The organism is Brachybacterium sp. AOP42-C2-15, assembly GCF_052377065.1.
Taxonomy (GTDB): Bacteria; Actinomycetota; Actinomycetes; order Actinomycetales; family Dermabacteraceae; genus Brachybacterium.
This window is the reverse complement of sequence record NZ_JBQSWK010000032.1, coordinates 1-43,341: the sequence shown is the minus strand read 5'-3', so window position 1 is coordinate 43,341 and position 43,341 is coordinate 1. Positions and strand designations below refer to the sequence as shown.

Genomic DNA, 43,341 nt, shown 5'->3' with positions numbered 1-43,341 from the left:
CTGAAACCTTTCTCAACCAGGCAGCACATTCCAGCGATCGCTGGTCTTACCTCAAGGAGATACCCATGACCCGTACCACCCGACGCCTCTTCCTCGGCGGCACCGCCGCCGTCGGCGCCACCGTTCTCGCCGCCTGCAGCGGAGGCGAGGGCGGGGGCGGGGACATCCCGGAGGAGATCCCCGCCGACGAATCCGCGAAGATCGCCTACAGCATCTGGGATCAGGCGCAGAAGCCGGCCATGGAGAAGATCGTGGCCGCGTTCAACGAGGAGTACCCCAATATCGAGGTCGCCATCAGCGTGACCCCCTTCGCGCAGTACTTCGAGAAGCTGCAGACCCAGGCCACCGGTGGAGACCTGCCCGACGTCTTCTGGATGAATGGACCGAACTTCCAGCTCTACGCCGCGGAGGGCAAGCTTCAGGACCTCGCTGGCGTTCCGGGTCTTGATACCTCGAAGTACCCCCAGGCGATGAACGATCTGTACACCCTCGAAGACGTCCAGTTCGCAGCTCCGAAGGACTTCGACACCATTGCCCTGTGGTGGAACGAAGAGCTGTTCGAGCGGGCCGGGGTCGCGACGCCGGAGGAGAACTGGACCTGGGACGACTATGCAGAGGCTGCTCGGGGTATCACCGACGCCCTCGGCTCCGAGGGGATCTGGGGCGGCTGCAACGGCGTCGAGAACCAGGCCTACCTCTACGCCCTGACCTTCCAGGCCGGTGGCGAGATCATCTCCGAGGACCGCACCACCTCCGGATACGACTCGCCCAGCGCCATCGAGGCCTTCACCTTCGCCCGCTCTCTGGTCGAGGACGGGGCTCACCCCTCGATCGCCTATCTCACCGACAACAAGCCCTCCGACGTCTTCAATGGGGGGAAGTCGGCGATGTACTGGTCCGGCAACTGGTCCGCCGCGGTCTTCAAGGATTCTCCGGTGAAGGAGTCGATCCGCACCGCCCCGCTCCCGCAGGGCTCCGAACTCGCCAACGTCATCCACGGGATCGGCAACGCGATGGCTGCCGACGGCAAGAACAAGGCGGCGGCTGCGGCCTTCCTGGCCTTCATCTCCGGCGAACAGGCGAACGTGATCCAGGCCGAGGAAGGCGCGGCGAACCCGGCGTACGAGGGCACGGCTGATGCCTACGTCGAGTCGGTTCCCGAGTTCAACCTCCAGATGTTCATCGACAATGCCGCCGACGCCCACCCCTACCCGATCTCGAAGAACACCAACGCCTGGCTGAGTCTCGAGAGTGACTACTACCCGCGCATCATGAGCGGGGAGCTGGACGTGGAGGCCGGGCTCAGGGAGCTTGCGGGGAAGATGAACGAGGCGCTGGCCGATGAGGAGTGAGCGCACCGGTGCCCTGAGACGGGACGACGCCTGGGCCTGGGTATTCATCGGGCCGCTGATGGCGGGTGTCGCTGTCTTCTACTTCTGGCCCCTCCTCAGCACGTTCTACAACTCCTTCACGGAGTTCGGCTCCTTCGGCGGCACTGAGTGGATCGGACTGGAGAACTACCGGAACCTGGTGACGGACGACGAGGTCCCCCGGGCGGTCCTGAACACGCTGATCTATACCGCAGTCGTGATGCTCGGGATCCCGCTCTCGGTGTATCTGGCGTCGTTGCTGAACCGGCCCGGCCTGCGCTTCGCCTGGTTCTACCGGGTCATGTTCTTCATGCCGATCGTGGCGATGCCAGCGGCGATCGCCATGGTCTGGCGCATGATCTACAACAGCGACTTCGGGATGCTGAACTACCTCCTGTCGCTGATCGGGATCGAGGGCCCGTACTGGATTGCGAGCCCCGGCTGGGCGCTGGCCGCCGTCAGCATCGTCGGCCTCTGGGCGTCGCTCGGCTTCTCGATCATCATCCTCTCCGGGGGTCTGCGCGGGATACCGCCGGAGCTGTACGAGGCCGCCTCACTGGACGGCGCAGCCCCCATGCGGCAGTTCTTCTCGCTCACGGTGCCGCTGCTCACGCCCAGCATCTTCTTCCTCACCATCATCACGGCGATCAACGGCTTCCAGCTCTTCGATCTGCTGTACGCGCTGATGGGCCCGACGAATCCGGCGATGTCGCGCACCCAGTCGCTCGTCTTCCTCTTCTATGAACAGGCGTTCGGTCAGAACGACAAGGGGTACGCCTCAGCGATCGCCATGCTCATCCTGGCCATCATCGGTCTGATCACGGTGGTCCAGTTCCAGTTCCAGAAGAAGTGGGTGAACTATGACTGACACCGCCGTCACGTCCCCGAGCACCGGGCAGGTGCAGGCCCGCGGCATGCAGAGCGGGGAGCGAGGTCGCAGGTCCCGCGGCCCGCGCAACATCGACGCCTATCTGGTGCTCACATTCGGCGGGTTGATCATGATCTTCCCGTTCGTGTGGCAGCTGATCATGTCGCTGTCCACGCAGGCGGAGGTGACGAGTGTGCCTCCCACCCTGCTCCCGGACGTCGTGCAGTGGCGCAACTACGTCGACGTCTTCGACCTGCTGCCGTTCGCGAGTCAGTTCTCGGTGTCGGCATCGGTCACCGTGATGCGGGTGGTCGTGCAGATGATCCTGTGCGCGATGGCTGGGTACGCCTTCGCCCGCATGCAGTTCCGAGGTCGCGGGATCATCTTCGCGCTGCTCCTGTCCATCCTGATGGTGCCGAGCCAGATCTACCTGATCCCGCAGTACTCGATCATTCAGAACATGGACCTGCTGAACACTGTGCTGGGCATCGCGATGCCAGGGCTGTTCAGCGCGTTCGGAACCTTCCTGCTGCGACAGCACTTCATCTCGATGCCCGGCTCGCTCGAGGAGGCGGCGAGGCTCGACGGTGCCAATCAGTGGCAGATCTTCTGGAAGGTGATGCTCCCGCTGTCAGGGCCTGCACTCGCCTCGGTCGCCATTCTCACCACGATCGCTTCGTGGAATGATCTGCTGTGGCCGCTCGTGGTGAGCACCTACGAGGAGCAGATGCCGCTCGCGGTGGGTCTGGCTACGCTGCAGGGACAGCACATGACGAACTACCCCGTGATGATGGCTGCGAGCCTGCTGGCGATGACGCCGATCCTCATCCTCTTCCTCCTCCTCCAGCGCCGTGTGGTCGAAGGACTCGCCCACTCGGGAATGAAAGGTTGACCATGATGACCTCTGCTCACGCCGACCCCTTGCGCGTCGGCGTCGTCGGCACCGGCGGGATCTCCCGCGCCCACCGGCCCGGCTGGACCCAGCTCGGCGTCGACCTGCACTGCTACAGCCTCGCTGGCGCCGAGGAGTTCGCGGCCGAGTCCGGTGCGACCGTGCACGGCACCCTCGAGGAGCTGCTGGCCGCGGTGGACGTCGTGGACGTCTGCACCCCCACCCCGGAGCATCCGGCGATCGTGCGCGCGGCGCTGGACGCCGGCATGGACGTGATCTGCGAGAAGCCGCTCGCCCTGGATCCCGCGGAGGCGCTCGACCTGGTCGAGCATGCCGAGAAGGCGGGGCGCCGGCTGTTCCCGGCGCACGTGGTGCGGTACTTCCCGCAGTACGCCGCGGCGAAGCGCGCGATCGACACGGGCGCCGTGGGGAACCTCGCCGTGCTGCGCTTCGAGCGCACCGGCTCCCTGCCCAGCCGTGAGTGGTACGCGGACGAGGAGCTGTCCGGCGGCATCGTGATGGACCAGATGATCCACGACATCGACCAGGCGCTCTGGATGGCCGGCCCCGTCGACCGGGTCTACGCCCAGCAGGCGATCGCCACCTCCGACGCCGCGGTGCGCACCGCGCACGTGGTCCTCACCCACCGCTCGGGCGTGCTCAGCCACTGCCGCGGCTTCTGGGGCCCGGCCGGCACCGCCTTCCGCTACACCTTCGATCTCGCCGGGGACGCAGGTCGGCTGCAGTACGACAGCGCCGGCGACTCCGGGATCGTCTTCGACGCCGTCGCCTCCGCCCGGCAGTCCAGCGGCGATGGCTTCCTCCCCGACGTTTCGGTCCTGGCCGACCCCTACGCGGCCGAGATCGTCGAGTTCATGACGGCGCTGACCACCGGCGCCCCCACCCGCGTGGATGCGGCCGACGGCGCCCTCGCCGTGGAGGTCTCCCGCGCCGCCCTCGAGTCCCTGCGCACCGGACGGAGCATCACATGCTGACCGCACGCCCCACCTACCCTGCTGGCCCGCTGAAGATCGCGCTGATGAGCTGCGCGCACACCCACGCCATGAGCTACGCGGCGCAGCTCGGGGCCCGGGCGGAGGTGGACCTGGTGGTCGCCGATCCCGACGGCTACGGCGATGTGCGCGGGGTGCGCGTGGTCGCCTCCTACGAGGATGCCTGGGCCGCCTGGCCCGAGGGCCCCGACGCCATCGTGGTGACCAGCGCGAACGCCCACCACAAGGACCTGGTGCTCGAGGCCGCGCGCCGCGGCGTGCACGTGCTGTGCGAGAAGCCGCTGGCCACGAACGTTTCCGACGCCGAGGCGATGGTCGCGGCATGCCGAGAGGCCGGGGTGGTGCTGATGACCGCCTTCCCCGTGCACTTCGCCCCCGCGATCCAGGCGCTGCGCACCGCGGTGGCCGACGGCACCCTCGGCGAGGTCATCGGACTCACCGGCACCAACAACGGCAAGCTGCCCTCGGCCCGCGATTGGTTCACCGATGTGGAGCTCGCCGGCGGCGGCGCGATGGTGGACCACACGGTGCACCTGGCCGAGATCCTCGACTCGGTCTTCGGCCCTCCCGCGACCGTCCACGCGGTCACCAACCGCATCCTGTACGCCGAGCGGGCGGGGGAGGGCGCCGAGACCGGCGGCCTGGTCACCCTCACCTATGACTCGGGTGTGGTCGCGACCATCGACTGCTCCTGGTCCCAGCCGGCCGACGCCCCCACCTGGGGCGGCCTGCGCCTGCAGGCCCTCGGCACCGGCGGGCAGCTCCAGATCGACGCCTTCGCCCAGCACGTGGGCGGGCCCGGCCAGTGGCTCCCCTACGGGACGAACACCGACGCCCTCCTGCTCGACGCCTTCCTGGGTGCGGTGCGTGAGGGCCGGACGGCGGATCCCACCGGTGAGGTGGGGCTGCGCACCGTCGCGGTCGTCGCCGCCGCCCAGGAGTCCGTGCGCACCGGCCAGCCGGTGGCGCTCGCCGCGACGACCTGAGATGACAGCACCCGGCACGGTGCTCGATGATCGCGAGCTGCGCTGCGTCCTGGCGGTGGCACGCTCGGGTTCGCTGCGCGGTGCCGCTCGCCAGCTGGGCCTCGCGCCGTCGGCCGTGCAGCGCACGATCGCGGCGGTCGAACGCCGCCTGGACGGGGTGCTCTTCGAGCGCGACGTCGCCGGGGCACGGATCACCGCGCTGGGCCAGGTCGTGGTGCGCCATGCCCAGGAGCGCCAGGACCTCGAGACCGGGTTCGCTGAGGAGATGGCCCGCGCCCGGACCGCCGAGGTTGGGGAGGTGACCCTGGCGGTCGGGCTCGGATTCCTCGAGGACATCGGGTCCCAGGTGCTCGGCCCCTTCCATGCCGCACATCCCGAGGTCACGCTGCGCGTCCGGACCGGGGGCACGGATTCGATGGTCGAGGCGCTCACGGCGGACGTCGCCGACATCGCGATCGCCCTGCACCCCGCGCCGTCGGCCGAGGTGGCCACCGTGCGCATCCTGCCGCAGCCGCTCGGTCTGGCCTGCGCCGCCGACCACCCGCTCGCCCGGCGGGGCGAAGGAAGCGGGCCGCTCCGCCCTGCGGAGCTCGCGGGAGAGAGGTTCGCGGTGATGCTGCCTGGCTTCGGCCTGCGCGCCCTGCACGACGAGTTCACCAGGGTCCACGGGGTCCACGGCGACGTCGTGCTGGAGACCGACTCCCAGGCGGTGCTGATCGGCGCGGTCGCTCAGGGGCAGGCGGTGTCGCTGCTTCCACCGGTGTTCCTCACCCCCGCCCCGCCTGGCAGCGACGTGGTGCTGCTCGACGTCGCCGATGAGCATGTCCGGGCCGTGCGCGCGGAGCTGATGGTGCGCCGCGGCCGCCGATTGCCGGCTGCGGCCCGCGCCCTGCTGGACACCTGCGCGCACTGGATGGACTCGCAGGCCGCACGCTGAGCGCGAGGCCGGCGCGGAACGATGGCCGGATCCAGCTGCTCCTGCCGTGCTGAGCCCGCGATCCCGCACCCGGGTGTTCTCTCGTGGGCAACGCCCTGTCCTGTCTGAAGGGGCTATGCGGGACATCATCCGGGGCCCTAGTCTCCGAAGGATCCCCGCCGGGACGTTCTCCTCACTGCCGAGGCGCAGCCCCGGCCCTTCCCCCGAGGAGGTCCCATGGAGACCGCACGTGGTCTGTTCCAGCTGTGGCCCTTGCATCTCGCCGTCCTGGTCATCGGCGTGATCAGCCAGCTGATCGGGATCCGCAGCATTCCGATCGGTATCGGCACCATCCTGCTGCTGCCGATGCTCTTCGCCTTCGCGCTCGCGCTGCTGCTGAACCCGAACATCATCGGCGCGGTCAAGAAGATCATGCCGGTGCGCCGAGCCGCTGCCGCGAGCCCGCTGATCGTCATCGCGATCATGCCGTTCATCGCGCGCTTCGGCGCCGATATCGGCCCCGGCATCGAGCTCGTGATCCGCTCCGGCCCCGCCTTGCTGCTGCAGGAGATCGGCAACCTCGGCACCATCGTGCTGGCCTTCCCGGTCGCGGTGTGGATCCTGAAGATGGGCCGTGAGTCGATCGGTGCGGTCCACTCCATCGTCCGTGAACCGAACATCGCGATCATCGCGGACCGCTACGGACTGCGCAGCCCCGAGGGCACCGGCGTGCTCGGCGTGTACGTGATGGGCACCCTGTTCGGCACCTTCATCTTCGCGATCATCGCCTCGGTGCTCTCGACCGCGAACGTGTTCAGCATCGAAGCCCTCGCGATGGCCTGCGGCGTCGGCTCCGGATCGATGATGGCCGCCTGCGCCGGAGCGCTCGCCGCTGCGAACCCCGGATCCGCAGAGTCCATCACCGCGCTGGCCGGTTCCTCCAACCTGCTCACCTACGCCACCGGCATGTACGTCTCCCTGTTCGTGGCGCTGCCGATGGTGGAGTGGATGTACCGCAGGTCGCGCCCCGACGACCCCGCCAACACCCGCCGCCCCGCCGTCACCTCGAAGGGAGAGGCAGCCTGATGACCACCTCCGACGCCGCCGGCCAGAACCCCAGCGACCACCACCCCATCGGCCAGAACCCCGCCGATGACCTCACCGACCTCGACTTCGCCGAGACCGACGAGCGCAAGGTCGCACTCGTCCCCACCCTGCGCGACCTCGCCGTGATCTCCCTGATCTCGGTGCCGATCCAGCTGATCGCCACCGAGCTGACCGTGCTCGACATCGTGATCGGCCTGGTGGTCCTCTACGGCATGTGCGTGCTGGGGCTGCTGCTGACCAAGTACGTGCCCCTGCGACTGCCCTCGGTCGCCTGGATCTCCCTGGTCGCCGTGGTGCTCACCCTGCCGATGCTGCCCTGGGCAGGCGTGATCTTCCCACTGGTCGAGGGGATCAACTTCCTCGCCCTCGCGGTGCCGCCGCTCGCCTACGCGGGCTTCGCGATCAGCAAGCTCGAGATCGATGTCCTGAAGCGCTCCGGCTGGAAGATCCTGCTGGTCGCGATCATGGTCTTCCTCGGCACCTATGTCGGCTCCGCCGCGATCGCCGAGATCACCCTGCAGATCACGGGAGGCGTGTGATGACGCCGGCCGTGAACACCGAGCGCGTCTCGAGCTTCACCCTCCCGGACCGGATCGTGGTGGGGCTGGGGCATATGGGCGCCGGCATGGCCACGAGCCTGGTGCGCGCCGGTCACCGGGTGCTGGGGGTGGACCCCGGACCGGTGCCCACCCCCGCGGGGGTCGAACGCACCACGCTGCCCGAGGCGCTCACCGAGGCACAGGCACCGGTGCTGGTGCTCTCCCTGCCGGGCACCGAACAGGTCGATCAGCTGCTGCCCGACCTCGAGCATGCCCCGTCCCCCGTGCTCGTCATCGACGCCAGCACCTGCCCGCCAGCCGATGCCCGCCGCCGCGCCGCATGGCTCGCGGGGCACGGGCACGTGCTGGTCGACGCACCCGTCTCGGGTGGCCCCTCCGGTGCGGCCGACGGAGCGCTGACCGTGTTCCTCGGCTGCTCCGAGGAGCACCTCGAGAGGGTGCTGGACGCTCTCGATCCGCTGGCCACCCACGTCAACCATGTCGGTGAAGTGGGCGCGGGAAACACCGCGAAGCTGATGAACAATCTGCTGTGCGGCGTCCACCTCTCCGCCGCCCAGGCCCTGCACGGTGCTGCCGAGGCCTCCGGTGTGGAGGTCGAACGGCTGCTGGCAGCGGTCAACACCGCCTCGGGCCGCAGCGCGGTGACCGAGATGAACCTGCCTCGCTGGGTACTCTCCGGCAGCTTCGACTCCGGCTTCCCCGTCGGCCTGATGGCCCGCGACGTGGGACTGGCCGCAGACATGGCCGAAGAGCTCGGGGTCTCCTCCCCGCTGGTCGGGGCCGCACGAGAGATGTGGGACCGGCTGCTCGAGCAGGTCGGTCCGAGAGAGGACTTCAACAAGATGGTGACCACCCGATGACCCCCGCGCCCGCCTCTGCTTCTGCCGCAGCCACCCCTGCGCCGCCCGAGCTCGACATCTGGCAGCACCTGATGGGCACCACCGAGATCGGCAGCCACGTCGCCGGGCAGGTGCTCCCCGGGACGGGGGAGGAGGTGGAACTCGTGGATCCTGCCGCGGAGACGGTGCTGGCCGGCTACCGCGACGGCGCCGAGGCCGCGGTCGATGCCGCGGTCGACGCGGCCACCTCCGCTCAGCGGATCTGGTGGGGGCTGACCGCCTCCGAGCGGGGCCGCATCCTGTGGGGGATCGGAGCGCAGGTGCGCGAGCACCTCGAGCAGATCGCCCGCCTCGAGGCCCGCAGCGCCGGCAAGCCGCTGAAGGACGCGACCGGGGAGACCACCAAGGTCGCCGAGATGTTCGAGTACTACGCGGGCTGGGCCGACAAGCAGCACGGCGAGGTGATCCCGGTTCCCACCAGCCATCTCACCTACACGGTGCGCGAGCCGTACGGGGTGGTCGCCCAGATGACCCCGTGGAATGCGCCGGTGTTCACCGCGGGCTGGCAGCTCGCCCCTGCGCTTGCCGCCGGGAACGGCGTGGTGCTCAAGCCCTCAGAGCTCAGCCCGCTGACCTCACTCCTGCTCGCGCGGCTCGTCGAGCGCGCGGGCGCGCCCGTCGGGCTGGTGAACGTGATCGCGGGGCTGGGACCGACGGCAGGCAATCGCCTGGTCACCCACCCGGGCATCGCCAAGGTGGTGTTCGTGGGCTCCCCGGCCACCGGCCGACGGATCGCGGCCGCCGCAGCCGAGCAGCTGACCCCCTGCGTGCTCGAGCTCGGCGGCAAGAGCGCGAACATCATCTTCGACGACGCGAACCTCGACCGCGCCGTCGGCGGAGCGGCAGCCGCGATCTTCTCCGGCTCCGGGCAGAGCTGCGTGGCGGGCTCGCGCCTGCTCGTCCAGCGGTCCGTGCACGACCAGGTCGTTGAACGGCTCGGCACACTCGGGGCCGCGATCCGTCAAGGGGACCCGATGGATCCAGCCACCCAGGTCGGCCCGGTGCAGAACCGAGCCCAGCTCGAGCGGATCACCGCGATGGTGCAGGACGCGCGCGCCGGAGCCGAGGTCGTCACCGGTGGCGCACGCCTGGACCGTCCGGGCTTCTTCTACCCGCCCACCCTGCTGGCCGGAGTGGCCAACACCGACGACATCGCCCAGCGCGAGGTGTTCGGTCCGGTCGTCGCCGCGATCCCCTTCGACGACGAGGAGGAGGCGATCGCACTCGCCAACGCCACCGACTTCGGCCTCGCCGGCGCCGTGTGGACCGGGGCCGTGGACCGCGGGCATCGCGTCGCCGCCGCGCTGCGGGCCGGGACCGTGTGGGTCAACAGCTACAAGACCATCAATGTCATGGCGCCCTTCGGCGGGTTCGGGCACTCCGGCTTCGGCCGCTCGAGCGGCTACGACGGCCTGCTGGAGTACTCCGAGCCGAAGGCGGTCTGGGTCGAGACCGATGCCGAGGCCCCGCTGGCGTTCGGGTACTGAGCCCGCCGTCGACTGCCGGGCCCGCCGTCGGCTGCCAAGGCCCTCTGCGGCGTCGATCCCGCGCCGGCTCACCGCGCGATGTCGCGCTCGAGGACCGGAGCGAGGCGGAAGGGGATCAGCTCGCCCATCGCGAGCGAGGTATCGGTGCGGATCACGCCCTCGCAGCCCAGGATCAGCTTGTTCACGCGGTAGAGGTCGTCGGTGTCGCGGCACACGCAGCGCACCAGGATGTCGTGCAGGCCGCTGAGCCCGTGCACCTGCACCACCTCGGGGATCTCGCGCAGCTGCGCGATGACCTGCTCGAGGCGCGGTTGATCCACCTGCGTCTCCATGAACGCGGTCAGCGGATAGCCGAGCGACGCGGCATGCAGCCGCCGGTCGTATCCCTGGAGCACCTGACCCGCCTCGAGCGCCGCGAGCCGTGACTGGACGGTGTTGCGGGAGAGCCCCAGCCGCTCCGCGAGGGAGACGATCGTCGAGCGGGGGTTCTCCGTCATGGCCAGCAGGAGCCGTCGGTCGGTGTCATCCACGATGCGCATAGTGCGCGATTCTACGCTCCCGTAGCCTCGAGTGGTGAGCATACTGCTGAACTTCTCTGGTTCTCATTGTACGTCCTGCGCTCTCGGCGTAGCGTGCTCGGTGACGATGACGTCACGCGCACCCACCCGGTGCGGACGTCCCATGCGCCCACCCGGCGCGGCGGATTCTGGAGGTCCGAATGTTGACGACCACGTCAGCTCCCGACCACGACCTGGTCGCTGGACTCGTACAGCCCCTGTACGTCCTCGCGGAGGACGGCACCCGACACCCCGACCCCATCCTCGATCCCTTCCTGCGCGATGTGGACGAGGAACTGCTGACCGGCCTCTACCTGGACATGGCCGTGATCCGCGCGCTCGACGACGAGGCCGTGGCCCTGCAGCGCCAGGGCGAGCTGGGGCTCTGGCCCCCGCTGAGAGGCCAGGAGGCCGCCCAGATCGGCCTGGCCCGCGCCCTGCCGAGCACGGACTTCTTCTTCACCTCGTACCGCGAGAACGGCCTGGCCTGGTGCCGCGGCGTCAGCGCGGGGGAGATGCTCTCGGTCTGGCGCGGGACGACTCTGTCCGGCTGGGATCCCTTCGCCCACCACATGGCCACCCCGCAGGTGATCATCGGGGCGCAGGCCCATCACGCCGTCGGCTATGCGATGGCCACGAAGGCGCAGGGCAAGGATGACCTCGCCGTCGCCTGCTTCGGTGACGGCGCCATGAGCCAGGGCGATCTCAACGAGGCGATGGTCTTCGCCGCCTCCTTCCGCGCACCGGTGCTCTTCTTCTGCCAGAACAACCAGTACGCGATCTCCGAGCCGGTCGCCCTCCAGGCCACGGTCCCGATCGCGCTGCGCCCCACCGGCTTCGGGATCCCCTCCCTGCGGGTCGACGGCAATGACGTGCTCGCGATGCGGGCGGCGAGCCTGCACGCGGCCCGGCACATCCGCTCCGGCAAGGGGCCGATGTTCATCGAGGCGGTCACCTACCGCCTCGGCCCGCACACCACGAGCGACGATCCCACCCGCTACCGCGACGAGGCGGAGCTGGAGGCCTGGCGACGCCGCTGCCCGCTGGGTCGCCTGGAGCGTCATCTCGAACAGCTCGACAGCGACGTGGAGCAGCTCCGCGCCGAGGGGAGGAGCCGCAGCCTCGAGGCCACCACCGCGCTGCGGGAGGCAGTGACCACGCTGCCCGATCCCGCCCCGGAGAGCCTCTTCGAGCACGTGCTGGCCACCGAGCATCCGGGCCTTCTCCGCCAGCGGGAGCAGTTCCGGGCCTTCACCGCCTCCCTCGCTCCCGAGGCGCCGGAAGCACGGCCGACGGAGGGATCTCCGGCATGACCACCACCACGAGCACGAGCACGAACACGACGACCACCACCATGACCATGGCCGCAGCGCTGAACGCTGCCCTGCGTGACGCCCTCGCGGCGGATCCTGATGTGCTGCTGATCGGTGAGGACATCGGCGCCCTCGGCGGCGTCTTCCGCATCACCGACGGGCTCCAGGGCAGCTTCGGCCCCGACCGGGTGATCGACTCGCCGCTCGCGGAGTCGGGGATCATCGGCACCTCCGTCGGCATGGCCTACCGCGGCATGCGCCCGGTGTGCGAGATCCAGTTCGATGGGTTCGTCTACCCAGCCTTCGACCAGATCGTCGCCCAGGTCGCCCGCCTGCACTACCGCACCGGCGGGACGGTGATGATGCCACTGACCATCCGGATCCCCTTCGGCGGCGGCATCGGCGCCGTCGAGCACCACTCCGAATCACCCGAGGCCTACTTCGCGCACACCCCGGGCCTGCGGGTGGTCACCGTCGCCGACCCCCAGGACGCCTACTCCACGATGCGTGCCGCGATCGAATGCCCCGACCCCGTCATGGTGTTCGAGCCGAAGCGTCGCTACTGGTCCAAGGGCGAGGTGGACACCACCGTGACCGCCGACCTCTCCTCGGCGCGGGTCCTGCGAGCGGGGACGGACGCGACCCTCGTCGCCTATGGACCGCTGGTGGTCACCGCCCTCGAGGCGGCGGTCGCGGCGGAGGACGACGGCATCAGCCTCGAGGTGATCGATCTGCGCTCCCTCTCACCGCTGGACCGGGACACGGTCGCCGCCAGTGTGCGCCGCACCGGCCGCCTGGTGGTCACCCACGAGGCACCGGGCAACGTCTCGCTCTCCTCCGAGGTGATCACCTCGGCCGTCGAGGACTGCTTCGACCACCTGGAGGCCGCCCCCGAACGGATCACCGGCTTTGACACCCCTTACCCGCCTGCCGCGGTGGAGGACCACTACCTGCCCGGCATCGACCGGATCCTCGACGCCGTGGACCGCACGCTGGGCCGACGCAACTCGAGGGAGGCTGCCTGATGAGCGACTTCCGACTCCCCGATCTCGGGGAAGGACTCACCGAGGCCACGATCGTGGCCTGGCAGGTCGCCGTGGGCGACGAGGTCACCCTGAACCAGGCGCTGGTCGAGGTGGAGACCGCGAAGGCCCTGGTCGAGCTGCCGAGCCCCCGCGCCGGGCGGGTCAGTGCGCTGCACGCCGCCGAGGGCGAGACCCTCGCCGTCGGCTCGCCGCTGATCGGATTCGAGGAGGTGAGCGAGCCCGCCGCTGCAGAGCCGGTGAAGCCCGCCGCCCCGCAGCGCCAGCAGGTGCTGGTCGGGTACGGGCCCGTGCTGCCCGGCACCGGACGGCCGCGCCGCCGGCCCCGCTCCTTCGAGACCGAGCCCTACGTCAGCCGCAGCGCGGAGGTCGCCGCGGGCGAGACGTCCGCCCACGACACCCCCAAGGCGATGCCGCCGGTGCGCCGACGTGCCCGTGACCTGGGCGTGGACCTCACCGCAGTGCACGGCTCGGGCCCCGGTGGGCGGATCCTGCGCGCCGATGTCGAGGCCTCCGCGCAGGGCACGACGGGTGCCCACGACAGGACCGGCGCTCCGACGAAGTGCTGCAGCTCGAGCTCCAGCACGGGTGCCGGCACCAGCCCCCACGCCTCAGCCCGCGCCTCCGGCCGCGCGTCCACCCGGGTGCCGGTGACCGGCCTGCGCCGCGAGACCGCGCGGGCGATGACCGACTCGGCCTTCACCGCCCCGCAGGCCTCGGTGCACACCACGATCGACGTCACCGACACCCTCGAACGGCTGCGCCGCCCGGGGCGGGACGGGAGGAAGTCGTCGTTCCTCGCCGCGGTGTGCCAGGCGATCCTGCCGGCCGCCGCCCGGACCCCGTCGGCCAATGCGCGCTACGACGCCGAGGCTGGGGAGATCGAGCACTTCTCCCGCGTCGCGCTCGGCATCGCCGTCGCCACCGAGCGCGGCCTGGTGGTCGCCACCGTGCCGGACACCGAGGAGCCGGACACCGAGGAGGCGGACGGCGCGACCCTCACCGAGCGGATCGCAGCGCTGGTCGCCACGGCACGGGAGGGGTCCCTGACCCCGGCGGAGCTGACCGGCTCCACCCTCACCGTCACCAACGTCGGCGTGTTCGGCGTCGAGGGCGGCGTGCCGATCCTCAATCCCGGCCAGAGCACGATTCTCGCGATCGGGGCGCTGCGCACACAGCCGTGGGAGCACCACGGCGAAATCGCGTTGCGCACGGTCGTGACGCTCACGCTCTCCTTCGACCATCGGGTGCTCGACGGCGCGGAGGCCTCCCGTTTCCTCATGGATGTCGCCGACGTCCTGTCCGATCCCGCGATCCTGCTGACGAGGTAGCCATGGATGCACTTCACCACGCCTCCCGTCCCGACGGTGCTTCCCGCGCCCAGGCGATGGATGCCCTGGTCGCCGAGCTGCGAGCCCGCCTCGCGAAGGCTGCGGAGGGTGGCTCCGCCGCGGCCCGGGAGAAGCACCGCGCCCGCGGCAAGCTGCTGGCCCGGGAGCGGATCGATCGCCTCCTGGATGAGGGCACGCCCTTCCTCGAGATCGCGCCGCTGGCCGCCGAGGGGATGTACGACGGGGCCGCGCCGGGCGCCGGGGTGGTCGCCGGGATCGGGATGATCCACGGCCGGCACTGCCTGATCCTCGCCAACGACGCCACAGTCAAGGGCGGCACCTACTTCCCACTGACCGTGAAGAAGCACCTCCGCGCGCAGGAGATCGCGCAGGAGAACCTCCTGCCCTGCGTGTACCTGGTCGACTCCGGCGGCGCCTACCTGCCGATGCAGGACGAGGTGTTCCCCGACCGCGACCACTTCGGGCGGATCTTCTACCACCAGGCCCGGATGAGCGGCGAGGGCATCGCCCAGCTCTCCGCCGTGATGGGCTCCTCCACCGCCGGCGGCGCCTATGTCCCGGCGATGAGCGACCAGACCGTCATCGTGCGCGACCAGGGCACGATCTTCCTCGGCGGACCACCGCTGGTGAAGGCCGCCACCGGCGAGGAGGTCAGCGCCGAGGACCTCGGCGGCGGGCTCATGCACACCGAGGTCTCGGGCGTGGCCGACCACCTCGCCGAGGACGACGAGCATGCCCTGTCGATCCTCCGCGACATCATCGACACCCTCCCGCACCCGGAGCCGGTGCTGCCCCGCGAGGACTCCCGCCCGCCCGCCGCCGACCCCGAGACCATGGGCGAGGCGGTGCCGGCCGACCTCTCCACCCCCTATGACGTGCACGAGGTCATCTCCCGGATCGTCGACGCCGGGGAGTTCTCCGAGTTCAAACCCACCTACGGCGCCACCCTGGTCACCGGCTTCGCGCGGATCCACGGGCACCGGGTGGGCATCGTCGCGAACAACGGAGTGCTGTTCAGCGAGTCCGCGCTCAAGGGCGCCCACTTCGTCCAGCTCTGCGACCAGCGCGAGATCCCGCTCGTGTTCCTGCAGAACATCGCAGGGTTCATGGTCGGCGCCGAGTACGAGCGCGGCGGCATCGCCAAGGACGGCGCGAAGATGGTCACCGCCGTCGCCTGCGCCCGGGTCCCCAAGCTCACCGTCGTCATCGGCGGGTCATTCGGCGCCGGCACCTACTCCATGTGCGGGCGCGCCTACTCCCCGCGGTTCCTCTGGCTGTGGCCGAACGCCCGCGTCTCCGTGATGGGCGGCGCCCAGGCCGCCTCCGTGCTCGCCACCGTCACGCGCGACCGCATCGAAGCGAGCGGCGGCACCTGGAGCGATGAGGACGAGGCGGAGTTCCGTCGGCCCATCATCGAGGACTACGAGACCCAGGGCAGCCCCTACTACTCCACCGCCCGGCTCTGGGACGACGGGATCATCGAACCCGCCCAGACCCGCACCGTCCTCGGGCTCGCGCTCGACGTCGTCTCCCGTGCCCCGCTCCCCGCGCTCGCCCGCGGCGTCTTCCGGATGTGAGGCCGACGATGTCCAGCCACCCCGTAGTCAGCACTCCGCTGCTCGACACCGCTCAACCCGACACCCCCGAGCTCCACACCGTCCTGATCGCCAACCGCGGCGAGATCGCGATGCGGATCCTGTGCACCGTGCGCGCCCTGGGCCTCGCCGCGATCGCCGTCCACACCGACGAGGACTCCGGCTCCGCCCACGTCACCGCCGCCGACCGCGCCGTGCGCATCAGCTCCTATCTCGACGGCGAGGAGATCATCGCCGCGGCGCGGGCCACCGGTGCCCGGGCGATCCACCCCGGCTACGGCTTCCTCTCCGAACGGGCCGACTTCGCCCGCGCCTGCGAGAGGGCCGGGATCGTGTTCGTCGGACCCTCCGCCGCCGCGATCGAGACCATGGGCGACAAGATCTCCGCCCGCGCCGCGGTCACCGCCCGCGGAGTGCCGGTCGTGCCGGGACTCGCCGCCCCGGGGCTGGACGATGCCGCACTGCTCGCCGGCGCCGCGGAGGTCGGCTTCCCGCTGCTGGTCAAGCCCGCAGCAGGCGGCGGAGGGAAGGGCATGCACCGGGTCGCCGCCGCACAGGAGCTGCCCGCCGCGCTCGCCGCCGCCCGCCGGGAGGCCGCAGGCGCCTTCGGCGACGACACCCTCTTCCTCGAACGCTGGATCACCGCACCGAAGCACATCGAGGTGCAGATCCTCGCCGACACCCACGGAAACGTGATCCACCTGGGGGAGCGGGAATGCTCCCTGCAGCGCCGCCACCAGAAGGTCATCGAGGAGGCGCCCAGCCCCTCCCTCACCCCTGACCAGCGTGCACAGTTCGGTCGCGTCGCCGTCGAAGCCGCCTGCGCTGTGGACTATGTGGGCGCCGGGACCGTCGAGTTCATCGTCGATGGCACGGCGCCCGATGCCCCGTTCTTCCTTGAGATGAACACCCGCCTCCAGGTCGAGCACGCTGTCACCGAGGCGATCACCGGGATCGACCTGGTCGCCGAGCAGCTCCGGATCGCGGCCGGGCAGCCGCTGTCGCTCACCCAGGAGGATGTGCACCTCGAGGGCCACGCGATCGAGGCCCGTCTCTACGCCGAGGATCCCGTCGCCGGGTTCCTGCCCACCGGCGGGACCGTGCTCGCCCTCGCCCTGCCGGAGGGTGCGCGCGTGGACCACGCCCTGGCTGTCGGCGCCACCATCTCCAGCAGCTACGACCCGATGCTCGCCAAGGTCATCACCCACGCCCCCACCCGCGCCGACGCGCTCGCAGCGCTGGACCGGGCGCTCGAACAGACGCACCTGCTGGGAGTGGTCACCAACACCGCCTTCCTCCGTGCGCTGCTCGCCCTCGACGAGGTGAAAAGCGGTGACATGGACACCGGCCTGATCGAGCGCCGCCTCGATGAGCTCACCCCGCCCGCGGTCAGCGCCCGCGCGCTCGCCGTCGCGGCGCTGGTGCGCTGGGAGCAGGTGGCACGCTCCCGTCCGCGCGGCCTCTGGCATGCGCCGTCGGGCTGGCGGCTCGGGGCACCAGCACCCTTCGTGGTCCGCTTCGCGGCGGCTGACGGGGTGGGCGGAGCCGACGGGGCCGGCGGAGTGGGAAGCGGCGGTGCGGCCGACGGCACGGGCGCTGACCACGGAGCTGTTCCCGCCGACGATGGGCTGGTGGTGGTCGCACTGACCGGCTTGCCGGAGCAGGCCCAGGCGACGGTGGGAGAGCAGCAGTTCGCTCTCGCGCTCCATGCGGGAGCTGTCACCGTGGACGGCATCCGTCTGCCGCTGCTCCACCACGGCACGGACTCGTCGGTGTGGATCGGCCTGCCGGGCGAGGACCGCGAGCTGAGCCTGCACCGTCCCGTACGGGGCGCAGCAGGGCGGGACGCAGCACCGACTCTCGCCTCGCCGATGCCGGGCACCGTGACGATGGTGCTGGTGGCCGACGGGGACCACGTCGACGCCGGGGACCCGGTGCTGGTGGTCGAGGCGATGAAGATGGAGCACACCCTCAGCGCGCCGAGCTCCGGGACCGTGCACCTGCAGGTCAGCGCCGGAGACCGGGTGGCCCGCGGCGAGGAGGTCGCGCAGGTGGTGCCCGGGGAAGAGGGCCCCGAGGCAGAAGGCCGGGAGTCCGATGGCCCCGAGTTCGAGCGACCCGGGACCGAGGGCCCCCATCACGTCGACCAGGAGGCCCGCCCATGACCGATCACGTGCCCGACCCCGTGCCTGATGCGCCGCGCATCGTGCAGCGCGGCCTCTATGCCGAGGAGCTGCAGATCGGGGCGATCTACGAGCACCGCCCCGGCCGCACCCTCACCGAGGCGGACAACGTCCTGTTCTCCACCATGACCATGAACCCGCAGGCCCTCCACCTCGACGCCGCCTGGAGCGAGACCACCGAGTTCGGGCAGCGGCTGGTCAACTCGATGCTCACCCTCGCCACCGTCGTCGGGGCGTCCGTCGCCCAGCTCACCCAGGGCACCTTGGTGGCGAACCTCGGCTTTGGCGAGATCAGCTTCCCCCGCCCCCTGCACCACGGCGACACCTTGTACAGCGAGACGCAGGTGCTCGCCGTGCGGCCCTCGAACTCGCGGCCCGGGCAGGCCGTGGTCTCCCTCGTCCACACCGGACGCAACCAGCACGGCGAGGTCGTGGTCCGCGCCGAGCGCACCACGCTCCTGCACGCCAGCGCCTCAGCGCACGCCGCACCCCAGAAGCACGGCCAGGAGGATTCATGAACACCAGGACCCACGAGCACCTCTCGCCGCGCAGCCGCACCACCTGCCGCGAGCGACACGGCGCGAGCGGCGGGCACGACGCCGAGGACCATGAGCTCCTGCCGCTGGGCCCCTCGCTGCTGTTCTGCCCCGGGGACCGCCCGGACCGCTTCGCGAAGGCCGCTGACCGCGCCGACGCCGTGATCCTCGACCTCGAGGACGCCGTCGCCCCGGAGCACAAAGCCGCCGCCCGCGACGCCGTCGCCGCTCACGGTCTGGATCCGGCGCGCACCATCATCCGGGTCAACGCTCCCGGGGAGTCGGACTTCTCCGCCGACCTGCTTGCTCTCGCCCCGCTGCGGCCGCGCTGGGTGATGCTGCCCAAGGCCAGCAGCCTCGCCGAGGTGGACCGACTCGTCGGCGCCCTGCCCGGGGTGAAGGTGCTGGTCCTGTGCGAGACGGCCCGGGGCGTGCTCGCCGCGCCGACGCTCGCCGCCCACCCGGACGTGGTCGCGTTGATGTGGGGAGGGGAGGATCTCATCGCCTCCCTCGGTGGCACCTCCTCCCGCCACCGGGATGGCAGCTACCGCGAGGTGGTGCGCCATGCTCGCTCGAGCGTGCTGCTGGCCGCCCGGGCCAATGGCCGCAGCGCGATCGACGCGATCCACTCCGACCTCGCCGACGAGGCCGGCTGGCGGGCCGAGGCCGAGGATGCCGCGGCCAGCGGCTTCACCGCGACCGCCTGCATCCACCCGGCCCAGGCCGCGGTCATCCGCGACGCCTACGCGCCGACCGCGGACCAGACCGCCTGGGCGCGTGGGGTGCTGGCTGCCGCCGAGCGAAACGGCTCTGGGGTGTTCGAGCACGAGGGCCACATGGTCGATGGCCCGATCCTGCGCCACGCCCGCTCGCTGGCCTCCCGCGGCCTCGCCAGCTCACTGAACCCGCACCTCTCCGACCCCTCATGAGAACCGCCTGATACGCACCCCCTGATACGCACCCCCTGATACGCACCGACGCGTCATGAGCACCGCCGCCCCGCAGAAGGAGACCCCTGTGAGCACCACCCCCACACCCCCGCCCGGCACCGACATGCTGAGCGAGGAGCACCAATGGCTGGCCGCGCAGGTGCGCGACTTCGCCGACGAGGTCGTCGCTCCGGCCAGCTATGAGTACGACACCAAGCGGGAGCTGCCGATGGGGATCATCGCCCAGATGGGAGAGCTCGGGCTGTTCGGCCTGCCGATCCCGCGCGAGTACGGCGGGCAGGGCAAGGACTACATGTCCCTCTGCGTGGCCGTGGAGCAGCTGGCCCGGGTGGATCAGTCGATCGCGGTGACCCTCGAGGCGGGGCTGGGGCTCGGCGCGATGCCGATCCTCACCTTCGGTACCACCGCGCAGAAAGAGCGCTACCTGCCGGCGCTGGCCCGCGGCCAGGAGCTCGCGGCCTTCGGGCTCACCGAGGCGGAGGCCGGCTCCGACGCCGGCGCCACCCGCACCTCCGCACGGCTCGAGGGCGGTCAGTGGGTGATCGACGGGACCAAGCAGTTCATCACCAACTCCGGCACCCCCATCACCTCACTGGTCACCGTCACCGCCGTGACCGGGCAGCGCCAGCGCGCCGACGGACGCACCACCCCGGAGCTGACCAGCATCATCGTCCCCACCGGCACCCAGGGGTTCACGGTGCTGCCGGGCTACGACAAGGTCGGCTGGCACACCTCCGACACCCACCCGCTGCTGCTCGAGGACGTGCGCGTGCCCGAAGAGAACCTGCTCGGGGAGCGGGGCCGCGGCTTCTCGAACTTCCTGGCGATCCTCGACCAGGGACGGGTCGCGCTCGCGGCGCTGTGCGTCGGCGCCGCCCAGGGCTGCCTCGAGCAGGCGGTGGAGTACGCCAAGCGGCGCGTGGTCTTCGACCGGCCGCTCGGCGACAACCAGCACATCGCCTTCACGATCGCCCGTATGCAGGCCCGGGTCTCCGGTGCCCGCGCCCTCATGCATGAGGCCGCCCGCCGCCTCGATGCCGGGATGCCCTTCAGCAAGGAGGCTTCTCTCGCGAAGCTCGTGAGCAGCGAAGCCGCGGTCGCCAACGCCCGCGATGCCTGTCAGATCTGGGGCGGCAACGGGTTCCTCAACGAGAACGTCGTGGCCCGCCACTACCGCGACTCCCGCGTGCTCGAGGTCGGCGAGGGCTCCACCGAGGTGCAGCTCGCGATCATCGCCAAGCACCTCGGGTTCTCCAAGGCGCTCGTGGGGTGAGGTGGTGGCGTCGAGCGCAAGCTTGAAGACGCGCTCGCGAGCACAGATCCGCCCCCGGGCGCCGATGCGCAAACCCGAGGACAGACCGGAGAGCGGCACCGCTTTCCTATAGGGTGCTGATGCTGGGACCGCAGGGGTCCTGAGCCCCCGACGGGGAGAGGAAGTACCGAGATGGCCGTGCGACGAAAGGTCCTGCGCGCCGAGGTCGAGGAGCTGATCCTCCAGCGACTGCTCGAGGCGCAGTGGCCCCCGGGGGCTCGGCTCAGCATCGATGGGCTGGCCCGCGACCTGGAGGTCTCCCCGACCCCGGTCCGCGAGGCGATGGTGTCCCTCGAGCGCTCCGGCCTGGTCGAATACGTGGCGCTGCGCGGCTATGTCGTCGCACCGCCGCTGGATGCCGTGCACATGACCGAGCTGCTGGATGCGCGCAAGGTCGTCGAGTCCGCCGCGCTCGGCCGCGCCTTCCACGATCAGGACGCGTTGCTCGTCGATCTCGATGAGGCTCACCGCCACCACACGGAGGTGCTCTCCCGCATCGACGATGCGGGTTCCGAGGACTATGCGCTGCTCAATGAGCATTTCCGTGCCGACTGGGCGTTCCATCAGGTCTTCTTCGCTCACGCCCAGAACCGCTACCTGCGCACGATGGTGGAGAACCTCAGCACCTACACCCACCGGATGCGGCAGACCTGGTCCGGAGGCCCCGAGACCTTCGACGGCCATGTCGCTCTTCACGAGCACGGGCTGATCCTCGAGAAGGTCCGTCAGCACAACCACGACGGTGCACTGCTGGCGCTCACCGCCCACCTCGACGGGGTGCTCGCTCGATCGCTCACCGGTGTCGAGGAGCGATCGAGGAACGGGACCGAGTAGCCGGGCCAGCCGCCTGGCTCATCGGCCGGGCCACGCCGCCCGGTTCAGCGACCTCTTCCGGTTCAGCGGTCGGTGAACGGGTCGTCGTCGTTGCCGAAGCGGGCCCGGAGGAACTCGGAGTGGACATCCAGGGAGCGGGTCACGCCCGTTACCAGTGTGTTCTCGACTCGGTCGATGCCCTCCCCGAGCACCTTGAGCTGCTCGTCGATGCTCTCCAGATTCGCGACCGCCTGGTCCCGCGCCCCCTCGGTGGTGGTGGGGGAGAGGAAGCCGACGGTGTTCTCCAGGGCGTCCACGAGCTCGGGGATGTAGCGGTCAGCCATTCCCTCCAGCAGCATCACGTCGCCGTCCGAAGCGCGCCGTGACTGCAGCGAGGCCGAGCCCAGCAGAGCGTCGATCCGCAGCAGCAGCGTCTCCGTGCGCTGGAGGATAGAGCGGACCGCGGGGCTGGGCGCGCTGCGTCGCAGGCGGTGGAGGCGCCGGCGCTGGGCGCGTGAGTCCTTCACGATCTTCTCGAGCGTCGCACGGGTGGCCGCCGGGATCTGCCCGACCGAGGCGCGATCCAGGCGAACGGTCTGCGGTGCGCGGTTGCGGAGCAGCAGGCCCGTGCCGCCTCCGACCACGACCGCGACGCCGAGCCCGGCGATCAGGGGTGCGAGCAGCCCCGCGCCGCCGATCAGGCTGCTGACGCCGAGCAGGAGGAAGCTGCCGATCCCCAGCCCTCCGCCGAGCACCGAGGGGACACCGACGGTGAGCCAGCGACCTCGACGGCGCGGCACCGAGACCGCCTTCGAGTATGGGGAGTGGATCTTGCCCTCGAGCGGACCCTGGCCCATCCCTGCTCCAGGTCGCCGGCCGGCGGGACCGTTCCAGGCGTTGCCCATGTTCCGGGACGCACCGCCGCCAGGCCGAGAAGGAGTGCCGGCCCGTCGGGCCGGGTGATCTCGTGGCAGGCGGTTGTGAGCATTCATGGCACTCACCAGGCTAGCGCGGGCCGCCGGGAGAGGACTGGGGGATATCCCCCGAGCTGGGTGACCGTGCGCTCTCGGGGCATCGTTGCTCGGCACTGGATTCAGGCGGGATCACGGGGAGGCGACGGCAGAACCCGGTGACGCTTGACACTTCCAAGATTCTATAGGATCCTATTTTTAGTGATCAGGTCCACGCCCCATAAGGGCGGAGCGCACCGAGATCCACTTGTTTCGCGACTGCCAGAAAATGGTTCGCAGTGAGGTGAGCGCCTATCCGGTGCTTCTGTTCGAATAATTGAACTCGACCCCTGTGCGAGGGAACCCCTCCAGCGGCCAGGGCAACAATTTCCTGAGCGCACGAAGACGTCGCGCGCAACCGGGCATGACACGACAGCCAAGAAACACATTGGGGTGATTTCTCGAACGATGCGACGCCGCCAACGATGGCGACTCGTTGACGGGCGGAGGGTACGCCCGGCGGAGATGATCGGGTGATAGCACGGCATGGTGCGTGTTGAGAAGCCCTCTCACCTCGCAAGATGACGCGCCCCAGTGGCCGTCCTCGCCCACCGCTTCGCACCCGCTCGGGCGGGGCGGAGGCGCACCACGACTTTCTGAACTACCAGATATCTTCCTTCGAAATGCGTTTCGCACGGAATTGTTGCGAATCGCCGCGATATGTACAGTCCGACACCCCCGCTGCACCTCAATCCCTGAAGCCGAAAACGCAGCTCTCCCAGAGCGGTGCGTCGCCCCTCTTGTGCCAGGGCTGCGATCGATCGCGCCCAAAACCCGACAAAACTGCTCGACTTGTGCGCGTTGCACCCGTCGCGCAGAAAATCCAAAGGAAAGGAAAGGGCATGCATTATTCGTCAATTGGCGTGACCGCTCGAAAAATACGCTCGAGCGAGCTCAGTACCGCAACGCTGGTGGAAGAGACGCTTGCGAGGATCTCGCAGGTGGACCCTCGCCTGGACAGCTTCGCGACGGTCAACACCGAGAGCGCCACCGCTGCTGCAGAAGAGGCCGACCGAGAGATCACGGCAGGCGGGTGGCGCGGACCGCTGCACGGGATACCGATCGCCGTGAAGGACCTGTACGGAACGGTCGAGGCACCTGCAGCGTTCGGGTCGGCCCACTTGGCCGACCACCACTTCCACCGGGATGCGGAGGTGGTCCGCCGTCTGCGTGAGGCGGGCGCCATCATCGTCGGCACCCTCCGGATGTCGGAAGCAGCCCTCACCGACCATGGCCCGGGCCTGCCCACCCCGGTGAACCCCTGGGAGGAGAGCACGTGGGTGGGGACCTCCTCGAGCGGATCCGCCGCGGCCACCGCAGCGGGCCTGTGCTTCGCCGCCCTCGGCTCCGACACGGGAGGCTCTATCAGGGGGCCCGCGACGGCCGCCGGACTCACGGGTCTGAAGCCCACGCGAGGACTGATCCCCACGGACGGCACGATTCCGCTGTCGAGGACGCTCGACTCCCTGGGCCCCTTCGCCCGGTCGGCACGCGACTGCAGGATCGTCTTCGACGCGATGGCGCAGCACGAAGCGTCCGAGAGTGTCCTCGAGGAAAGCACTGCGATGCTCGGTGCCTTGTCGCCCGTGCCCGGTCGAGGGAGCCTCCGGATCGGCATCGATCGGGGCCTGCTGAACACCGTCAGCGACGAGATTCGGGAGATGGTCGAGAGCACCGCCACGCGCTTCGCCGAGCTCGGAGCAACGGTGGAGGAGGTCACCACGCCTGATGGCGGTCAGCTCGCCTCCGAGTGGGTCGGGTTCGTCGGGCGCGAAGCGCTCCAGGACCTGGCGGAGCTGTACCCGGAGGGGAGCGAGCACCTCTACGGACCGGAGATCGCGTTCGTCCTCGAACAGGGGAGGAAGGCCACTGCCCAGGACCAGCAGCGCGCCCTCGCCGCCGCGCAGCAGTTCACCGCCGAGACCGACCGCGCTCTTGCACAGGTCGACGTGCTGCTGATGCCGACGATCGGGGTCCCCTCGCCGACGAACGCCGAGATCGCGACGATGCGTGAGAGCTACGAGGTGTGGAACACGCAGGTGATGCGCCTGACGTGCCCCTACAACTACTCGGGCCACCCCTCCCTGACGTTCCCGACGGGCTTCACGCAGCGAGGCACCCCGATGGGTGCCCAGCTGGTCGGCCCGCACCACCAGGAATCCCTCCTCCTGAGCGCGGTCGAAGCCTTCCAGGAGGAGACCGGGTTCCACCTGCGCCATCCCCCGCAGTACGCATGAGGCCGCGCCGCTGCGCCCCACCCGTCGGCGCCGTGGGCGATGAGGGTCAGCCTCAGCCTGCGGCGTGCGCCTCTGCGATCCTCAGCAGTTCGAGATAGCCCTGGAGCTTCCAGGCGGTGCGACCCACGAACAGGCCGGTCACGTGCTCGATGCGTAGGAGGCCGGCGGCGTTGTCGAGGTTGACCGAGCCGCCGTACAGCAGCCCGGTGACCTTGCCGGAGTACTCGGCGCCGAGGGCTGCGAAGGGGGCGATGAGCTCTTCCACGGTGGCTGGGCGGCCCTTCTCGCCGATCGCCCAGATCGGTTCGTAGGCGATCACCACGCGGGAGAGCTCCTCTTCGCTGAGCCCGTCGAGGGCGCCGCGGGCCTGGTCGAGGATGAACTCGCTCGAGCCGCCGGCGTCCTTCACCTCGGCGCTCTCCCCGATGCACAGCAGCGGGGTCAGCCCGTGGTGAAGTGCGGCGGCGACCTTGAGACGCGTGGTCTCCACGGTCTCGCCGAAGTGCTCACGCCGCTCGGAGTGGCCGATCTCGACGATCTGCGCGCCCGCGTCTTTGGCCTGCGGTACCGAGACCTCGCCGGTCCATGCGCCCGAGTCCTCCCAGTGGGCGTTCTGCACGCCCAGCAGGACAGGGGAGTCCTCGCCGAGGATCTCGGCCACGGTGGTCGTCGCCGTGAAGGACGGGATCACGAAGGGCTGCACCCCGGCCGGTGCGGTCCCAGCCAGGTGGTCACGCAGGCCGGTTGCCCAGGCACTGCCCTCGGCGAGGGTCTTGGTCATCTTCCAGCTGGTGCCGACCCACAGGGTGCTCATGTCTCTCCTTCGTCGACGCGGGTACACCCGCAACTGCTTTCGTGGCTGCCGCCTGCCGACGGTCTCCCGCCCGGTGACACGGTGACACGGCGGCGTGCGGGATTGTCAGTTTCTGAACCGATTCCGCCCTGGAAGTGGCTCAGAAACTGACAATCCCGCGGGGTCCGGCCGGGACGCGGTCCGCCGGGACAGGGTGGCAGGGCCTGCGCGGCCCCGTCGGGGTCAGGCCTGCTCGAGCGAGCCGTCGTAGGCGCAGATCGCGTCGACCTTCGCGGCGGTGGGGTCGAACTCGAGGTCCAGCCACACCTTGATCAGCTCCTTCGCGAGCTCCAGGCCGATCACGCGCTGACCCATGCAGAGCACCTGCGCGTTGTTCGAGAGCACGGAGCGCTGCACGGAGTAGAGGTCGTGCGCGGTGACGGCGCGGATGCCGGGGACCTTGTTCGCGGCGATCGCGACGCCCAGGCCGGTGCCGCAGACCAGCAGCGCCCGGTCCGCCTCGCCCGCGGCGACCTTCTCCGCCGCGGCGACCGCGACGTTCGGGTAGAAGGTGCCGTCATCCGCGCTGCCCACGCCCACGTCGAAGACCGACTCGACGCGGTCATCGGCCTCGAGCAGGGCCTTGAACTCTTCCTTGTATCCGTAGCCGGCGTTGTCGCCGCCGACGATGATCTTCAGTGCCATGGGAATCTCCTTGGTCGTAGGGGTCGTAGGGGTCGTAGGGGTCGTGGTGGTTGTTCGGTGACCGTGGCAGCCGTGGCAGCCGTGGGGTCGGGTGATTGCCCGAGGCCGGGGAGGTCAGGACAGGTGCTGACCGAGCTCCTTCATCAGGATGGAGAAGGAGATCGCACCGGGGTCGGGCGTGCCGATCGACTTCTCGCCGAGCACGCGCGAGCGGCCCAGGGCGGCGGTGATGTCCGCCGTGGCATCCGCGGCCTCGCGGGCCACGGAGGCGCCGGCGAGGATCGCCTTGGCGGCGTTGTCGCCGGTGAAGGTCTCGGCCATCGTGGTCCGGAACGGGGCAGCGGCGTCGACCATGGTCTTGTCGCCCACCTGCGCCCCGCCCAGGCGCTGGATGGCATCGATCCCGGCGTCGATCGCGTCCACGATGTTCCGCGGCTCGCTGCCCGCCTGATCGTCGAAGATGCTGGCAGCGGCGATCAGAGCCGCTCCCCAGAGCGCTCCGGAGGTGCCCCCGGCGGATTCCGACCAGGCGTCGCCCGCCCGGACCAGCAGGGTGCGAGCCCCGGCGCCGGCCTCGAGCGCAGCCTTCGCGGCGGCCGCAGCACCCTTGGTGCCGTAAGCCATGCCCTGGCCGTGGTCGCCATCGCCGGCGATCGCGTCAATCCGGCCCAGCTCTGCCTCTTCCCGCACGCAGACGGACTCGAAGAGGTCCAGCACACCGGCGATCTGCTGCGCGACCTCGCGCGACTCCTCGCTCGAGGCGGGCGTCTCATCGGCCCCGGCCTGCCAGAACTCGGTGCGGCGGGGGCGGTCCACCTGCGGCATCGCGCCACGGTGGAAAGCAGGAGTGTCCACGGGGGCGAGCCAGTGCTGCTCGAGCTCCTCGTCGAGGAAAACCAGGGTCAGGGACACTCCGGCCATGTCGAGGCTGGTGATCAGCTCGCCCACCTCGGGCCGCACCGGGGTGATGCCGGCGGCCTCGAGCAGCTCCGCGACCTTCGCGTAGACGATGAACAGCTCCTCGTACTTCACGGTGCCCAGACCGTTCACGAGCACCGCGGCCCGGCCCTGGTAGCCGCCCTCGACGCGCTCCGGCTGCTCGGCCAGGACACCTTCGACCAGCAGGGTCGCGATCTCGTCGGCCGTGCCGATCGGCTCGTCGCGCACGCCGGGCTCGCCGTGGATGCCCAGGCCCACGCCCATCTGGCCGTCCTCGACGTGGAACAGTGCGTCCTCCGCACCGGGGAGGGTGGGGCCGTCGAAGGCGACGCCGAAGGAGCGGGTCGCGTCGTTCGCCTTCACGGCGATGCGCTCGGCCTCGTCGAGATCGGCGCCAGCCTCGATCGCGGCGCCCGCGATCTTGAAGACCGGCAGGTCACCGGCGATGCCGCGGCGGTCGCGATGGTTCTCGGGAGTGTTGGAGACGATGTCGTCGCTGACCTTGACGATCCGCACGTCGATGCCTTCGGCGCGCAGCTTCTCCGCCGCTCCGCCGAAGTGCAGCACGTCCCCGGCGTAGTTGCCGAAGCCCAGGATCACGCCGCCGCCGTTCTCGGCATTGCGTGCCACGGAGTAGACCTGCGAGGTCGAGGGCGAGGCGAAGACGTTGCCGCAGGGGGCGCCGTGGCCCATGCCCGGGCCCACCCAGCCGGCGAAGGCGGGGTAGTGGCCGGAGCCACCGCCGATCACGAGCGCCGGCTGCCCCTTCGGGGTCTCGGTCGCCCGCACCACGCCGCCGTGCACTACCGCGACGTGATCGGGGTGGGCTGCGGCGAGGCCTGCGACCGCATCGGTCGCGAAGGCTGCGGGATCGTTGAAGAGGTACGTCATCGTGTTTTCCTCCGAGAGGCGCCGGGCGGAGGGCCGACGGCGGGTTGTCGTGAGCGGGCCGGGGCGGGCGTGAGGCCCGGGATCCCTTCGATCCTATAGGAATCTTGCGTGGCTGGACAGAGGCGACCGCTCCTCGTGCCGTTCCGCCTCGATCGGGGAAGAATCCGCGAGCTGGGGCCAGCATTCGGGCCGGCATCTTCGCCTCGGAAGGCCGCGAAATCTTGGTCGACACAAAATTTCGCACCGCTCCTTCCCATAGGGCCATCGATCCTATAGGATCGCCGAGATCATTCCTCGTCAACGAAGGGACAACGATGTTCACCGCAGAGAACTGGCCGATCGGGGCCAACATGCTCGGGTTCGGCAACAAGACCTCGGACGGCACTCCTCTCCTGGAGGCCTCCTCGAACGTCTGGGCCTCCCAGCTGCGCCAGGTCAAGGAGCTCGGCGTCGACATGATCGACCCGACCGATGCCTGGCTCCCGCTCGCCAAGCTGAGCGATGAGCGCGTCGAGGAGTTCCGTCGCGTGCTCGACGGCGAGGGCATGTCCCTCTCCTCGATCTCGATGACCCGCAACTCCGTGGTCGATGTGAACAACGGCGAGCAGAACCTCGCCGATGCCCTGCGCTTCATCGAGCTGGCCCCAAGCTTCGGCGTGACCGTCGTGAACACCGGGTTCATGCAGGCCATCACAGAGAAGCAGGCCAAGGCCATCTGGTTCTGGCTGGAGGATGGCCACGTCGACGACCCGGCGCTGCGTGACCTGGCGATCGAGCGGGTCCGCCACCTCGGCGATGCCGCTGCGGCGCAGGGAATCCAGCTCAGCCTCGAGATGTACGAGGACACCTACGTCGGCACTCCCGACGAGGCGGTCTCCTTCGTCAAGGACGTCGACCACGCCTCCGTCGGCCTGAACCCGGACCTCGGCAACCTGGTGCGTCTGCACCGCGAGGTCGAGCCCTGGGAAGACATGTTCGAGAAGGTCCTGCCCCACTCGAACTTCTGGCACATCAAGAACTACACCCGCGACCTCGACACCGCAACCGGTGCCTACTCGAGCGCCCCGATGCCCCTGAAGTACGGGTACATCAACTACCGCAAGGTGATCCGTCGTGCCCTCGAGCTCGGCTACACCGGGCCCTTCTGCTGCGAGCACTACGGCTCCGATTCCCTCGGTGTGATCGCCGAGAACGTGCACTACATCCGCCAGGTGCTGACCTCCGCTCTCGCCGACGCCCCTGCGGGCGCCAGCGCCTGAGCCCTCCGCAGGTTCGCGGATCCGCAGCCCACCGTTCGAAGGAGAACACCTCATGACCGAAGAAACCGGAATCATCCAGACCCGGACGATCCAGCCGTTCCCCGCCCAGCGCACTGCGGTGGTGACCGGTGCCGGTGCCCCCCGCGGCATCGGCCGGCGCGTCGTACGCAAGCTCGTCGCCGAGGGCTGGAACGTGGCCGCTGCGGACATCGACGGCGCGGCCGTCGAGGAGTTCGCCACCGAGCTGAGCGCCGAGATCCCCACCGACTCCGGCCTGAAGGTGATCGGGGTCGGCGTGGACATCAGCGATCAGGCCTCGGTCGACGCCGCCTTCGCACGGATCGACGCGGAGCTGCCGCAGCTGGTGGCGCTGGTCAACCTCGCCGGGATCCCCAGCCCCCATTCGATCCTCGAGATCACCTCGGAGATCTGGGACCGGGTCATGAACGTCAACGGCAAGGGCACCCTGCTGATGATGCAGGCCGCGGCCCGGCGCATGATCGACGGCGGTGTGGGTGGGCGCATCGTCAACACCTCCTCGATCACCGCCCTCGACGGCGGAGGCACCTTCTCCAAGACCGGCTATGCCGCCGCGAAGGCCGCCGTGCAGGGCCTGACCCGTGGCGCCGCCCGCGAGCTGGGCGTCCATGGCATCACCGCCAACGTGATCCTGCCCGGCCCGATCGACACCGACATCATGGGCGGAACCCTCACCGAGGACCGCAAGGACTCGATGTCGGCCAACATCCCGCTGCAGCGCGTGGGCCAGCCCGAGGAGGTCGCCGGTCTGATCAGCTTCCTGGTCGGAGAGGACTCCTCCTTCGTCAGCGGCACCTCGATCAACGTCGACGGCGGCAAGCACATGCACTGATCCGGCACCTGCACGGATCGGATCCGGGCCCGGGGTGCAGGTGAGCTCCGGGCCCGGCCGAGCACCCCGGCGGCCCGAGCTGATCAGCTCGGGCCGTCGCGGCTTTCCAGTACGTCACCGGCCAGTGCCGACGATCCGGGCCGTGCTGTCAATCTCGCAGCCGGTGCCCGCCGCTTGTTCAGCGGGGCGGTGCAGGCGGGCTGAGCCGGTCCCTGGTGGTGGCCCACAGCCCGATCCCGGCCGCGATCATGAGCACCAGCTGCGAGGCCATGGCCACCCGGTAGTCGGTCAGGCCCGCCGCACCCTCTCCGGTGCGCAGATCCAGCACGATCCCGATCAGCAGCACGGCCAGCAGCGAGGCGGAGAAGCCGCCGATGTTGACCATGCCGGTCGCGGTGCCGATCGCACGATGCGGCACCCCGGTGCGAGCCAGGTCGAAGCCGACGGAGCAGGTGGCCGAGCCGATCGCCATCGCCGTGATCAGCGGCAGCAGCTGCCACGCCGAGAGCTGGGCCGGTACCAGCAGCGTGAGAGACCAGGTCAGGGTGAGGATCGCGCCAGCGATCCAGCCCAGAAGTGCCCGGTGGTGGGGGAAGTGCCCGGTGAACACCCCGATCAGCGGGCCCAGCGCCACCATGATCACCACGTTGAGCGTCAGCAGCGCACCCACCTCGGCGGCGCTGATGCCCAGTGCGGTCATGTACGGCACGCCCCACATGAACAGGAACGAGTTCACCGTCATCAGGGTCATCCAGTGCAGGAAGAACCCGGACCAGGCGGGACGCGAGGTGAACACGTCCTTCAGCACCTGTCCGGCGCGGGCCACGGGGGCGGGGGAGGTGCCCGGCTCCTCGGGCGGTGAGTCCCGCACGAACGCGATCACCAGCAGCACGCTCAGCAGCAGCAGGAATGCCAGCGAGGCCCAGGCGGCGGCCCAGCCGACGCCCAGCAGCAGTGCCAGGAAGGGCACTGCGGCGACGGCCTGACCGAACTGGCCGATCATCGTGGTGAGCTGGGTGAACACCGGCACCTGCCGGGTGGGGAACCAGGTGGCGATCAGCCGTACCACGCTGATGAGCGTGGCGGCATCGCCCACGCCGGTCAGCAGGCGGGCCACGAGGGCGGCGGGGAGATCGGTGGAAACAGCGAGCAGCACCTGCCCGGCCGCCATGATCACGGCGCCCAGGACCAGCATGCGGCGCGGCCCGAGACGGTCCAGGAGCAGGCCGGCGGGGATCTGCGCGGCGGCGTAGGTGCCCAGCTGCACGACGCCGAAGAGGCTCAGCATCGCGCCGTCGACGCCGAAGCGTTCCGAGGCCTCGACGCTGGCCACCCCGAAGGACGCGCGCGCGGACACGGCGCAGAGGTAGGCGAAGACGCCGACCGCCCACACCAGGTGGGCATGGGTCAGGCGGTGGGAGGAACGTGCTGAGCTCATGGAGATGTCTGCACCGTTCCGGGGAGGTGGGGGATGTGCGCGCGTAGCCGACGAACGCCTATATACCTATAGGATCTACGCGCGGAACGGGAACGTCAAAACGGTCCAGAGTGCTCATCTCCCCGCCTTCGCCAGCGGTCTCCTGGTCGTGGCACGCGATGCGGGAGCCGGAGGGGGCCCGCGAAGCGGATGGATCGCGAGGGGTTCCCCTTCTCGCAAATATCCAATAGGATCATGATGAATGAGTTCCACAGCGTCGGTTCCCCGCGGCTTCATGCGCCGCGTCCGGCGTGATGGCAATGGCGTCGACCTTCGCAGCGGCGCCCCTCACTGACGAAGGAGTCCCCCAGATGACCATTTCCACCGTGACCATCGTCGGCGCCGGCTACATGGGCGGCGGCATCGCCCAGGTCCTCGCCATGGCCGGTTTCGATGTGACGATCGCCGATGTCGACGTCGAGGTCGCCAACAAGTCCCTCGAGCGCCTCCAGAAGGAAGCGCGCGACTTCGAGGAGCAGGGCCTCTACGCCCCCGGCCCCGCCGATCTCGTCGCGAAGAACATCTCCGCCGGCAAGACCATCGAAGAAGCCGTGGCAGATGTCGACTTCATCGAGGAAGCCGTGTTCGAGCAGATCGACGTCAAGCGCGAGGTGCTCGGGAAGATCTCCGAGCACGCCCGCCCCGACGCGATCATCGGCACGAACACCTCGACCATCCCGGTCAAGGAGCTCGAGAGCGCGGTGAAGAACCCCGAGCGGTTCCTCACCGTCCACTTCTCCAACCCCGCGCCCTTCATCCCGGGCGTCGAGCTCGTCGCCGGGCAGGCCACCACCCCCGAGACCGTCGAGGCCGTCAAGGTCCTCCTCGAGAAGTCCGGCAACCAGGGCGCCCAGGTCGCGGACACCCCCGGCATGGTCCTGAACCGCCTGCAGTACGCGCTGCTGAAGGAAGCCACCTCCGTCGTCGAGGAGGGCGTCGCCACCGCCGAGGACGTCGACACCATCGTGCGCACCACCTTCGGCTTCCGCCTGGGCTTCTTCGGGCCCTTCGCGATCGCCGACCAGGCGGGACTCGATGTCTACGCGAACTGCTTCGTGACCTTCGAGAACGCCTTCGGTGACCGTCTGGCCACCCCCTCGCTCCTCACCGATTCCGTCGCGGCGGATCGCAAGGGCGTTAAGAACGGCAAGGGTCTGCTCGGCGACTACGACGAGGACACCGCCGCGGAGCTGGTCGCCTACCGCAACAAGGCCTACGCCAAGATGTCCCAGCTCCTCGCGGAGCTCGGCCCGGCCCCCAAGCCCACCCCGAAGAACGACTGACCCCCACCCCCATCACCCCACGGGCACAGCCCGTCGACCGGGCACCGCTGCCCGGGACCTGAGCTGAACGCTCGGGGCCCGGCAGCCGCCGAGTCCCGAGCGTTTCGACGTCGGAGCCGCAGGTCGACCTGCCCCACACCCTCAGGAGACTCCTCTCGTGGAAGAGCTCGTCCTCGCGGATCGGCCGGTCTGGCTGCTCCTGACGATCGCGGTCGTCGCGATCGTCATACTGCTCGTCCTCATCATCAAGGCGCGCCTGCACGCCTTCTTCTCCCTGCTGATCGTCGCGGTCGGCACCGGTCTCGCCGCCGGCATCGGGGTCGGCGACGTCATCAGCGTCGTCATCGCCGGATTCAGCACAACCGTCGGAACAGTCGCCCTGCTGGTCGGCTTCGGCGCCGTGCTGGGAAGACTCATCGAGATCACCGGCGGTGCCCAGGTGCTCGCCGACAAGATGCTCGACACCTTCGGGGAGGCACGGGCGCCGCTGGCACTCTCCGTCGCCTCGCTGTTCTACGCGTTCCCGATCTTCCTGGACGCCGGCTTCATCGTGATGCTGCCGGTCATCTACACCGTGGCCCGTCGCCTCGGCGGCTCGTTCATGCTCTACGTGCTGCCCTCGATCGCGTCGTTCATGATGATGCACGCCCTGCTGCCCCCGCACCCGGGCCCCACCGCCGCCGCCATCGTGATGGGCGCCGACGTCGGCCTTGTCATCGTCGTCGGCCTGCTGATCGGCCTGCCCACCTGGTACTTCGGTGGCTACCTGGTCGCGCGGGCGATCGCCAAGCGCTACCCGAACACCCCGGTGCCGGCCCTGCTCGGCGAGCCGCGAGACATCCCTGTGGAAGAACGTCCCGCCTTCGGTTCGATCATCCTGGTGCTGCTGATGCCGCTGGTGCTGATCTTCTTCAACACCGGCATGTCCACCCTGGAGAAGCAGGGGACCGTCACCGCGGACAACATCTTCTTCCAGTTCTCCCAGCTGCTCGGCGCGACCCCGGTCGCGCTGGCGCTGTCGGCCCTGGCCGCGATGGTGCTGCTGTACGTGGTCCCGCGGCGCCGCCGCGGTCAGAAGGTCGGCGGGCTGCTCGAGGAACTGGTGGACGACGCCCTCGCCCCCGTCTGCTCGATCATCCTGATCACCGGTGCGGGCGGCGCCTTCGGCCGCGTCCTCACCGAGACCGGCATCGGCAACGAGGTCGCGGACGGCCTCGACGCCTTGGGCCTCCCGCTCATCGTCTCCGCCTACCTGGTGACCATGGCCATGCGCGTCGCGCAGGGCTCGGCCACCGTCGCCGCCACCACCGGTGCTGCGATCATTGCCCCGGCCATCATGGGCGGTGACTTCAGCGCGATCGCCGTGTCCGCCATGGTCATCGCGATCGGTGCCGCCTCCATCGGCTGGTCGCACGTGAACGACTCCGGCTTCTGGCTGATCGGCAAGTTCTGCGGCTTCGACACCGTGACCACCTTCAAGACCTGGTCCGTCGTGGGCACCACCATCTCGCTCGTCGGCTTCGCGCTGTCGGCGGTGGTGTTCGTCATCTTCGCCTAGCTCGTGTCTGACAGAGTGAGGGCCGGTGCGCAGATGCGCACCGGCCCTCACCTGCCTCCGTCCCCCTCTGCCCTCCGGAAGAAGGCCCTCGTGACCGTCCCCGCCGCCCGCCGCCTGCTGATCCTCGACGATGACCCCACCGGCTCGCAGTGCGTGGCCGGGATCGACGTCGCCTTCGACGACGACCCCGCGATCCCGGTCGAGGTCCTCTCGAGGCCGGGCAGCGCCTGCTTCGTGCTGACCAACACCCGGGCGCTCGACGAGGCGGCGGCGACGGAGATGAACCGCCGGATCGTCGGGGGAGTGCTCGACGGCGGGATCCCCGCGAGCGGCCTGCACGTGGTCTCCCGCTCGGATTCGACCCTGCGCGGACACGTGATCGCCGAACCCGTCGCGATCGCCGACGAGCTCGCCGCCCACGGGGTCGAGGTCGATGCGTTCGTGCTGTGCGCGGCGATGATCGAGGCCGGCCGCTTCACAGAGGGCGACGTCCACTACGCGAGGGTCGACGGGCAGGCGGTCGAGGTGGCCCGGACCGATTTCGCACGCGATGCGACCTTCGGCTTCACCCATTCGAACCTGCGCGAGTTCCTCGCCGAACGCTCCGGCGGCGCGATCGACGCGGAGGCCGTGCTCAGCATCTCGCTCGAGGACATCCGCACAGGCGGCCCCGCTCGGGTGCGCGAGATCCTCGGCGCCGCGCGCGGGCGGGCCTGGGTGGTCGTCAACGCCACCGAGTACTCCGACATGGAGGTCGTCGCCGAGGCGATGGCCGCGCTCGAGGCCGAGGGCCGCACCTACGTCACCCGCTGCGCGCCGTCCTTCGTGCGTCCGCTGACCGGCCAGTCCGGTGCCCGGGTGGTCGACGCCGGCGCCATCACCATCCCTGCGGACCGGCTGGACCATGGCCTGGTCGTCGTCGGCTCGCACGTGGGCCTGACCACCACGCAGCTGCGGGCCGTGCAGGAGCGCGGCACCCTCACCGAGGTCGAGATCGATGTGCCCTCGGTCCTGGACGAACGGCGCGAGCAGCACCTCACCGACCTCGTGAGCAGAGTCCGCGAGAGCTTGAACGACAGTGACTGCGTCCTCTACACCAGTCGTGACCTGGTGCGCACCGACGACCCCGCCGAATCCCTGGCCATCGCCCGCAGCGTCTCAGACGCCGTGGTCGAGATCGTCCAGCGGGTGCGCATCGCCCGCCCCGCCTGGGTCGTCGCCAAGGGCGGCATCACCTCCCACGAGGTCGCCGCCAGCGGCCTCGGGATCCGCCGCGCCCGGGTCGAGGGCCAGTTCTGGGCCGGCCAGGTCTCCCTCTTCGCCGCGGAGGAGGCCCCCGAGGAGGTCCTCGGCATGCCCTACGTCGTCTTCCCCGGCAACGTCGGCGGGGCGCAGGCCCTTGCGGACGTGGTCGACACCCTCACCGCCGCCGTCGCGGCCCGCTGATCGCCCGCCCACCCCGCATCCCGAGGAGCACGACATGAGCACCACGAACACCTCTTCCGCCGCTTCCGTCGCCTGGATCGGGCTCGGCGCCATCGGCACCCCGATGGCCCGCACCGCCGCCGCGGCCGGCTTCCCCGTCACCGCCTTCGACCTGAACCCCGCCGCCCGCGAGGCCGTGGCCGACGTCGCCACCCCCGCCACCTCCGCCCGCGAGGCCGCACAGGGCGCCGACGTCGTGGTCGTCATGGTCGCGACCCCCGCACAGCTGGACTCCGTGCTCGTCGGCGAGGGCGGCATCGCGGCGGTCCTCACCGACGCCACGACGCTGCTGATCATGTCGACCGTCGGTCCCGCCGCGATCGAGCAGACCCTCACGACGCTCGAGGGCATCTCCTCCCACGTGGTCGATGCCCCCGTCTCCGGCGGCGCCGCCCGCGCCGCGACCGGCGACCTGCTGGTGATGGTCGGCGGCGCCGACGCGGATGTCGCAGCAGTGCGCCCCCTGCTGGACGCCCTCGCCTCGAACGCCCCCGTGGTGGGAACGAAACCCGGCGACGGCCAGCGCTTCAAGATCGTCAACCAGCTGCTGTGCGGCGTGCACATCGCTGCGGCGGGGGAGGCGCTCGCGCTCGCGGACTCCATGGGCCTGGACCTGGAGCAGGTCCACGAGGTCCTCGGCACCGGCGCCGCGGCGTCCTTCATGTTCGCCGACCGCGGCCAGCGCATGGTCGACGGAGCCTTCGACGACGTCCGTTCCGCGCTGACCATCTTCGTCAAGGACATGGGCCTGGTCGCCGAGGCGGCACAGGAGGTCGGCCAGGACGTCCCGCTCGCGACGTCGGCCCAGGGGATCTACCAGCGCGGCAGCGAGCTCGGCTGGGATAGGCGCGACGACTCGATCGTGTACGAGGTGCTGCGCGGCCGGACGGACTGACCGCGTCGCCCGTCTGTTTCCGCACGTCGCTTCACGAGCCGCACCGTCCGTGATGTCATGACGGCACGACGACTGAGGAGAGCTCACCGTGGATGATGCCGAGGCGCGGGACGACGACGGGCAGTCAGAAGAGCCGCCGCAGAGCTCATCGAGGGACAACGTCGTGGGCCAGACTCTCGTGCTCGGCATGTTCATCGGTGCCGCCGTGGGCATGCTCGTCGGCCTGATCCTGTTCGACAGCCCCGGCATCAGCATGAGCCTCGGCATGGGGCTCGGCCTCATCATCGGTGTGGTCGTCGGCTCCTGGAGGGCTGGGCGGCAGGGCCGCGAGGGAGGGCCCGACGAAAGTTGACCCTGGGTCCTCCATCCGGTGGTTCCACCTGCGCGTTGGCCCTTGATGGCATGGTGGACCGACGAGCAAGGAGGCACGCCATGGTGAAGAACGACGTAGATCCGGTCCGCGAGCCCGCGGCAGAGAACACGGAGAACACACCGCCGACGCCGGTGACCAGGGGCGGAACTCTCGCCATCTGGATCATCCTGTGCACGCTGGTCGGCGCTGCCGTCGGCACGCTCATCGGGTCGGTCCTGCCTGGGGACTTCCCCTACGGAAGCGCGATCGGGATCGGCGTAGGTGTGGCGCTCGGCGCTGCGATCGGATCGCGCCGCGCGGATGCGAAGGACCGAGAGCTCGAACGCCGCTCGCAGGGGAGTGACACGCCCACCGATCTCTGATGCCATGGAGTTCCGATGCACGCAGGAGGGCGAGATGACACACGACCGCGATGACGAAACCCCCGGGACTCACACCCCGGAGACCCTGAAGGCGATGCGCAGCAGGGTCGTAGGCCAGGGGGTCGCTGTGGGCATGAGTCTGGGCCTCGCCTTCGGTGCGCTCATCGGTCTGCTCTTCTTCGAGAACGTCGTGTTCGGGGTGCCGATCGGCATCGGCCTCGGCATCGCGATCGGCGCGGTGGTCGGGAAGCGTCGGGCGGATGCAAAGGAAAGGGAGATCGCACGCCGTGCGTCGGAGGAGCCCGACGAGCAGTGACCGATCACGGTCAGCTGCGCGTGCGCACCCCGGTCACGCCGCCGTCGATCGACAGCAGCACACCCACGGTGGAGCGGTTGCGCGGAGAGGCGAGGTAGCAGTGCGCCTCGGCGACCTCGTCGGGCGAGACCAGGCGCCCGTGCGGCTGCCGGGCCTCGAGGGCGGCCCGCTCGGCGATTGGGTCGTCGGCCGCATCCAGCAGGCGCCCCACCCAGGGCGTGTCCGCAGTGCCGGGGAGCACGGCGTTGACCCGGATCCCCTCCCCCACCAGGTCAGCGGCCATCGCGAGGGTCATCGACTGCACGGCGCCCTTCGTGGCGGAGTAGAGCACCCGCTGCGGCAGGCCGACGGCGGAGGCGATCGAGGCGGTGTTCACGATCGCGGCGTGCTCTGAGCTGCGCAGATGCGGCAGCGCTGCGCGGACCACGCGCGCCACCGAGGTGACGTTGACGTCCAGCACCCGCGCCCATTCGGCATCGTCGTTCGCGGCGACATCGCCCTGGGCGCCGATCCCGGCGTTGTTGATCACGATGTCGAGGCCCCCGAGCTGTGCGGCCGCGCTGCTCACCGCGTCCTCGACGCTCGCAGTGTCCGCGACATCGCAGTGCAGGGCGAGGGTGCCGTCGGGGGCGCCCTCGGGGTGGAGGTCGAGCACGGCCACCTGCGCACCACGGGCCATCAGCGCCGTCGCGGTGGCGGCGCCGATCCCGGAGGCGCCGCCGGTGACGAGGGCGCGCAGGTCCGAGAACTCCCCGCCCGAGAGCCCGCCGGGCGGGAGTGGCCCTCGCGAGGGCTCCCCCTGCGATGAGTCCGGGGCGGTCTCGTACGGCGGGGCGGGGGTATGGGACACGGGGGCTCCTCAGGAGGGCGGGATGGCAACGCTGCGAAGTCATCCTAACTCTGCGGGGCCGATCCGCGTCCAGGGGCACGCTCTGCCTGCCTTTTACGGTCCGCTTGAAGGGAGTGGGTTGATTCCGCCCCGACAGACATAGGATGATAGGCGTGGTCGTCGAGGTCCGGGCTCTCGTCGGCGTCGATCCGGTCCGTGCCCGATCTCGAATGGAGTGTCCGTGGAACTGCGACGTCTCGGCCCGGTGGGCCAGGAGAAGCCGGCTGTCGTCTCCGAGGGGGTGACCTATCGGCTCGCGTCGCTGACCGGGGACATCGACGGTGACTTCCTCGCAGCGGGCGGCATCGACCGCGTGCGGCAGGCGCTCGCCGCTGGGGAGCTGCCGGTCTGGGAGCGTGCCGAGGACGAGCGGATCGGGACTCCGATCGCACGGCCGCCGGCGGTGCTGTGCATCGGCCAGAACTACGCCGCGCACGCCGCGGAGTCCGGCGCCGAGCCGCCCACCGTGCCGATCCTGTTCCACAAGCACCCCAACACCGTCGTCGGCCCCCATGACGATGTAGAGATCCCGCCGGGTGCGCAGAAGGTCGATTGGGAGGTCGAGCTGGGCGTGGTCATCGGCGCCGAAGCCGCCTACCTGCCCGATGAGCAGGCCGCGCTCGAGGTCATCGCCGGCTACGTCACCAGCCACGACCTCTCCGAGCGGGACTTCCAGCTCGCCGAGTCCGGGGGCCAGTGGTCCAAGGGCAAGAACTCCCGCGGCTTCAACCCGCTGGGCCCGGCCCTGGTCCCGGCGCGCGGCATCGACCCGCAGGCGCTGCGGTTGTGGTCCGCCGTGAACGGCGAAGGGCGCCAGGACTCCACCACCGCGGACATGATCTTCTCGGTCACCCAGATCATCCAGCACCTCTCGCAGTACATGGTGCTCTCGCCCGGGGACCTCATCAACACCGGCACCCCGCAGGGTGTCGCCCTCTCCGGGCGCTTCCCGTACCTGCAGGCCGGAGACGTGGCCGAGGTGGGCATCGACGGGCTCGGCGCGCAGCGCACCCGCTTCGTCCCCGCCCGCACCACCCCGGCCAGCGCCACCCCGCAGGGAGAGACCCGATGAGCACTTTCACCGCGCTCGATGTCCGGGACGTCCGCTTCCCCACCAGCCGCAGCCTCGACGGCTCGGACGCGATGAACCCGGACCCGGACTACTCCGCCGCCTACCTCACCCTGCGCACCGACGCGCCCGATGAGGGCACGGCGCTGGTGTTCACCATCGGCCGCGGCAACGACGTGCAGAGCGCCGCGATCTCCGTGCTGGCCCCGCACCTGGTGGGCCGGGACGTCGAGGAAGTCCTCGCCGATCTCGGCGGGATCTACCGCGAGCTCACCCATGACTCGCAGTTGCGCTGGCTGGGCCCCGAGAAGGGCGTGATGACGATGGCGATCGGCGCCGTGGTCAATGCTCTGTGGGACCTGCGCGCCCGACGTGAAGGTCGGCCCCTGTGGCTCACCCTCGCCTCGCTCAGCCCTGAGGAGCTGCTGGACCTGGTGGACCTGCGGTACCTCGAGGATGCGCTCACCCGCGAGGAGGCGCTGGAGATCCTGCGCCGTGGCGCCGAGGGCAAGGAGCAGCGGATCACCGCGCTGCGCGAACGCGGCGTGCCCGCCTACACCACCACCCCCGGCTGGCTCGGCTACAGCGACGAGAAGCTCACCCGTCTGCTGGGCGAGGCCCGCGAGGCGGGCTTCGCGATGGTCAAGCTCAAGGTCGGGGCCGACGCCGCCGATGACGAGCGCCGGATGCGCATCGCCCGCGAGGTGATGGGTCCCGGCTACCCGATCGCGGTGGACGCGAACCAGCGCTGGGGCACCGCCGAGGCGATCGAGGCGATCCAAGCCCTGGCCCCTCACGACCCGTACTGGATCGAGGAACCCACCAATCCCGACGACATCCTCGCCCACGCCGCGATCCGCGAGGCCGTCCACCCGGTGCGGATCGCGACCGGTGAACAGGGCTCGAGCCGGGTGCTGTTCAAGCAGCTGCTGCAGGCGCGCGCCATCGATGTGCTGCAGGCCGACGCCACCCGCGTCGCCGGCGTCAACGAGAACGTCGCGATCCTGCTGCTCGCGGCCAAGTTCGGGGTTCCCGTCTGCCCCCACGCCGGGGGAGTGGGACTGTGCGAGATGGTCCAGCACCTGGCGTTCCTGGACGCGGTCGCTATCGCGGGGGACGATGACCGCCGACGCATCGAATTCGTGGACCACCTCCACGAGCACTTCGAGGTGCCGATGCAGATCGAGAACGGCTCGTACATGCCGCCCGAGCAGCCCGGCAATGGTGCCCGCATGCATGCGGCGTCGATCGCCGAGCACGTCTTCCCGGACGGTCCCGTCTGGGCGGGGGAGCAGGCCGTGCCTGCCACAGCTCCCGCCCCTGCCCTGCGCTGACCTCAGCCCAGCCCCGCTCCAGCCCCCGCCCCGACCATCGCGTATTGAGAGGCCCCACCCCCATGGAGCAGATCGCCCTGCACACCCGCATCGCCGAAGGGCATGAAGCGGACTACGACCGCGAGCACGCCCGCATCTCCGACGAGCTCGATGCTGCCCTGCGCGCGGCGGGAGTGCACACCTGGCAGATCTGGCGCGACGGCCGCGACATCTTCCACCTGGTCGAGGTCGAGGACTACCGCGCCATGCGTAAGCAGCTCGCCGAGGACCCGGTGAACCTCCGCTGGCAGGAGCACATCAACCAGTTCCTCGAGGTGGCCGACGACTACGGCGGCGAGGACTCCGGGATCCGTCCCGTCTGGTCCCTGCCGCAGCGGGTCCCCGGGGCGGGGAGCGCATGAGCCCCGCCTCGCAGCTCGAGCTGCCGCGCCTCGGCTTCGGTGCCGCCCAGCTCGGCAACCTCTACCGGACCACCTCCGACGAGGAGGCCGACGGCGCGGTCGCCGCCGCCTGGGACGCCGGCATCCGGTACTTCGACACCGCACCCCACTACGGGATCGGCACCAGCGAACGACGCCTCGGGCAGCGACTGGCCGGCTACCCGCGCGAGGAGTACCTGGTCTCCACCAAGGTGGGGCGCCTGCTGCTGCCGGGGCCCGGCACCGGCGACGACATGGCCAGCGCCTTCGCCGTGCCCGATGACTACGTGCGGCAGTGGGACTTCTCCGAGGCCGGGGTGCGGCGCTCCCACGCGGAATCCCTTCAGCGGCTCGGGCTGCACCGGGTGGACATCCTCTTCGCGCACGACCCGGAGGAGGGGCCGACGGAGCAGGCTTTCACCGAGGGCCTGCCAGCGCTGGCGAGGATGCGCGAGGAGGGGCTGGTCCGCGCCGTCGGCGTCGGCTCCAAGGACGTGGCGGTGCTGCTGCGCGCCGTCCGCACCGGGTTGATCGACCTGGTAATGCTCTCGGGCCGCTACACCCTGCTCGAGCAGGCCGGGGCCGAGGAGCTGCTCGCCGCGTGCGTGCAGCACGACGTGGGGATCGTGGCGGTCTCCGTGTTCAACTCCGGCCTGCTCGCCCAGCATCAGGTCCCCGAGAACGCCACCTACGAGTACGCCCAGGCACCCGCCGCGCTGCTCGCCCGCGCCCGTGAGCTCGCCGGTATCGCCGAGCAGCACGGCGTGACCCTCCCGGACCTCGCCGTACAGTACCCGCTGCGCCACCCGGCCGTGCGCTCGGTGGTGCTGGGGATGCGCACCGCCGCCCAGGTGCGCTCGAACGCCGAGCGGATGAGCACCGAGATCCCGGCCGTGGCCTGGGGGGACGTCGAACGGACCGATCCCGGTGCTGCCACCGGAGGGACCGCCGATGTCCCCCATTGAGCCGGTCACCGACACCCACCTGCACCTGTGGGACATCGCCGAGAGCCCCTACGGCTGGCTCGCCGGCGCCGCCCCCGAGCTGCGCCGCACCGTCGAGATCGACGAGGTGCGCCCCGGGCTGCGCGAGCTCGGTGTCAGCCGGGTGGTACTGGTCCAGGCCGACGACACCGCCGAGGACACCGCTCACCTCCAGCGCACCGCCCGCGCGATCGAGGCGCATGCGGCGCAGACCGGGGAGGGCATCGCTCGCGCAGACGTCGTGGGCTGGCTGCCGCTGCGGGATCCTGCCGCGGTGCGCGAAGCGCTCGCCGATCCGCAACGCACCGATCACCTCGTAGGGGTGCGGCATCTGGTCCACGACGACCCCGACCCGGGCTTCCTGGACCTTCCCGAGGTCGCGCAGTCGCTCGAGCTGCTGGCCGCGGCCGGCCTCCCGCTCGATGTCCCCGACGCCTTCGA

At 70.2% G+C, this 43,341-nt stretch carries 41 protein-coding genes; 34 read left to right on the top strand and 7 right to left on the bottom strand.

What is annotated here, in order from left to right:
• The first annotated feature begins 65 nt into the window (after positions 1-65).
• From ACT3SQ_RS15385 to ACT3SQ_RS15340, 10 genes are all read left to right on the top strand, one after another.
• Positions 66-1,352, top strand: coding sequence for an ABC transporter substrate-binding protein (locus ACT3SQ_RS15385; RefSeq protein WP_441446052.1), 1,287 nt, complete (start codon positions 66-68; stop codon positions 1,350-1,352).
• A complete protein-coding gene (locus tag ACT3SQ_RS15380) occupies positions 1,342-2,238 on the top strand; it encodes a carbohydrate ABC transporter permease (protein ID WP_444601338.1) in 897 nt (298 codons plus the stop codon). Before ACT3SQ_RS15385 ends, ACT3SQ_RS15380 begins: the two co-directional genes overlap by 11 nt.
• Positions 2,231-3,130 carry a carbohydrate ABC transporter permease gene (locus ACT3SQ_RS15375; protein WP_442332623.1) on the top strand — a complete coding sequence of 300 codons (900 nt, stop codon included), beginning with the start codon at positions 2,231-2,233 and terminating at the stop codon, positions 3,128-3,130. The genes ACT3SQ_RS15380 and ACT3SQ_RS15375 overlap by 8 nt, the downstream gene beginning before the upstream one ends.
• Before the next feature lie 5 nt (positions 3,131-3,135).
• Entirely contained in the window at positions 3,136-4,125 is a 990-nt protein-coding gene (locus tag ACT3SQ_RS15370; RefSeq protein ID WP_444601337.1) for a Gfo/Idh/MocA family protein, read from the top strand.
• Positions 4,119-5,129 (top strand): Gfo/Idh/MocA family protein, encoded by a 1,011-nt coding sequence (locus ACT3SQ_RS15365; protein ID WP_444601336.1) that lies wholly within the window; start codon positions 4,119-4,121, stop codon positions 5,127-5,129. Before ACT3SQ_RS15370 ends, ACT3SQ_RS15365 begins: the two co-directional genes overlap by 7 nt.
• Position 5,130: 1 nt before the next feature.
• Entirely contained in the window at positions 5,131-6,066 is a 936-nt protein-coding gene (locus tag ACT3SQ_RS15360) for a LysR family transcriptional regulator (protein WP_442332620.1), read from the top strand.
• A 216-nt stretch (positions 6,067-6,282) separates the two neighbouring features.
• Positions 6,283-7,131: a DUF3100 domain-containing protein gene (locus tag ACT3SQ_RS15355; RefSeq protein ID WP_444601335.1), complete on the top strand. Its 849-nt coding sequence runs from the start codon at positions 6,283-6,285 to the stop codon at positions 7,129-7,131.
• Complete coding sequence (locus ACT3SQ_RS15350; protein WP_444601334.1) at positions 7,131-7,691, top strand: hypothetical protein; 561 nt, start codon at positions 7,131-7,133, stop codon at positions 7,689-7,691. Before ACT3SQ_RS15355 ends, ACT3SQ_RS15350 begins: the two co-directional genes overlap by 1 nt.
• Before the next feature lie 11 nt (positions 7,692-7,702).
• A complete protein-coding gene (locus ACT3SQ_RS15345; protein WP_444601333.1) occupies positions 7,703-8,572 on the top strand; it encodes an NAD(P)-dependent oxidoreductase in 870 nt (289 codons plus the stop codon).
• Positions 8,569-10,098, top strand: a complete 1,530-nt coding sequence (locus ACT3SQ_RS15340) for an aldehyde dehydrogenase family protein (RefSeq protein WP_442332866.1) — start codon at positions 8,569-8,571, stop codon at positions 10,096-10,098. The genes ACT3SQ_RS15345 and ACT3SQ_RS15340 overlap by 4 nt, the downstream gene beginning before the upstream one ends.
• Before the next feature lie 68 nt (positions 10,099-10,166).
• On the opposite strand, the gene ACT3SQ_RS15335 is transcribed toward ACT3SQ_RS15340, so the two are convergent.
• Complete coding sequence (locus ACT3SQ_RS15335; RefSeq protein ID WP_442332865.1) at positions 10,167-10,637, bottom strand: Lrp/AsnC family transcriptional regulator; 471 nt, start codon at positions 10,635-10,637, stop codon at positions 10,167-10,169.
• 179 nt (positions 10,638-10,816) lie between these two features.
• Between ACT3SQ_RS15335 and ACT3SQ_RS15330 the strand changes: the two genes are divergently transcribed.
• From ACT3SQ_RS15330 to ACT3SQ_RS15290, 9 genes are all read left to right on the top strand, one after another.
• Positions 10,817-11,968: a thiamine pyrophosphate-dependent enzyme gene (locus tag ACT3SQ_RS15330; RefSeq protein ID WP_444601332.1), complete on the top strand. Its 1,152-nt coding sequence runs from the start codon at positions 10,817-10,819 to the stop codon at positions 11,966-11,968.
• On the top strand, positions 11,965-12,993 hold the full coding sequence (locus tag ACT3SQ_RS15325; RefSeq protein WP_444601331.1) for an alpha-ketoacid dehydrogenase subunit beta: 1,029 nt from the start codon (positions 11,965-11,967) through the stop codon (positions 12,991-12,993). Before ACT3SQ_RS15330 ends, ACT3SQ_RS15325 begins: the two co-directional genes overlap by 4 nt.
• Positions 12,993-14,342 carry a dihydrolipoamide acetyltransferase family protein gene (locus tag ACT3SQ_RS15320; protein WP_442332957.1) on the top strand — a complete coding sequence of 450 codons (1,350 nt, stop codon included), beginning with the start codon at positions 12,993-12,995 and terminating at the stop codon, positions 14,340-14,342. Before ACT3SQ_RS15325 ends, ACT3SQ_RS15320 begins: the two co-directional genes overlap by 1 nt.
• A 2-nt stretch (positions 14,343-14,344) precedes the next feature.
• Positions 14,345-15,940, top strand: coding sequence for a carboxyl transferase domain-containing protein (locus tag ACT3SQ_RS15315; protein WP_444601330.1), 1,596 nt, complete (start codon positions 14,345-14,347; stop codon positions 15,938-15,940).
• An 8-nt stretch (positions 15,941-15,948) separates the two neighbouring features.
• Positions 15,949-18,123 (top strand): acetyl/propionyl/methylcrotonyl-CoA carboxylase subunit alpha, encoded by a 2,175-nt coding sequence (locus ACT3SQ_RS15310; protein ID WP_444601329.1) that lies wholly within the window; start codon positions 15,949-15,951, stop codon positions 18,121-18,123.
• Positions 18,120-18,659 (top strand): MaoC family dehydratase, encoded by a 540-nt coding sequence (locus ACT3SQ_RS15305; protein ID WP_345075956.1) that lies wholly within the window; start codon positions 18,120-18,122, stop codon positions 18,657-18,659. The genes ACT3SQ_RS15310 and ACT3SQ_RS15305 overlap by 4 nt, the downstream gene beginning before the upstream one ends.
• The gene (locus tag ACT3SQ_RS15300; RefSeq protein WP_444601328.1) at positions 18,656-19,606 is read left to right on the top strand and encodes an HpcH/HpaI aldolase/citrate lyase family protein; all 951 of its coding nucleotides are present in this window, start codon (positions 18,656-18,658) and stop codon (positions 19,604-19,606) included. Before ACT3SQ_RS15305 ends, ACT3SQ_RS15300 begins: the two co-directional genes overlap by 4 nt.
• A 124-nt stretch (positions 19,607-19,730) precedes the next feature.
• A complete protein-coding gene (locus tag ACT3SQ_RS15295) occupies positions 19,731-20,900 on the top strand; it encodes an acyl-CoA dehydrogenase family protein (protein WP_444601340.1) in 1,170 nt (389 codons plus the stop codon).
• Between the two features lie 171 nt (positions 20,901-21,071).
• Positions 21,072-21,773 carry a GntR family transcriptional regulator gene (locus ACT3SQ_RS15290; RefSeq protein WP_444601327.1) on the top strand — a complete coding sequence of 234 codons (702 nt, stop codon included), beginning with the start codon at positions 21,072-21,074 and terminating at the stop codon, positions 21,771-21,773.
• Between the two features lie 62 nt (positions 21,774-21,835).
• Here ACT3SQ_RS15290 and ACT3SQ_RS15285 read toward each other — a convergent pair whose 3' ends face one another.
• The gene (locus tag ACT3SQ_RS15285) at positions 21,836-22,609 is read right to left on the bottom strand and encodes a hypothetical protein (RefSeq protein ID WP_444502023.1); all 774 of its coding nucleotides are present in this window, start codon (positions 22,607-22,609) and stop codon (positions 21,836-21,838) included.
• Positions 22,610-23,283: 674 nt separating this feature from the next.
• On the opposite strand from ACT3SQ_RS15285, the gene ACT3SQ_RS15280 reads away from it, so the two are divergent.
• The gene (locus tag ACT3SQ_RS15280) at positions 23,284-24,999 is read left to right on the top strand and encodes an amidase (protein WP_444601326.1); all 1,716 of its coding nucleotides are present in this window, start codon (positions 23,284-23,286) and stop codon (positions 24,997-24,999) included.
• 52 nt (positions 25,000-25,051) lie between these two features.
• Here the strand turns inward: ACT3SQ_RS15280 and ACT3SQ_RS15275 are convergent, their stop codons facing one another.
• From ACT3SQ_RS15275 to ACT3SQ_RS15265, 3 genes are all read right to left on the bottom strand, one after another.
• Positions 25,052-25,813, bottom strand: a complete 762-nt coding sequence (locus ACT3SQ_RS15275; protein WP_444601325.1) for a triose-phosphate isomerase — start codon at positions 25,811-25,813, stop codon at positions 25,052-25,054.
• A 222-nt stretch (positions 25,814-26,035) separates the two neighbouring features.
• The gene (locus ACT3SQ_RS15270) at positions 26,036-26,497 is read right to left on the bottom strand and encodes a ribose-5-phosphate isomerase (RefSeq protein ID WP_444601324.1); all 462 of its coding nucleotides are present in this window, start codon (positions 26,495-26,497) and stop codon (positions 26,036-26,038) included.
• Positions 26,498-26,611: 114 nt separating this feature from the next.
• Positions 26,612-28,327, bottom strand: a complete 1,716-nt coding sequence (locus tag ACT3SQ_RS15265; protein WP_444601323.1) for a dihydroxyacetone kinase family protein — start codon at positions 28,325-28,327, stop codon at positions 26,612-26,614.
• 314 nt (positions 28,328-28,641) lie between these two features.
• Here ACT3SQ_RS15265 and ACT3SQ_RS15260 point away from each other — a divergent pair, with 314 nt between their 5' ends.
• Together ACT3SQ_RS15260 and ACT3SQ_RS15255 are read left to right on the top strand one after the other, a co-directional pair.
• The gene (locus tag ACT3SQ_RS15260; protein WP_441445141.1) at positions 28,642-29,586 is read left to right on the top strand and encodes a sugar phosphate isomerase/epimerase family protein; all 945 of its coding nucleotides are present in this window, start codon (positions 28,642-28,644) and stop codon (positions 29,584-29,586) included.
• A 52-nt stretch (positions 29,587-29,638) separates the two neighbouring features.
• Positions 29,639-30,457, top strand: coding sequence for an SDR family NAD(P)-dependent oxidoreductase (locus ACT3SQ_RS15255; protein ID WP_441445140.1), 819 nt, complete (start codon positions 29,639-29,641; stop codon positions 30,455-30,457).
• A 178-nt stretch (positions 30,458-30,635) separates the two neighbouring features.
• On the opposite strand, the gene ACT3SQ_RS15250 is transcribed toward ACT3SQ_RS15255, so the two are convergent.
• Positions 30,636-31,895: an MFS transporter gene (locus ACT3SQ_RS15250; protein ID WP_444601322.1), complete on the bottom strand. Its 1,260-nt coding sequence runs from the start codon at positions 31,893-31,895 to the stop codon at positions 30,636-30,638.
• A 350-nt stretch (positions 31,896-32,245) separates the two neighbouring features.
• On the opposite strand from ACT3SQ_RS15250, the gene ACT3SQ_RS15245 reads away from it, so the two are divergent.
• From ACT3SQ_RS15245 to ACT3SQ_RS15215, 7 genes are all read left to right on the top strand, one after another.
• Entirely contained in the window at positions 32,246-33,217 is a 972-nt protein-coding gene (locus tag ACT3SQ_RS15245) for a 3-hydroxyacyl-CoA dehydrogenase family protein (RefSeq protein WP_444601321.1), read from the top strand.
• A gap of 157 nt (positions 33,218-33,374) precedes the next feature.
• On the top strand, positions 33,375-34,775 hold the full coding sequence (locus ACT3SQ_RS15240) for a GntP family permease (protein WP_444601320.1): 1,401 nt from the start codon (positions 33,375-33,377) through the stop codon (positions 34,773-34,775).
• A 90-nt stretch (positions 34,776-34,865) separates the two neighbouring features.
• Positions 34,866-36,221: a four-carbon acid sugar kinase family protein gene (locus ACT3SQ_RS15235; RefSeq protein WP_444601319.1), complete on the top strand. Its 1,356-nt coding sequence runs from the start codon at positions 34,866-34,868 to the stop codon at positions 36,219-36,221.
• A 34-nt stretch (positions 36,222-36,255) separates the two neighbouring features.
• On the top strand, positions 36,256-37,155 hold the full coding sequence (locus ACT3SQ_RS15230) for an NAD(P)-dependent oxidoreductase (protein WP_444601318.1): 900 nt from the start codon (positions 36,256-36,258) through the stop codon (positions 37,153-37,155).
• Between the two features lie 88 nt (positions 37,156-37,243).
• On the top strand, positions 37,244-37,507 hold the full coding sequence (locus tag ACT3SQ_RS15225) for a hypothetical protein (protein WP_444601317.1): 264 nt from the start codon (positions 37,244-37,246) through the stop codon (positions 37,505-37,507).
• Positions 37,508-37,587: 80 nt separating this feature from the next.
• Positions 37,588-37,890 carry a glycine zipper 2TM domain-containing protein gene (locus tag ACT3SQ_RS15220; RefSeq protein ID WP_444601316.1) on the top strand — a complete coding sequence of 101 codons (303 nt, stop codon included), beginning with the start codon at positions 37,588-37,590 and terminating at the stop codon, positions 37,888-37,890.
• A 34-nt stretch (positions 37,891-37,924) separates the two neighbouring features.
• Positions 37,925-38,206 (top strand): hypothetical protein, encoded by a 282-nt coding sequence (locus ACT3SQ_RS15215; RefSeq protein WP_444601315.1) that lies wholly within the window; start codon positions 37,925-37,927, stop codon positions 38,204-38,206.
• A gap of 10 nt (positions 38,207-38,216) precedes the next feature.
• On the opposite strand, the gene ACT3SQ_RS15210 is transcribed toward ACT3SQ_RS15215, so the two are convergent.
• Positions 38,217-38,945, bottom strand: a complete 729-nt coding sequence (locus ACT3SQ_RS15210; protein WP_444601339.1) for an SDR family NAD(P)-dependent oxidoreductase — start codon at positions 38,943-38,945, stop codon at positions 38,217-38,219.
• Between the two features lie 331 nt (positions 38,946-39,276).
• On the opposite strand from ACT3SQ_RS15210, the gene ACT3SQ_RS15205 reads away from it, so the two are divergent.
• The 5 genes from ACT3SQ_RS15205 to ACT3SQ_RS15185 form a co-directional block, all read left to right on the top strand.
• A complete protein-coding gene (locus ACT3SQ_RS15205) occupies positions 39,277-40,167 on the top strand; it encodes a fumarylacetoacetate hydrolase family protein (RefSeq protein ID WP_444601314.1) in 891 nt (296 codons plus the stop codon).
• Positions 40,164-41,498, top strand: a complete 1,335-nt coding sequence (locus ACT3SQ_RS15200) for an enolase C-terminal domain-like protein (RefSeq protein ID WP_444601313.1) — start codon at positions 40,164-40,166, stop codon at positions 41,496-41,498. The genes ACT3SQ_RS15205 and ACT3SQ_RS15200 overlap by 4 nt, the downstream gene beginning before the upstream one ends.
• 62 nt (positions 41,499-41,560) lie before the next feature.
• Positions 41,561-41,899, top strand: coding sequence for an L-rhamnose mutarotase (locus ACT3SQ_RS15195; RefSeq protein ID WP_444601312.1), 339 nt, complete (start codon positions 41,561-41,563; stop codon positions 41,897-41,899).
• Positions 41,896-42,882, top strand: a complete 987-nt coding sequence (locus ACT3SQ_RS15190) for an aldo/keto reductase (protein WP_444601311.1) — start codon at positions 41,896-41,898, stop codon at positions 42,880-42,882. The genes ACT3SQ_RS15195 and ACT3SQ_RS15190 overlap by 4 nt, the downstream gene beginning before the upstream one ends.
• A partial coding sequence (locus tag ACT3SQ_RS15185; RefSeq protein ID WP_444601310.1) for an amidohydrolase family protein occupies positions 42,869-43,341 on the top strand: 473 nt, incomplete at its 3' end. The genes ACT3SQ_RS15190 and ACT3SQ_RS15185, both read left to right, overlap by 14 nt.

What these genes read in the sequence shown, in the direction of transcription:
- ACT3SQ_RS15325 (WP_444601331.1), top strand. Translation starts at nt 11,965, where the DNA reads ATGACCACCACCACGAGCACGAGCACGAACACGACGACCACCACCATG.
- ACT3SQ_RS15295 (WP_444601340.1), top strand. Translation starts at nt 19,731, where the DNA reads ATGCTGAGCGAGGAGCACCAATGGCTGGCCGCGCAGGTGCGCGACTTC.
- ACT3SQ_RS15375 (WP_442332623.1), top strand. Translation starts at nt 2,231, where the DNA reads ATGACTGACACCGCCGTCACGTCCCCGAGCACCGGGCAGGTGCAGGCC.
- ACT3SQ_RS15350 (WP_444601334.1), top strand. Translation starts at nt 7,131, where the DNA reads ATGACCACCTCCGACGCCGCCGGCCAGAACCCCAGCGACCACCACCCC.
- ACT3SQ_RS15335 (WP_442332865.1), bottom strand. Translation starts at nt 10,637, where the DNA reads ATGCGCATCGTGGATGACACCGACCGACGGCTCCTGCTGGCCATGACG.
- ACT3SQ_RS15300 (WP_444601328.1), top strand. Translation starts at nt 18,656, where the DNA reads ATGAACACCAGGACCCACGAGCACCTCTCGCCGCGCAGCCGCACCACC.
- ACT3SQ_RS15265 (WP_444601323.1), bottom strand. Translation starts at nt 28,327, where the DNA reads ATGACGTACCTCTTCAACGATCCCGCAGCCTTCGCGACCGATGCGGTC.
- ACT3SQ_RS15250 (WP_444601322.1), bottom strand. Translation starts at nt 31,895, where the DNA reads ATGAGCTCAGCACGTTCCTCCCACCGCCTGACCCATGCCCACCTGGTG.
- ACT3SQ_RS15260 (WP_441445141.1), top strand. Translation starts at nt 28,642, where the DNA reads ATGTTCACCGCAGAGAACTGGCCGATCGGGGCCAACATGCTCGGGTTC.
- ACT3SQ_RS15380 (WP_444601338.1), top strand. Translation starts at nt 1,342, where the DNA reads ATGAGGAGTGAGCGCACCGGTGCCCTGAGACGGGACGACGCCTGGGCC.
- ACT3SQ_RS15195 (WP_444601312.1), top strand. Translation starts at nt 41,561, where the DNA reads ATGGAGCAGATCGCCCTGCACACCCGCATCGCCGAAGGGCATGAAGCG.
- ACT3SQ_RS15290 (WP_444601327.1), top strand. Translation starts at nt 21,072, where the DNA reads ATGGCCGTGCGACGAAAGGTCCTGCGCGCCGAGGTCGAGGAGCTGATC.
- ACT3SQ_RS15315 (WP_444601330.1), top strand. Translation starts at nt 14,345, where the DNA reads ATGGATGCACTTCACCACGCCTCCCGTCCCGACGGTGCTTCCCGCGCC.
- ACT3SQ_RS15190 (WP_444601311.1), top strand. Translation starts at nt 41,896, where the DNA reads ATGAGCCCCGCCTCGCAGCTCGAGCTGCCGCGCCTCGGCTTCGGTGCC.
- ACT3SQ_RS15320 (WP_442332957.1), top strand. Translation starts at nt 12,993, where the DNA reads ATGAGCGACTTCCGACTCCCCGATCTCGGGGAAGGACTCACCGAGGCC.
- ACT3SQ_RS15305 (WP_345075956.1), top strand. Translation starts at nt 18,120, where the DNA reads ATGACCGATCACGTGCCCGACCCCGTGCCTGATGCGCCGCGCATCGTG.
- ACT3SQ_RS15275 (WP_444601325.1), bottom strand. Translation starts at nt 25,813, where the DNA reads ATGAGCACCCTGTGGGTCGGCACCAGCTGGAAGATGACCAAGACCCTC.
- ACT3SQ_RS15215 (WP_444601315.1), top strand. Translation starts at nt 37,925, where the DNA reads ATGACACACGACCGCGATGACGAAACCCCCGGGACTCACACCCCGGAG.
- ACT3SQ_RS15255 (WP_441445140.1), top strand. Translation starts at nt 29,639, where the DNA reads ATGACCGAAGAAACCGGAATCATCCAGACCCGGACGATCCAGCCGTTC.
- ACT3SQ_RS15330 (WP_444601332.1), top strand. Translation starts at nt 10,817, where the DNA reads ATGTTGACGACCACGTCAGCTCCCGACCACGACCTGGTCGCTGGACTC.
- ACT3SQ_RS15200 (WP_444601313.1), top strand. Translation starts at nt 40,164, where the DNA reads ATGAGCACTTTCACCGCGCTCGATGTCCGGGACGTCCGCTTCCCCACC.
- ACT3SQ_RS15245 (WP_444601321.1), top strand. Translation starts at nt 32,246, where the DNA reads ATGACCATTTCCACCGTGACCATCGTCGGCGCCGGCTACATGGGCGGC.
- ACT3SQ_RS15285 (WP_444502023.1), bottom strand. Translation starts at nt 22,609, where the DNA reads ATGGGCCAGGGTCCGCTCGAGGGCAAGATCCACTCCCCATACTCGAAG.
- ACT3SQ_RS15370 (WP_444601337.1), top strand. Translation starts at nt 3,136, where the DNA reads ATGACCTCTGCTCACGCCGACCCCTTGCGCGTCGGCGTCGTCGGCACC.
- ACT3SQ_RS15385 (WP_441446052.1), top strand. Translation starts at nt 66, where the DNA reads ATGACCCGTACCACCCGACGCCTCTTCCTCGGCGGCACCGCCGCCGTC.
- ACT3SQ_RS15280 (WP_444601326.1), top strand. Translation starts at nt 23,284, where the DNA reads ATGACGCGCCCCAGTGGCCGTCCTCGCCCACCGCTTCGCACCCGCTCG.
- ACT3SQ_RS15355 (WP_444601335.1), top strand. Translation starts at nt 6,283, where the DNA reads ATGGAGACCGCACGTGGTCTGTTCCAGCTGTGGCCCTTGCATCTCGCC.
- ACT3SQ_RS15220 (WP_444601316.1), top strand. Translation starts at nt 37,588, where the DNA reads ATGGTGAAGAACGACGTAGATCCGGTCCGCGAGCCCGCGGCAGAGAAC.
- ACT3SQ_RS15230 (WP_444601318.1), top strand. Translation starts at nt 36,256, where the DNA reads ATGAGCACCACGAACACCTCTTCCGCCGCTTCCGTCGCCTGGATCGGG.
- ACT3SQ_RS15360 (WP_442332620.1), top strand. Translation starts at nt 5,131, where the DNA reads ATGACAGCACCCGGCACGGTGCTCGATGATCGCGAGCTGCGCTGCGTC.
- ACT3SQ_RS15310 (WP_444601329.1), top strand. Translation starts at nt 15,949, where the DNA reads ATGTCCAGCCACCCCGTAGTCAGCACTCCGCTGCTCGACACCGCTCAA.
- ACT3SQ_RS15270 (WP_444601324.1), bottom strand. Translation starts at nt 26,497, where the DNA reads ATGGCACTGAAGATCATCGTCGGCGGCGACAACGCCGGCTACGGATAC.
- ACT3SQ_RS15365 (WP_444601336.1), top strand. Translation starts at nt 4,119, where the DNA reads ATGCTGACCGCACGCCCCACCTACCCTGCTGGCCCGCTGAAGATCGCG.
- ACT3SQ_RS15340 (WP_442332866.1), top strand. Translation starts at nt 8,569, where the DNA reads ATGACCCCCGCGCCCGCCTCTGCTTCTGCCGCAGCCACCCCTGCGCCG.